This is a genomic window from Aquabacterium sp. (genome assembly GCF_029946005.1).
Classification (GTDB): Bacteria; Pseudomonadota; Gammaproteobacteria; order Burkholderiales; family Burkholderiaceae_C; genus Aquabacterium.
Genome location: NZ_JAQSDR010000012.1, coordinates 1 through 55,627 on the forward strand (window position 1 = coordinate 1; position 55,627 = coordinate 55,627).

The following is a 55,627-nucleotide window of genomic DNA, read 5'->3' on the forward strand; positions in this document are numbered from 1 at the left end:
CTGGGGAGCAGCCTCGCGCAAGGGAAGAACGCCGCAGGCTTACCGCTTACGTTGCTGTTCTTCCAACGATCACGGGATTGACCAATGAAAAATTTGATGTCTGTTGCTGCTTTTGCAGCCATGACGATGTTTGCCGGTGCCGCATCGGCCCAAGCCTATGTGGGCGGCACGGTGGGTTTCAGCAACTTCAGCGTTGACTGCCCTGGCGGCACCAGTTGTGATACGCAAGACACCGCGTTCAAGGTTTATGGTGGTTTCACCGTCGCGCCTCACATCGCCATCGAAGTGGCCTACATCGACTTCGGCAGCACCACCAGCCGCACCAACCTTGCCTCGCTCAACTACTACACCGTTGACAGCTCGGCGCTGATTGTCAATGGCGCCTACCGTTGGGATTTCTCCCCCAAGTGGGCCGGTGTTGCTCGTTTGGGCCTGGCCAGCGTCAGCACGGACATCAGCGGCCTGGTGGGCAGTGACTCCGACAGCTCCATCAACCTGTACGCCGGTTTTGGCATTGAATACGCCGTGGCCAAGAACCTCAAGATCGTGGGCGCAATCGACCTGACTTCGTTTGAAGTCGGTGGCAGCGATGGCGCGCTGAACGCTGTCTCTGGCGGCGTGCAATTCTCGTTCTGAGCTTGCGCTGACCCTGGTCCGACACCCTGCACAATGGCTGCATGAAGCAGCGTTGTGCAAAACAGATTCTCACCGGGTGTTGGATGCTGGCCTGGCTGGTGCCGCTGACGTGCGGTGCCCAGCCAGTCGGCTCCCCCGCTTTCCCCGCTGAAGAAATCCGCCCCCGCATTGGCCTGGTCTTGTCCGGTGGCGGTGCGCGTGGCCTGGCCCATGTGGGCGTCCTCAAGGTGCTGGAGCGCGAACGCATCCCCGTCGATGTGATCGCGGGCACGTCCATGGGCGCCATCGTGGGCGGCCTGTATGCCAGTGGCCTGTCGGCTGAACAAATCGAGGCTGAAGTGCTGCGCCTGGATTGGGGCAATGTGTTCGCCAGCCGGGTAGACCGGCGCGAGTTGTCGCAGCGGCGCAAGGAGCAGGACTTCGAGGTCTCGCCCCTGATCGAAGTGGGCATTGATGCCACCGGGCTGAAGGCCCCACTGGGCCCCGTCTCCAGTCGTGGCCTGGAGTCGCACCTGCGGCGCATGACCCTGCCTTCGCGGCAGTTCACCAATTTCGATCAATTGCCCACGCCCTTCCGCGCGGTGGCCACCGACATGGAAACCGGCAAGCCCGTCATCCTGGGCAGCGGTGATCTGGCCACGGTGTTGCGTTCCAGCATGTCAGTGCCGGGCGTGTTCGCGCCGGTCGAGGTCGATGGCCGCATCCTGGGCGATGGTGGGCTGGTCAACAACACGCCGGTCGATGTGGCTCGGGACATGGGCGCCGAGCGCCTCATCGTGGTCAACATCGGCACGCCTCTGTCCAAGCGCGACACGCTCAATTCCTTCACGGGCGTGACGGCGCAGATGATCAACATCCTGACCGAGCAGAACGTGCAGCGCAGCCTGCAAAGCCTGAAGCCCGACGATGTGCTGATCGCGCCCACGCTGGACAACCTGAGCTCTGCCGACTTCGAGCGCGGTGCCGAGTTCGTGGCCCTGGGCCAGTTGCAGGCCGAAGCGCTGGTGTTGCGCATGCAGGACCTCAAGCTCAGCGAAGCCGACTACGCCCGCTGGAAGGCCCGCCGCCAGCAGAAGATCACACCACCGGCGCCCTTGAGCTTCGTCCGCTTTGAAGGCAGCAAGCAGACCAAGCCCGAGAGCCGTGATGACATCCTGGAAAGCCGGGCCGGCGAGACCTTCAACATCGCCAAGGCCGAGCGCGATGCGACGCGGCTGGCGGCCACCGGTGATTACCTGCGTGCCGACTACCGCCTGGTGCGCACACCGGAGGGGGCTGAAGGGCTGGTGTTCGATCTGGAGGACAAGCCCTGGGGCCCCAACTACCTGCAAATTGGCCTGGACTTCAGCGCCGACAGCCGGGGCCGCAGCCTGTTCAACCTCAAGCTGGTGCATAACCGCCATTGGCTGGACGAGCATGGCAGCGAGTGGCGCAACTTTTTGAAGGTGGGCACCTCGCCCGCGCTGGGCACCGAGTGGTACCGGCCCATGGATTGGAAGCTGCCTGATGGCCTGCGCGGCTTCGTGTCGGCCTCGGCGTCGTTGCAAGGGCGGCGCCTGTCCTTGCGCGATGACCCCGAAGGGCCCTTGTCGGCGCTGCTTGAGCGCAGGCGACGCAATGTGACCCTGGATGTGGGCACCACCTGGCGCGAGTTGGGCGAGGTACGCCTGGGCTGGGTGGACGATGCCTACCGCGATGATCCTGATCTGGCCTTGGCCAGCTACGCCGGTCCCACATCCACCTTGCGCTGGACCGAGCGCGGCTGGCACCTGGGCGCCGTGTTCGATCAACTGGACCACGCCTTTTTCCCCACGCATGGTTGGCGTGTGGAAGCCAACTGGATGCAAGGTCGCAGCTTCGGCCGTGGCCAGGCCGAGACCGGCAAGGTCAACCACTTCGAGGCGCAGGCGCAAGGTGCCTGGTCCTGGGGTGCGCACACCCTGAGTGCTTACAGCCGCGTCGGGCTGTCCGATGGGGCGCAGCAGCTGACGCCGCGCTATGGCTTGGGCGGCTTCCAGCAGTTGTCGGGTTACGAGCCTTTCCAGGTGAGCGGCTCGCAAATGGGCTTGTTGCGATTGGGATACCAACAGCGCGTGGCCAATTTATACCTGACGCGGGGCCTGGTGGTGGGCACCAGCGTGGAAGTGGGCAATGCCTGGGACCGCCCCTCTGACCGAGGCGATGGCCAGTTGCGCAAAGGCATGAGCCTGTACCTGGGCGCAGACACCGCCTTCGGGCCGGTGTACAGCGCCGTGGTCTACAGCCCGCGCGTGGGGTCCACCTTGATGGTCTTCGTGGGCCGTCCTTAGGCCCCAGGTTCAGACGCGGCTGAGGGCCGGTCCAGCGGTGGCGCGCAGGTGGTCCATCAAGTGGCCGGTGATCTTGGTCAGGGGCAGCACTTCTTGCACGGCACCCGCCGCGATGGCTTCGCGCGGCATGCCGAAGACCACGCAAGTGGCCTCGTCCTGGGCCACGCAGTAAGCGCCGGCATCGCGCATCTCGCGCATGGCGGTCGCGCCATCGGCGCCCATGCCGGTCAGCATGATGCCCACGGCGTTGGGGCCGACCACGCGGGCGGCTGATTTGAACAGCACTTCCACGCTGGGCTTGTGGCGATTGACGGGGTCGCCGTCCTGCACCCGGGCCAGGTAGTTGGCACCCGAGCGTTCCACGCTGAGGTGCATTCCGCCGGGCGCGATGTAGGCATGGCCGGGCAGGATGCGTTCGCCATCCACGGCCTCTTTCACGCTGATCTTGCACAGCCCGTCCAGGCGCGCCGCGTAATTGCGCGTGAAGCCGGGCGGCATGTGCTGCGTGATGACCACGGCGGGCGAATCCGCCGGCAGTGTGATCAGCACTTCCTTGGTGGCTTCGGTGCCGCCCGTGGAGGCGCCGATGAAGATGATTTTTTCCGTGGACAAGCGGCCCAGACTGGCCGACACCGGGCGAGCGACCGCCTTGGGATCTTGGCCTGGCGCGGACCCGGTGGCAGCGCCACTGGCTGGCACATGCAGGCGGTTGATGCGCGCCTTGGAGGCGATTCGGATCTTGTCGGTGATGTCGTCCTGCAGTTGCCGCAGTCCATCGGCCACGCCGATCTTGGGCTTGGCCACGAAGTCGATGGCCCCCAGCTCCAGGGCCTTCAAGGTGACTTCGGCACCGCGCTCGGTCAGCGTGGACACCATCACCACGGGCATGGGCCGCAAGCGCATCAGCTTGGCCAGAAAGTCGATGCCATCCATGCGCGGCATTTCCACGTCCAGCGTGATGACATCGGGGTTGAGGTTGCGGATCATCTCGCGCGCCACCAACGGGTCGGCGGCCGCGCCGATGCATTCCATGTCGGGCTGGCGGTTGATGATCTCGGTCAGCAGGCTGCGAACCAGCGCCGAATCATCGACCACCACCACTCGTGTCTTTGCCATTGTTGTGCTCCCTGCTCAGAAAAGATCGATCGAACCACCGGCCGCGGCAGGGGCGGCGGCCTTTTGCGCGGCCAGGCGTTCCTGGGCCACGATGGCGTCCGGGTTGCTGGCGGCCAGGCGCTTGACCATGGCCTTGCCGCTTTGCGGAAAAAAGCACACCTTGCGCGGGTAGATGTCCATCACGTCTTTCGAGACGATGGGGATGCGCTCGGTCTTGAGGTAGTCCATCACGAAGGTGGTGTTGCGCTCGCCCACGTTCAGGCTGCTCATGCCGCTGATGACCGCCCCGCCTCCAAACACCTTGGCTTCCAGCGTCATCCGCGAAGCCCCCATCTTCAGCATCTCGTTGATCAGCAGTTCCATGGCGAAGGAGCCATAGCGGCCCGAGTCGCTGGCGCCGCCGCCGTTGTCGGGCAGCATGAAGTGGTTCATGCCGCCGATGCGGGCGTTGCGGTCCCACAGGCAGGTGGCAATGCACGAACCCAGCGTGGTCATGATGATGATGTCCTCGTCGTACACGAAGTACTCGCCGGGCAGGATCTTGACGGCCTCGTTCTGAAAGTGCGCATCGTAAAAAAAGAAGGATGCTTCACCCGGTTTGGTGACGCGCGCCTTCAAGGCGCCCAGGCGGTCCTTGCGGGCGGCGGCGGCACCTAGGCTGGCCGCGAAGCCGGGGGGCGGTGTGCCGGGGCGCAAGGCGCTGGAGGGAGTCGTGCTCATCATGGCGAATCCATCAAACCTTGTCGTAGACCGTCTTGCCGCGCAAGAGGAAGAGGTCACGCGATTCGGTGAAATTTTCTGAGTGGCCCACGAACAATTTGCCCTTGGGTTTCATGACCCGGTGGATGCGCTCCAGCACCTTGCGCTGGGTCGGCGCGTCGAAATAGATCATCACGTTGCGACAGAACACGATGTCGAAAGGTTCGCCCAACTGCCACTGCTCCTGCATCAGGTTGAAGGGCTTGAACTCGACCAGCGAGGCCAGCTCCGGTTTGACGCGCACCTGGCCCACGTTGGCGCCCTTGCCCTTGAGGAAGAACTGTCTCAGGCGTTGAGGGCTCAGGCCGCGCGCGTTGACGTCATAGGCACCCCGCGAGGCAGTGGCCAGCACATTGGTGTCGATGTCGCTGCAGATGATCTTGACGGGGGCGTGCAGGCCCACGGTCTCGGCCACGGTCATGGCCAGGGAATAGGGCTCTTCGCCGGTGGATGCGGCGCAGCACCAAATGCGGGTGGGCTGGGGGCCACGCGCGCTGAACCATTCGGACAGCACCTGGAAATGGTGCTCCTCGCGGAAAAACGAGGTCAGGTTGGTGGTCAGGCAGTTCACGAACTCCTGCCATTCCTGCTGGGCGGGCGCGCCGGAGGCACTTTCCAGCCACTGCAGGTATTGCTCGAAGGAGTTGTAGCCCGTGTCGCGCAGGCGGCGCGACAGGCGGCTGTACACCATGGCCTGTTTGCCATCGTGCAAGCTGATGCCAGCGCGTTGGTAAATCAGCGAACGCACCCGGGAGAAATCCTTCGCGTTGAAGGAAAACTCGCGGTCAGTGACCAAACCCATGGAATCCGACATAGAAGGCACTCTGGCAGGTTGCGTGAAATCAGCGGACGATCCGCTAGGGCGCCCCAGCTTGATATCGGCAAACAGGCCGCGTGCTTGAGGATGCGGGTGGTAACGGGGTTCAAGCCGTGGAGTTGGTCCCGGAAACCGTGTCTCATTGGCCCGTCACCCCGAGGCTCCCTGATAGACTGCCTCATGGATCTCTTAGCAGGCATGGAGTCGCCCATTACTTCCGATTTCGCCCCTTTAGCCGCCCTGGAAGGCTCGTTTTGCTCGGGCATGCGGCTGGAATCGGCGCTCAACCTGCTGGCCCAGGCTGGCTGGGGCCTGCCCGAAGGCCTGGCCGTGGGATCGCAGCCATGGCTGCAGTCGGTCGTCGATGGCCTGTGCGAAATCTCCAGCCGCGATGCGCTCACGGGCCTGTCCAACCGCCGCCTGTTCGAAGCCGCCATTGGCCGTGAAGTTGACCGTGTCGCCCGCATCGGCGAGCCCGCCTTGCTGCTCATGGTCGACATCGACCACTTCAAGAAAGTCAACGACACCCACGGCCATGCCGCTGGCGACGTCGTCATCCAGTCGGTGGCCGCATCCCTTCAAGATTGCGTGCGCCCCATGGACACCGTGGCCCGCATCGGCGGCGAGGAGTTCGCCATCATCCTGCCCAATTGCCCGCCCGCCTTTGGCCAGACCGTGGCCGAGCGCGTGCGCCACAAGGTGGCCACCTCGCCCGTGGTGGTGATTGGCGGGCAACAACTGTCGATCACGATCAGTATTGGTGGGGCGTTTGCGCCGCAGTGGGTCAGGTCGTCGGCCACCCTGTGGTGCGAGCGGGCCGACCAGCAGTTGTACCGCGCCAAAACCGAAGGCCGCAACCGTACCTGCCTGGAGATGCCGCCGCTCACGGTGGTCAGCGCCGAAGAGAAAAGTTTGTTATTTGCCGGATTTGCGCAATCTGGCTTCATTGACGACTTAGGTCCCATCGACTTTGTGCCGAAAACCACGGAATGACGGTCACCATGTCCAGCCCCACTTCCACCCCTGAAACGTCCAAGCCGGTTGCCACGCCCCGCCTGGCCCGCACCCTGGCGGTCACCAGCGGCAAAGGCGGCGTCGGCAAAACCTTCGTCAGCGCTAACCTGGCTGCCGCATTGGCCCGCCAAGGGCTGCGCGTGCTGGTGCTGGACGCCGACCTGGGCCTGGCCAACCTGGACGTGGTGCTCAACCTTTATCCCAAGATCACGCTGCACGATGTGTTCACCGGCAAGGCCCAACTGGAAGAAGCCATCCTGCCCGCGCCTGGTGGCTTCTCAGTGCTGCTGGCCGGCTCCGGCTTGGTGGAATATTCCCGCCTGACGCCCGAAGTGCGCGACCAACTGCAGCACATCATCGAGACCGTGTCGCCGCGCTTCGATGTGCTGATCATCGACACCGGCGCGGGCATCTCTGACGTGGTGCTGTACGCCGTCTCTCTGGCCCACGAGATCATCGTGGTCGCCACGCCCGAACCCACCTCCATGACCGACGCCTACGCCACCATCAAGGTGCTGTCGTCACAGCAATCGCGCGAGAGCCTGCACCTGGTGGTCAATCAGGTCAGCCGTGCTGGTGAAGGTCGCGCCATCTGCACCCAATTGCAAACCGTGGTGGATCGCTTTGTGCAAGGCCCCAACGGGGTCGTGCCCAAGCTCCATTTCCTGGGCGAGGTCCCGACCGACCCGGCTGTGCGCCAGGCCATCCAGAAGCGCCAGTTGCTGATGGAGCTGATGCCCGGCAGCCCTGCCGCCCAAGGCATCGTCCAGATCGCCACCAAGCTCACACCCCGGTGACCGCTGACGCCCGGACCCCCTATGACGTGATGGGTGGCGACGCGAAAGTGCGCGCCCTGGTCGACCGTTTCTACGACCTGATGGACCTGGAGCCTGCGTACAAGGACCTGCGCCAGGCCCATGGCACCACCCTGACCGATGCCCGGGACAAGCTGTACTGGTTCCTCAGCGGTTGGCTGGGCGGCCCCGATCTGTACGTTGAACAGTTCGGCCACCCGCGCCTGCGTGCCCGGCACCTGCCTTTTTCCATCGGCATCCTGGAGCGCGACCAATGGCTGGCCTGCATGTTCCAGGCGATGCAAGAGGTCGAGGTCAACCCCGTGTTGGCTGAACGGCTGGAGAAGTCCTTTTTCCAGACCGCTGATTGGATGCGCAACCAGGGCGTCTGACCCTCGCCTATCTGGTGGCTTTCAGGGCGGCTTTGGGTGTTTTTGGCGGGGCCGGGCTTTTGCCGCCCGAGTTGAGCAGCACCACCAGCGCGCCCGCGCCACCATCATCACCACGTGCCTGCACAAAGGCCAGCACCCGATCGCTTTGCACCAGCCAGCGGCGCACCTTGTCTTTCAGCACCGGCAGCTTGCCGGGCGATCCCAGGCCCTTGCCATGCACCACGCGCACGCAACGCCAGCCTTTGGTTTGGGCTTCGCGCAAGAACGCACCCACCCGCTCGCGGGCTTCGTCGGTGCGCAGGCCATGCAAATCCAGGTGGCCCTGCACCGCCCACACGCCACGCCGCAGCTTGCGGGTCACGTCCTGGCCCACTTCCGGGCGGCGGAAGGACAGTGAATCGTCGGTCTCCAGCAAGCTCTCGACGTCGAACTCGTCGGACAAGGATTCGCGCAGCACCGAAGCTTCATCTTGCTGGCGCAGCTTGGGGATGGGCGCCGGGCGCGTGGCGCTGGAACCCACCGCGCGCCCATTGGGGGCCATGGCGTAGACCGGCCCCACGGCGTGCTTGAACAGCGCTTGCTCCAGATCCTGGGCGCGCTGATCGGCCGCGCGCGCGGCGCGCTCGGCCTGTTCTTGCGCGAGCTTGATGGCCGCCTCTTTGGCGGCTTTTGTCAAAGCGCGCTTGAGGTCGGCAAAGTCGCTCAGAGGCGTGTTGGTGGAGGACTTGCGGGCTGGGCTCACGGTGCCTAGCCTACCTCAAGCCTGAGGCGGCTTTTAAATCACAGCAAACCGCGCTCCGCGAACGACAGCGCACCGCCTGCGCCCACCACGAAATGGTCCAGCACGCGCACATCCACCAAGGCCAGGCTGCTCTTGAGCGTTTGCGTGAGCAACTCGTCAGCGCGCGAGGGCTCCAGCACCCCCGATGGATGGTTGTGGGCCAGGATCACGCTGGCCGCGTTCAGCGCCAGCGCTCGTTTCACCACCTCACGTGGGTACACCGAAGTTTGGCTGAGGGTGCCCCGGAACATCTCTTCGCAAGCGATGAGCCGCTGTTGCGAATCCAGGAACATCACCGAGAACACCTCGTGGGGCAGGGCGCCGATGTGCATGCGCAAATAATCTTTCACCATTTGCGGCGAGGTGAACACCGGTTGCTCGCTCAACTCGCGGGTCATGGCGCGGCGCGCCAACTCCATCACCGCGATCAATTCCGAGCGTTTGGCCGGCCCCAGGCCCTTGATGCCAGACAGTTGCGCCGGTTGCGCCCGCAGCAGGCCTGACAATCCCCCCAGGTCATTCAACACTTTTTCTGCCAGTTGCAACACGCCCAGCCCTTGCAGGCCGGTGCGCAGCAGCAGGGCCAGCAGTTCGGTGTCTGCCAGGGCTTGTGGCCCCATGGACAGCATTTTTTCGCGCGGCCGAAGGGCGGCGGGAAGATCTTTCATGGAAACGTTCCCTGATTTGGTGAGTCAAACTTAAAATTGTCGTTTCTCCAAACTGAAAGCCCAATCCTCCTGAAGGGTGGGGCGCGCTTCCATGACCACAGTTGTGCCCACCGTCGTTCCCGGCTCCTTCCTGACCCTGCACTACCGCTTGGCGGGCCCCGATGGCGGCGACATCGTCAACACCTTCGCCGACAAGCCCGCCACGCTGTCCTTGGGATCGGGCGAGTTGTCGCCCGCGCTGGAGGCCCGCATGCTGGGCCTGCAAGAAGGCACCCGCACGGTGATCCAGCTCGACCCGGGCGAAGCCTTCGGCCCGCGCAACCCCGAGCTGGTGCAGCGCGTGGCCCTGTCGCTGCTGCGTAAGCTGGGCGACATGAACGAAGCCTGGGACGTGGGCGATGTGGTCCAGTTCCCTACGCCGGATGGCCAAGGGGCTTTTGCGGGCGTGCTGCGCGAAATGGGCCCGGCCGGCGAAGATTGGGCCGTGTTCGATTTCAACCACCCGCTGGCCGGCCAGACGGTCACCTTCGAAGTGCAACTGATCGGGGTTCTGTGATGAGCAAGCAGGTTGAAGATGTTTTGCTGGCCGAGCCCCGCGGCTTTTGCGCTGGTGTAGACCGCGCCATTGAAATCGTCGAGCGCGCGCTCGAGCAATACGGCGCACCCATCTACGTGCGCCACGAGATCGTGCACAACACCTACGTGGTCAACGACCTGAAGGCCAAGGGCGCCATCTTCATCGAAGACCTGGCCGACGTGCCACCCGGCGCCACCCTGATCTTCAGCGCCCACGGCGTCAGCCAGACCGTGCGCCACGAGGCCGACGAGCGCGGCTTCCAGGTGTTCGATGCCACCTGCCCTCTGGTCACCAAGGTCCACATCGAGGTGGCCAAGCTGCGCCGCGAAGGCTATGAGTTCGTGATGATCGGCCACAAGGGCCACCCTGAGGTCGAAGGCACCATGGGGCAACTCTCCGAAGGCATCTACCTGGTCGAAGACATCGACGACGTGGCCACCGTGCAGGTCACCACGCCCGACAAGCTGGCGGTGGTCACGCAGACCACGCTGTCGGTGGACGATGCCGCGGCCATCCTGGAGGCCATCAAGCAGCGCTTCCCCAACATCCGCGAGCCCAAGCGCCAGGACATCTGCTACGCCACCCAGAACCGGCAGGACGCCGTCAAGGTGCTCGCGCCCAAGGTGGACGTGGTCATCGTGGTGGGCAGCCCTACCAGCTCGAACAGCAACCGCCTGCGCGAACTGGCCGAGCGCCTGGGCACGCCCGCCTACATGGTCGATTGCCCTGGCGATTTGCAGGAAGCTTGGTTTGATGGCCGCCCGCGCGTGGGCCTGACCGCTGGGGCCTCCGCGCCCGATGTGCTGGTGCAGCAGGTCATCGCCCAGCTCAAGCAGTTGGGCGCCGTTTCCGTGCGCCGCATGCAGGGCGTGGAAGAATCAGTGCGTTTCCCACTGCCCAAGGGCTTGGGCGGCACGGGGCTTGACCGGCCCTTGCCCACGCAGCGCACCGCTCCTTAATTTCAGCTTCTTCTCATTGAACCAACATGCTTGACATCACCCTGCTGCGCAAAGACCTCGACGGCGTGTTGGCGCGCCTGGCCTTGCGCAAGAACCCCCAGCCCTTTCTGGACGAAGCCCGCTTCCGCACATTGGAGGCCGAGCGCAAGACCATCCAGTCGCGCACCGAAGAGCTGCAATCGCAGCGCAACAGCCTGTCCAAGCAGATCGGCGCGCTCAAGGGCAAGGGCGAAGACACCTCGGCCGTGATGGCCCAAGTGGGCGGTATCGGCGACGAACTCAAGGCCAGCGCCGAGCGCCTGGACGTGATCCAGTCCGAGTTGCAAGACCTGCTGCTGTCCCTGCCCAATCTGCCGCACGACAGCGTGCCCGTGGGCACCGACGAATCCGGCAACGTGGAAGTGCGCCGCTGGGGCACACCGCAGACCTACGCCTTCGAGGTCAAAGACCACGTGGACGTGGGCAGCCCGCTGGGCCTGGACTTTGAAACTGGCGCCAAGCTGTCGGGCGCCCGCTTCACCTTCTTGAAGGGCCCCATTGCCCGCCTGCACCGCGCACTCGCCCAGTTGATGCTGGACACCCAGACGCTGGAACACGGCTACACCGAGTGCTACACGCCCTACCTGGTGCAGGCCAAGGCGCTGCAGGGCACGGGCCAGTTGCCCAAGTTCGAGCAAGACCTGTTTCACGTCACCTCGGGCGATGGTGATGCCTCGGGCAGCAAGTGGTATTTGATCCCGACCTCGGAAGTGACCTTGACCAACTCGGTGGCCGACACCATCGTGCCGGTGGACCAGTTGCCCATCAAGCTCACCGGCCACACGCCGTGCTTCCGATCAGAAGCGGGCAGCGCCGGGCGCGACACGCGCGGCATGATCCGCCAGCACCAGTTCGACAAGGTCGAGATGGTGCAGATCGTGCACCCTGATCTCAGCTACGAAGCCTTGGACGCCATGGTGGGCCACGCCGAAGCCGTGTTGCAAAAGCTGGAGCTGCCTTACCGCGTGATGTCCCTGTGCACTGGCGACATGGGCTTTGGCGCCACCAAGACTTTCGACCTGGACGTGTGGCTGCCCGCGCAGAACGCGTACCGTGAGATCAGTTCGGTGTCGAACTGCGAGGCTTTCCAGGCGCGGCGCATGCAGGCGCGTTTCAAGAATGCGCAGGGCAAGAACGAGCTGGTGCACACGCTGAATGGATCGGGCCTGGCCGTGGGTCGCGCGCTGGTGGCCGTGCTGGAGAACCACCAGCAGGCCGATGGCAGCATCCGCATCCCGGCGGCACTGCGGCCCTACCTGGGCGGCCAGGAAGTGCTGAAACCTTGATGCTATAATCTGCGGCTTTCCAGCATTGGCTGGACGCTGACTAGACCCCAGCGAGCCCCGCATACAGGAGAGGTGGCAGAGTGGTCGAATGTACCTGACTCGAAATCAGGCGTACCGCAAGGTACCGTGGGTTCGAATCCCACCCTCTCCGCCAAGAAATGGTTTCACAGGGTCTCACCAAGACCCAGTTACCACCCAGAAAGCCCCGTGAATACGGGGCTTTCTGCGTTTTGGCGTCCCATGTCGTCCTTTGACAGCCCGGGCAAATTGGGGGACTTATCGCAGCCCCCAAGCTGCGCATCCACCACAGCCAGTGCCTCTGCTTGGATATCACGCCAGTCCTCAAGGCGCAGTTCAGACTCGATCGTATCAAGCCCTTCCATCAGCTTGGCCTCAAGCGCCTCTTTTGCGTCGTGCTTCTCGCGGGCGGTACACGATGAATGGGCGGTGTCGATGGGCATGGCAGACCTCTGTGTTTTGCGGAATGTACCGTGTCCCAAGCGCATCTTGCAATTCATATCCATTTGGATATAAATTCGCCATGAAACCAGTGCGATTCCTGGGCGACGCCCTCTGGGACGACTCCGGCACCTACCGGGTGATCTACACGGCTCGCCTGGCTGACGCGGTCTATGTCCTTCATGCGTTCCAGAAGAAGACACAGGCCACGTCCAAGCGCGACATCGACACCGCCAAGGAACGCTTTGCCCAACTCACGAAAGGCCGGAAATGAGCAAGACCGAAACCTACGCCAGCGTATGGGATGCCCTGGCGGACACGCCCGAACAAGCCGCCAACCTGCGTGCCCGTGCTGAACTCATGCAGAAGATCGCCGCCATCGTGAAAGCCAGCGACTGGACGCAGGCCGATGCGGCCAAGCAGTGTGGCGTCACGCAACCCCGCATGAACGACCTGTTGAGAGGCCGCGTATCGCGTTTTTCTTTGGATGCATTGGTCAACATCGCCACGGCCATGGGCCAGCGGGTGCGCATCGGCCTGGTGGCTGTCTAAAGGCTCAGCCTTTCTTTGCCAGCGTGGCGATGGGCAGCACCAATGTCAACGGATTGTTGCTCAACGCGGTAAACCCGTGATGTTGATAGAACGCTGCAGCGACATCATCTTTGGCATCGACTACGAGCGCAAAGACACCCATGCCTGCTTGCATGGCACGCTGCCCGGCATCCCACAACAAGGCTGCGCCGAGTTGCCGTTTTTGATAGTTCAAACCCACGGCCAAGCGCCCAAGACGGGCCACAGGCACGAGGGGGTAGCGCGGCAATTTCTTGGCCATCTGTTCGGTGACATCGGTCAATGGCACACTGCCAGCGGCCAGCGTGTAGTACCCGGCGATGGCACCAGTCGTGGAGTCGATGGCGACGTAGCAGACGCTGGTGCGGCGGCGCATGTCTTGCGAGGCTTGCTCTCGCAGGTAGCGGTCGAGCGGATCACTGCCGCAAACAAAGCCAGAACGGTCATGCTCGGGTGCAAGCACCTCAATCCGAAACGTCCCCGTCACGATTTAGATGCGATCAACTTTTGATGCGCTTGCGCCGCGCGCTTCATGGCTGGCGCCAGGGCAGGGGGATCCAGCAGCAGCGATGCAAAGCGCTGTTGCTCATCCATGGACAAGCGGATGATTTGCGCTTGCTCAATGGTGCGGCGGGCGGCTTCCTGGGCGGCGCCGACCAGGAAGTCACTCACGCTGCGGCCTTCGATTTCCGCCGCACGTCGGACAACGGCCAGCACGTCGGGCGCAATGCGGGCTTCAACACGGGTGGTGCGGCTGGAATCGGTGGACATGGCGGACCTCTCTTTCACGCATAATGTACGGTGTTTTGACGTACAAAGTCAAGTGAGCGGTCTAAACTGCTGAGCCAGCCAAGCTGGGGGACTTATTGGGGGACTTGCGCCAACCGCATCACCCCAGAACCCAGCATTCATGCGCCTTACAGCCCATGATCTGAACGACACCCTCCCGCCAAGACTAAGCCCTAATTAGTTGATCTGCTTAGGGTTTTTGGGTTTCTAGATTGCTGGCGAGGTTTCACCCAACATCTGGCCCATCATTCTGAAAATGATGGGATGGGTCACCATGATGCAAGGTGCCGCGTTCAATCCCGTGTTGATGCAGGCATCGCCGTCCGGCCAAACTGTTTTGGTTGCAGGTACAGGATCTGAATCTACGTGCTGGCTAGCTGCCCCGGTCAGATGAACTTCCGGGGCGACAGCTTTGCCTTGCGGTCTCTCTGGAAATTGGAAGATGTGGCCACAGGCGGGGCAAGGATTGGCGAGTGCCAAAGTGATTTGAACGGTCATGAAGTTCTCCGTAGTCGATGAGGTGCACGGAGGTGCATGGCTCATGCTACGGAGGTGCGAAAAGACTCAGGTGGGCCGCCTAGGAGGTCGGTCTACCTGTTGCGCTTCCGCTTCGGTTTGGCTGGCGAGGTCAGTGCGCCGGTCCACATATCAATCATCTGCTTGGTGCCTTCAGTCATCATGGCGTTGGCTTGGCGCTTCGATTCAGCGGCCACGCGGCCACGTGCGGAACCAATGGCTGCATTGGCGCCGCTGAGCCACATACTCATGAACGGGTTCTTCTTGGTCCAGGGATTCTTCATGACGCTGCTCCTCGGGTGAAAACGATGAAGCAACCTAGCAATCAGCGCTCCTTTCTTGATCCGATGGCGCCTGAATGACTCACCCGTTCAATGTTTGCTCAACCTCTTCGATGCTGCTCAGCACCGCATCAAGCGTTGGCACCTCACCGAACACCATGCCTGCCATGGCCGTGTAATCTGCCCTCAATGCTTCACGCATGCCGGGCGATGGCGTCAATGTGAAGGCGCCATGAGTTGCCGTGGCCAAGCCCAGATCGGGGCTGCCAAAAAACAATCGTGCATGCTGCGCGCAATCGGTGGCCAGGGCATGGTTGCTCAGCCACTGCCGAGCCTGTTCGTGGCGCAAGAGCTGATGGACATCGTAGTAATGGCGCGATACGCGTTGCCCGCCGTGCCGCAGGACGCCGCGCCGGTCATGCCATTGGCGCAGACCATGAAGGATGATGATCTTGTCCCAGAATGTCCGTCCTGCTTCAACGGTCACGACGTTCGAAACGGCAAGGTCAAGGCGCTGCAGGTCATCGGCCACATAGGGCCTCACTGTGGCCAGGGCATGCGGGTCAAGAGCGGACTTGGCCCCGGCCTCGATCTTGACGGCGGAGCGGATGTAGTCGTTGGGTCGTGCCGTTGCGGCGGGGTACCACAGCAACAGCGTTTGCCCGTCATCATCGTCCGGGTCTGCCTCTAGCCGACAGCGATCCTTGCCAATAGCGGAGCTTGCGCATTGGGTGAGTTGGCTCAGCAAGGGGCCATTGATGTAGGCGTGGCAGGCATCTCGAATGGCATCGAGTCTTTTGCGACGCTGCTTGCCGGTCATCGCATCAAGCTCTGCCGCGTCGATGGTCTGCCCGATGTCTTCCCGGAACACGGTGATGTCGATGTCTTCTGAAAAGCGGGGGATGAGGCCAAACGCTTTGGACAGAGAGGTGCCACCTTTGAACAGCAGGCGCGGGTTGGCTGGCTCAAGGCCATTGAACAGCGCGCCACGGTCGGCATCGCTGGCGGAGATCACCTCGTCATAGGCGGGGTTCATCGTGGCCCTTCTTTGGGGGAGTTGGCATGGCCGGATCAAAGTCGGGCATGGCGCGCAGGAAGTCTTGCATCCATCCCGGCATGGCGGCAAAGCCCTGCGCCAGATCGGCGCGAATGGTGCTGCCATGCTGGGTGTCGTTCAGGATGCGGGCCAGCTTCTTCTTGAGCGTGCCGCCATCTGTGGCCAGCATGTCTTTGAGCCAGTGCAAGGCCTGTACGACCCGCATGGCCGGACGGCCTGCCCAATACAGGCGGCTCGGCGCCGTCATTTTGAATTCGATGGTGAGTTGATCAAGCTGGATGGAGCGGCGCCGCATGTCGGTGTGGACGGTCACACGTGCTGGCACGGCGTCCGTCAGGCCCAGGTCGTTCGCGGCGGTCATGCCATCGATCAGCATCCGTGCCTGGTCCCGCCTGGCCAGTGCGTCGATCACGGCGCGGTAGTCAGGCGTGGTCGGCCGATGGGTCAGGCCGTTGATGATCGGCTGGTCATACAGGCCACGGTCAATGCGGCGCAAGTGGCCGCTGGCGACCATGCGCTGCAAGGTCTTGTCGATCACATCGCGGTTGCCAAGCTGCGCGAAGTCGCCAGGTACCCAGACGTGTCCGGGCCCGGCGGCACTGATGAGCGCTGAAATGTGGTCGCTTGTCGATGACATGGATACTGCTCCTGTCCGTATTTTGTATGCAAATTTCGGACATTCCAGGCGAATAGCTTGACTGCCCCTTACGAAGCGGCTGAGTCAGGGGGACTTATTGGGGGACTTGCGCCAACCGCATCACCCAGAACCCAAAACCCAGCATCCATGCACCTTTCAGCCCATGATCTGAACGACACCCTCGCTACATCCCGTGCCGATACTGGAGCACGGCATTGAGCAGGTACATCGCCAGCAATGACAGGCTGGCCCAACTCGCTGTGTGCCATACCCTCGAAACCGGCCGGTAAGCCAAGGCCACCACGACCGCGCCGCTCATCATGCACGCCGTGATCGCGGTCACAGCGTGGATGGGCGACACCTGTTGGTAGATGGCACCGGGCAGGTAGGCAAAATCATCCAGCGCCAGAATCACCACATCAAACAGATTGCTGCCCAGCAGGTTGCCCAGTGCCATGTCGATGGCGCCGATGCGCAGCGCCCCCCAGGTGGTGGCCAGCTCTGGCACCGAGGTGGCAAAAGCCACCAACAGCGTCCCCACAAAGGAGTTGGACCAGCCCATGATCCGGGCCAGTTCAACGCCGATGAAGGGCAGCCAGATGCCTGCGCCCACGATCACGACCGAGGCCACCCCGTAACCCCACAAGGCCGCTTTGAGTGTCATGTCGGGCTGCTCAACCACCTGGTGCCCAGCGTGGCGTTGCTCGGCCTTGTAGAGCGCACGCATGGCCATCAGATAAAGCGCAAGGATGGCGACACTTGCCAGGCTGACGTGGCCAATGGTCGGTATCGCGCCCTGTGCCGACAACAAGAGGACCAAAGCCACACCTGCCAGCAAGATGACCCCGAAGCCTGCTGACAGCACATGCGCGCTGCTCGCCACGCAGTACATCACCTTCTCGCGGTAAACCAGGTCAATCAACGCCAGGATCGCCAGGTTGAACACGCAACTGCCCAGCACATCGCCCACGGCGATGTCGGGCGCAGCGGCGACCGTGACGGCGCTCAGCCCGGTCACCAACTCCGGCAGCGAGGTGACCGTGGCGATGAGGATCAAGCCGATCCAGTTGCGGGAAAGCCCGGTGAGCTTGGCCAGGGCATCGCCATAGCGGCTCAGTCGCACACCGGCCACGCCGATCACGCAGACACAGGCAGCAAATTTCAGCCAGATCAAAAGGAGGGGGCTCACGCTGGGGCTTTCCGGCGGCGCCAGGCTTTCTCCAGCTCAACGACCACGCCCACGATCAAAGCGGCCCCCAGGCAGAGGGCCAACTCGGTCAGGCTCAGGGCTTGGGTCTTGAAGATCGGCTGCAAGATCGGGATGTAGATGGTGGCCATCTGCAGCAGGAAGGTCAGCAACACCGCGCCCAGCAAGGGCTGGTTGCTGCCCAGCCCCAGTTGCCACAGGGATTGCGTTTCCGAGCGGATCGTCAGCACATGAACCATCTGTGACAGCGTGAGCGCCGTGAACACCATGGTCTGCCAATGCGTGTTGCCGTTGTGCAAAGCCCAGGCCTGCAGGCCCAGGCACAGCCCGCCAATCAGCAGCCCAATGCCCAGGATGTGCTGCCACATGCCATGCGCAAACAGGCTTTCGTTCGGCGCACGAGGAGGGCGCTGCATGACGCCCCGCTCAGCGGGCTCGGCGGCCAGGGCCAGGCCCGGCAGGCCATCGGTGACCAGGTTGACCCACAAGATGTGAATGGGCTGCAGCGGGATCGGCAGCAGCAACATGGGCGCCAGGAAGAGGGTCCAGATCTCGCCTGAATTGCCCGTCATGGCGTAACGCACGAACTTGCGGATGTTGTCGTAGATGCGGCGCCCTTCCCGAACCGCTGCGACGATGGTGGCGAAGTTGTCGTCGAGCAGCACGATGCTGGAAGCTTCGCGCGCCACATCCGTGCCGACCTTGCCCATGGACACCCCGATGTCCGCGCGCTTCAAGGCCGGGGCATCGTTCACGCCATCGCCTGTCATGGCCACAAAGTGACCCAATGCCTGAAGTGCCTCGACGATGCGGATCTTTTGTGCCGGGTCCACGCGGGCATACACACGCACGTGGGCGGCACGTTGCTGCAGGGCCGCCTCGTCCAGCGTGCCCAGATCCTGGCCGGTCAGCACATCGGCCTGCGGGTCGGTCACGATCCCCAGGCGGTGCGCGATGGCGCGGGCGGTGGCGGGGTGATCGCCAGTGATCATGACCGGGGTGATGCCCGCGGCGATGCAATCGCGCACAGCGGCGGCGGCTTCGGGGCGCGGCGGGTCGATCAAGGCGATGAGACCTAGGAACTGCAATTCGCTTTCGACCGAGGCCAGCGCGTTCGTGTCCGGCAAGCGGGCGTGGTCGCGTCGGGCCAGGGCCAGCACGCGCAGGCCTTGTGCGGCCAGCTCGGTGGCGTTGGCGAGCAGGGCGGCACCATCAAGGGCGGCGGGCCCTTGCGGCGTCCACTGCGTGCCGCAGCAAGGCAACACCGACTCGGGTGCCCCCTTGGTGTAGGCGACATACCCCGCCTGGCCACGATGGAAGGTGGTCATGCGTTTGCGCTCAGAATCAAAGGGCTGCTCTTGCACGCGGGGCATGGCCACTTCCAGCGCGGTCTTGTCGATCTGTGCGCTCAAGGCGGCCAGCACCAGCGCGGTTTCTGTCGGGTCGCCCTCCCAGTCTGCGGGGGCGTGCCCCTGGCGAGCGTCATTGCACAAGGCGGCGGCCTGCAAGGCCTCACGGTGCACCGGGCCTGGCAGTGCATCGCCCGGCACCCAGGACTGCCCTTGCGCCAGCAGCAACTCGGCATGCATTTGGTTCTGGGTCAGCGTGCCTGTTTTGTCGGAGCAAATGACCGTGACCGAGCCCAAGGTCTCCACCGATGGCAGGCGCCGAACCAGGGCATGCTGCGACACCATTCGGCGCGCACCGAGCGCCAGCAACACCGTGACCACGGCGGGCAGGGCCTCGGGAATGGCGGCCACCGCCAGGCTGATCGCGGTCAAGGCCATCAGCAAAGGCGCCTCGCCACGCAGCACCCCGACGGCAAAGATCACCACGCAGATGCCGATCACGCCCAGGGCCAGGCGTTTGCCAAACGCGGCCAGGCGCCGTTGCAGCGGGGTGCTGCGGTCTTCACTGTTGAGCAACTGAGCCACCTTGCCCAGCTCGGTGTCCATCCCGATGGCCACCACCAGGCCGCGCGCCCGGCCATGGGTGGCCGTTGTGCCCTTGAACGCCATGTTGAGTCGATCACCCAAGGCGGCGCCTTGCGCATGGGGCAGCGCATCGGTTTGTTTGTCCACGGGCACGGATTCACCGGTCAGGGCCGATTCGTCCACCTGAAGCCGGGCCAGCTCGATCAGGCGAAGGTCGGCAGGAACCTGGTTGCCCGCCTCCAGCAAAACCACATCGCCTGGCACCAACATGCTGGCGGCCACCACCTGAACTTCGCCGCCGCGCAGCACCGTGGCTTGCGCGGCAGCGAGTTGGCGCAAGGCTGCCATGGCCTTGTCGGCCCGCCACGACTGCACGAAGCCGATGACCGCATTGAGCAAGACGATGACGACGATGGCCAGCGTGTCAGCCAGCTCACCAATGACGCCTGCGATGAGGGCGGCGACCAACAGCACCAGCACCATGAAGTCCTTGAACTGGTCGGCCAGCAAGGCGATCCACCCTCGGCGCTCGTGAGTTTGCAAGGCGTTGGCGCCGTGGCGTTTGGCGCGCTCTTGCGCTTGCGCCAACGGCAGCCCCACGGCCAGGTCGACCCCGTGCTCACGCGCCACCGCGTGCGCCTCACACTGGTGCCATGCGGTCCTTTCAGGCAAGTCCTTCACGTGGTCAGATCCTTCAATACGATCAGCGGCGAGACAATGAACCATTCCCGTCCCAGTCTACTGCGCACCCTCATGGCAGGGATCGCGCAGGCAAAGGCAGCTTGATCCCGGTCGAGGAGCAAAAAGCGGATCGGTGGAGGTCAGCAGCGGATCAGCCACGATCTGCGACGGGGTTTAAAAAGGCGCCACCCCTCATCCGTTTGGTACTACTTGCTTGCGCGCGGCGTCGTGACTTGGCGGGCAGGGTCAGCGCGCTGGTCCAAAGATCCAGCATCTGCTTGGTGCCCTCCGTCACCAGCACGTTCGCTTGATGCTTTGATTCGGCGGTGGCTAGGCCGCGGGTCCGTAATCAGTGGCATACCCGGGCTAACCCCTGCGGACAAGCATGCCACTCGCTCACTAAAATTCAAGAGCCCTCAAAGGGGGCAGAGCGGGAGGCTCTTTCCTAGAATGAGGGCGGCCTCCCTTTTCATTCTCATGAATCCAGGAGAGTAAGCATGAAATTTGCATTCAAGACTTTGGTCGCTGCCGCCGCATTCGTCGCAGCAGGCGCTGCAAGCGCCCAACAATGGCAATTCGTTTCCGGTTCGGGCGGCCTGACCTTCTCGGGTGACGCGCTGTCGGCCCTCAGTGCTTCGGGTTCCAACGTCATCACCGCCCGCACTGTACCCACCATTACTGGTCTGGACATCAGCGGCGCTACCAATACCGCGGCCTACACCAAGGCCACCGGCAACGTCAACCTGACATTCAGCGCTGCCACCGTCACGGGTGACAGCCTGACCTCGCTCCACGCGGCCAACTCTCTTGTGGAGATTCAGCGCAATGTCTTCAACGACGATGAAACCATCACCAAGCGTTCGATTTTCATGGCGAATTTCGATGTGAACCTGGCCACCTCCACCATCTCGGCCGACCTGTACTCGCGCACGAATGTCGGTGCCCTGGTGAGCTACGGCACGCGGTCCATTTTCACGGCCGACATCCCGGGCGTGGTCGGTGGCACCGAAGGCAACATCGTGGTCACGGGCGGCGGTTTTTGGCCCACTGGCGCGGCGAGCGGCAGCCTTGCCGGCAGCTTGCGCATGAATTTGGGGACGGCCGACCTCATCCTGGCCAGCCTGGGCCTCTCGACGGCCGAGTCCGATCCCGTGGCCATTCTGGTTCGCTCGTCGAATTGGGGCACGACGCAGGCCGCTGGTACCTTCGCGGTGCCTGAGCCTTCAACCTACGCCATGTTCGGCATGGGTTTGTTGGCCGTGGGCGCCGTCGCTCGCCGCCGCAAAGCCGCCTGAGCCTGATCAGCCTTGACGTGATTCAAGGCTGCGCAAACCGCCCCAGAGCTTGGGGCGGTTTTTTTTCGCGAGTGCTTTCGCGCGGCAGGTGAAATAATGGCGGTCTTTGCACACGCCGTCCACAGACGCAGCACCCGCCCGGAGAGCGCATGAAAGACCACTACGCTAGCCTTGGCCTGGGCAGCGCCGCCACGCTGGCCGACATCAAAAAGGCCTTCCGCCAGAAGGCCTCGCTCTACCACCCCGACCGCAACACCGCCGACGACGCGGCGGAGCGCTTCAGGGCCGTGCAAGAGGCCTACGGCGTCCTGTCGGACACCGAAAAACGCCAGGCCTACGACGACAACCGCCGCCGCAACCTGCTCGACAGCCCGATCGAGACCGCCCGCGACATCTGGCAAAACTACTTCAGCGCCTTGCTTTGACGAACTTCATCCCCACATGAGCATCTCCCCCTTCTTCCATGAACTGCGCTCGGCTTACCAGGCTGAACTGGACGACCTGAGCTCCGACTCCGAAGGCAAGGACGTGCTTCGCCAACGCCTGGCCGCCAAGCGCAAGGAGGTCGATTTCTTGCTGCAGATGGTTGATCTGTGCCCCGAGATGGTCGCCGTCGTGTTCCACCAGGGCTTCCGCTTTCCGCAGCCGGTGCTGATGGACCAATTGCTGAGCCTGGAGGCCGACGAGTTTCCGGAGTGGGACAGCCTGGTCAACGCCATTCAGTTGACCCCGTGGGCGCAAGAGTTGGCCCAAGTGTTCCTGAAAGAGCCCTCCGGTGGTCGCTTCCTGACCGTGGCGGCCGGCCTGGAATACATGCACGGCAAGCTTGACCCCGCCCAGGCCGCCCGGGCGGCCGAAGAGGACAAGGAAGACGAAGGCGAAGACCGCGACGAAGACCGCACATTTGAGCAGGACCACAATGACGAAGACCGCGCCCGCGAAGAAGCCGGTGCCGACTGGATGGTCGAACAAGGTTTCGACCGCAAAGACTGATTGAACGAAGAAAGCCCCTTGATGAGCAGCCACCACCTTGCCCTGATCGCCAAAACCCAAAGCCTGATCGCCGCTGGCGACATCGTGGGGGCCGAATCCGCCCTGGTCGAGCTGGCCGACACCGAGGGCGATGGTGCGTTGATGGTGGTGCTGGAGCAGCTGCCGCCCAAAGACATTCTGGCCGTCATCCGCGAGTACGACAACTCCAAGGAGTCGATCATCAACCTGATGGTCACGCCCGCCCAGTTCGCCCGTGCTGTGGTGATCGAGAAGCGCTACAAGGACCTGACCCGCACCCACCTGCGCGGCATGGTCAACTCCATCATCTTCCGCGAAGACGCCAGCCCGGTTGAATTCCTCAACGCCGTGGGCGACCTCGAAGGGGGCAGCGAAGCTCTGGCCGACTACTTTGCCGACAAGTGGAGCCGCGTCGAAACCTTTGCCCGCACCGGCAGTTTCGATGGCCTGGAAGACGATGGCCAGATGCTGTCCGAGACCGCGCTCTACGCCTCCGCTTACGTCAAGCCCATCGTCGATCAAGACGAAGTGGCCGACCAGGACTGGATGGAACTGGCCTGGATCCTGCGCTACCAATGCCCCGACCTGTTCATCGAGACCTTGCTGGTGCTGCGCGCCAAGTCGCGCGCTTTCGATGCCGGACTGGAAGAAGAGGCCGAAGAGGAAGAGGGCGATGGCAAGGTCAATCTGTCCGACACCGACCGCGGCAAGATCACGCCCGCTTCCCTGGAATCGGAAGAAGAGTCGGCGATCTAAATGACGGGCAGTCCAGCTTTCGATTCACCATCGTCCATCGCGGTCTACGACGCGCGGCCTTTCTTCGAGAAGGCGCTGCAGTATGGCGTGCGCCACGGCATCCTTGACCAGGCCAAGCTGGACACCATCTGCCACGATGCGCCCAAAGGCATGGTGCAGATTGCCAGCTACTTTGGCAGCGAGTTCCTGCGCCCCGAGCTTGAAAAAGCCAAGGACCGGCTGGTGAACCTGGTCAGCCTCTACCTGGAAGAAACCTGTGGCGGTGAGTTGCGCCCAGCGGCCGAGTCGCTGCGCGACCACTCCTTCCTGTCGCGCTCCAAGGGCGGCTCGGACATGCTCAAGCGCCTGATCGCCATGCCGCAGACCAGCCATTTCGGCATGAACGAGCGCCACGGCTTCACCGACGACCACATCCCGCAACTGGCCAAGTGGTCGCTGCGCAGCCTGGCCGACTACCGGGCCGAGTTGGCCCAGCGCAGCCACGCCGCGCAAGCCATGGACGCGGCCATCTGGCTGGCCGAAGCCTTGGGCACGGATGCCGCCGAGCTGGAAGAGGCCGGCGCCGACGCCGATGCGGTCATCCGCACCGCGCTGCTCACCTTGGCCACCAAGCACACCGACCTGCCCGACTGGCCCGCCTTCGACAAGATGGTGGCCGCCTTGCGCAAGAAGCCGCCCGCCAAACTGGCAGCCAGCCTGCCGCCCAAGGTGCCCGAACACCTCAAGCCGGTGATGGATGAAGCCTGGCAATCGGTCTTGGCCGACCTGTCCAAGATCCTGGACGCCAACGCGACGCCTCACAAGCTGTTCCACAAAACGCCGGCCTTTCGGGGCCGCTATTTCTGGATTGAAGACGCCTTGAGCGAGGTGGACCACCACGACCGCTCAGCCTCTGCCAGCTGGAAAAAAATCACCGCGGGCCACAGCGATGAGGGCTCCTTGATCACCTTGTTTCTGTGCGTGGCCACCAGTACCGCCCCCAAGACGATGCTGACCGAGCGCAGCGCCGCCACCCTGATCCGCAAGATCCGAAAGACCGGCCTGGATGCCGAGTTGGCCAGCCAGTACATCCGCGACCACGCGCCCATGCAGCACCAGGACGACTATGTCCAACTGTGGCAGTCCTTCATCACCGAGGCGCTGGCCACCTTGAAGAGCGATGCCGACTACGCCTTGAAAGACGCCATGGCCGTGCTGCGCCGCGAGGGCAATGTGGCGCCGGCCTGAGGCCGTTCAGGCCCGCGCACGGCTCACTTGGGCGTGATCTTCCACAGTTCACCCTTGGCCTGATCGGTCACCATGTACAGCGCGCCATCCGGCCCCTGGCGGACATCGCGCAGGCGTTGCTGGCGATCGCCCAGCAGGTGCTCTTCGCCCACCACGCGATCGCCCTTGATCTCCAGGCGCACCAGCCAGCCTTCCTTGAGCGAACCCAGGAAGAGGCTGCCCTGCCAGGCCGGGAAGGCCTTGCCGGTGTAAAACTGCGCGCCCGAAGGCGCGATCACCGGGTCCCAGTAGTACGCCGGGGGAGCAAAGCCCGGTCGGTCGGTCAAGGCCCCTTCGATAGGCTGTCCTGAATATTCTTCGCCAAACGACACCAGCGGCCAGCCAAAGTTTTTGCCTCGGCCGATCAGGTTCAGTTCGTCGCCACCGCGCGGGCCCATCTCGGCGGTCCACAAACGTCCCTGTGCGTCGAAGGCCGCCGACTCGACATTGCGGTGCCCCAGGCTCCAGATTTCGGGTTTGGCGCCTGGCGTGCCCACCAAGGGGTTGTCGGCGGGAGCGGTGCCATCGGGCTTCAGGCGCAGCAACTTGCCCAGGTGGCTGTCTGGCCGCTGCGCATGGGGTCGCATCTCGGCATCCGAGCGTTCGCCGAGTGTCATGTACAACATGCCGTCTGGGCCAAAGGCCAGGCGTGAGCCAAAGTGCAGCCCACCGTCAAAGCCTGGCTGGGATTGGAAAATTACCTTGGCCTGCTCGATGCGCAGCCGGTCCGTTGACAGCACCCCCCGCGCCAGGCTGGTGCCATTCAGGCCCTTGCCACGTGCTTCGGTGAAGGTCCAGTAGATCAGCCGGTCGGTGGCAAACGTGGGGCTCAGCGCCACGTCCAGCAGGCCACCCTGGCCGCGCACTTCAACCGGGGGCAGCCCCGCCAAAGGCGGCCCGACCGTGCCGCTGGCCGACACGATCCGCATCGCGCCCACCTTCTCGGTGACCAGCAGCGTGCCATCGGGCAGGGGCTCCACGGCCCAGGGGCGGTTCAGGCCCTTGGTCAGCACGGTCAGCTGGTAGGCGACTTTGGTGTTCACGCCCGGTGCTCGGGTCTGGCCGACAAAGGCGGGGCGCTGGTGGGCGGCGTTGGGAGCGCGTGTCTCGATCGGCGTGCCAACCGGTCCGGGCACCGACGTGGCATCCGTGCAAGCGGCCGTCAACCCCAGCAGGGACAGCAGGACAGCCACGCTGGCGTGTTGCACCTCAGCCATCGGCGGATCCCGCCCGCGTCCTCGCTTGTCGGCAGATGTTGCTGCCCGTCAGGGTCAGGGTCAGGTTGCCACCGTCCCAGACCATCCAGTCCAGGTCGATGAACTCGTCGATGTCGCTGGGGGGGATCAGGTCGGCGCGGCGCTGCTTCAGCAAATCGACACAGGCCACCAGCGCGTCGCGCAGGGTGTCCAGGCGGGTGGGCAGGGCAGGCGGGGGCGTGACGGCGCCTTTGGTGCTGGCACGCGGGCGGCGTGCGCGGGGCCGGGCGGGCCCATTGAGCTCAGACATGGGAAACTCCAAAAGCTGAGACACGTTAGCACGGCGATGCGGCTTGTTCCTGCCCGATACTCCCGGGATGTCCCTGCATCGCAACCGATTCATCCGCCAGGTCCAGGTTCGTCCGCGCTTGTTCATCGCTGCTGCGCTGGCAGTGGCCATCATGGCACTGCTGCCTTCGGGTGTGGTGCAAAGCCTCACCACCCGAATGCTGATTGGCTGGAATGCCGGGGTCGTGCTGTACCTGGTGCTGGCGGGGGTCATGATGGTCGGCTCATCGCATGAAAGAATCCGCTGGCGCGCCAATCTGGAAGACGAGGGGCAACTGCTCATCCTGGTCCTGGTCATCGTGGCCGCCGTGGCCAGCCTGGCGGCCATCGTGGCCGAGCTGTCGCTGGTCAAGGACATGGCTCGGGCGACCAAGTTCCTGCACATCGGGCTGGCCATCACCACCATCGTGTCCTCCTGGGCATTCACGCATGTGATGTTTGCCCTGCATTACGCCCACGACTATTACCTGGACGATGACGGCAAGGGCACTGCAGGTGGCCTGGATTTCCCAGGCACCGAGACGCCTGATTACGGCGATTTCGTCTACTTTTCCTTCGTCATTGGCACCTCGGCCCAAACAGCCGATGTCAGCTTCACCAACAGCGCCATGCGGCGCATCGGCCTGATCCACTGCGTGTTGGCCTTCCTCTTCAACACGACCTTGCTGGCCCTGACGATCAACATGGCCGCCAGCATGATCTGAATGGGCGTCAGCCAGCCACCTTGAACATGCTGACGCGCTCGGCCAACTGCTGAGCGAGCTGTTTCATTGACAAGGCCGCTGCGGCGGTTTCTTCCACCAAGGTGCTGTTTTGCTGGGTGGAGCGGTCCAGGTCCTGCACCGCCGAGCCAATGTCGGTGATGCCCGAGTTCTGCAGGCGGGCCGACCCGGAGATCTCCTCCAGCAAGGTTTTCATGCGCTGCGCGTTGGCCACCAGGTCGCCCATGGTCTGGCCCGCAGATTGAGCCACTTGCGTGCTGTCATCGACCCGGCCCATGCTGTCGGTGATCAAGGCCTTGATCTCGCGGGCGGCGGTGGCCGATCGCAGGGCCAGCGCGCGCACCTCGCCGGCCACCACGGCAAAACCCTTGCCTTGCTCACCAGCCCGTGCGGCTTCCACCGCCGCATTCAGCGCCAGGATGTTGGTTTGAAAGGCAATGCCGTCGATCACCGCGATGATGTCGCCGATCTGGCGCGAGCTGTCCTTGACGGCGTTCATGCTGTTCATGACTTGCTGGATGATTGCTTGCCCCTGGGTGGCCGCGTCAGCGTTGTCGTGGGCCAGCTCGGAGGCAGCCCGGCTGTGGTCGGCACTGGCGTGGGCGGTCTGGGTCATCGCGCTCATGGAGGCCGCCGTTTGTTCCAGGCTGGCCGCGTTGGCCTCGGTTCGCTCCGACAGCTTCGTCGAGCCCAGGCTGATCTCGCTGGCCCCGCTGAGCAGCGAATCGGACGACTGCCGAACCTGCAGGACGATGCCGCCCAGGGAATCCTGCATGGCGCTCACGCCTTGCATCAGTTGGGCAATCTCGTCGCGCCCCCAGGCCCTCGGTTGGGTGGTGAGGTTGCCCTGGCGCATGGCGTCCAGGTGGAGGGCGACTTCTTGCAGACCGCCGTCCAGCACTTTCTTGAACGACAGGAACAGGTACAAAGCCCCCACCACGCACAACACCATCACGGCGGTCGTGATGTCGCGGGCTCGGATCATGGCGTTCACGCGGGCCTTGATCAACTGGTCCATGTGGGTCGTGGCGCGGTGGGTTAAGCCGGTCAGCTGGTCCAGGGCCTGAAGCGCCGAAGCATGGTGCGCGTGCGCGTCGCCTTGGGCCCCTTGTGTGCGCAACAGATTGGCTTCGGCGTGCTGCAAGAACAGCTGATCTGCCGCACCGCTTCTTCGGCATTGACTTGCGAGGCTGACTCGCCGTTGTAGGCGTACACCTTGTCCAGGCCATCGCGCACCGCTTGCAGTTGGCCCGTGGCCAGCACCAGCAACTCCGTGACTCGGCGGACCTGGGCGGGTGTGCCGGCCGAGTGGCTCAGCATGACCGAACCCAACTCGCCCAGTTGCGCCAACTGGTCGCTCAACAAGGGCAGGCGGAACATCGATGCGTCCATCAAGTAGTAGCTGTCGATGTCTGGGTCCAGCGTCAGGTTGGAGCCGTCGGTTGATGCTGCCAGCAAAGTGATCAACTGGTCCAACTGGCGGGTGTGTGTGGCCCACACCGTGTCAAAGCCGGCCGAGGCCGAAGCCACTTGGCGGTGGGCTTCGAGGAAGTCCTGGTAAGGCTTGTCCGTGCCCAAGGTTGCACCTGTGGCATGTTGCTCGGCGCCCAGGCGTTTCAAACCGTCGGCCACCTCTTGCTGAACCGTGGCCAGGGCTGGCGGTGTCGTGTGGGTGGCGGCCTCGTCCAGGGCGAGTGAACGCTGGCGTTGCAAGGCGCTCATCAACGGCATCACCTGGCGGGCATAGGTCACGCCGATGCGTTCCTTGGCCGAGAAGCCGATCATGGCGGCCTTGTCGCCAAAGTATTGCCACGACAACCAGAACAATGGAATGGCAAAGACCAGGGAGATGGTCAACGCCTTGGTTTTGAAGTCGATCCGCCGAAACAGCCTGATGCCGGGGGCCCACGCACCGTGGTACCTGAAGAATTCCAACAAGCTGGCTGATGATTGCGCGGCTTGGTGGGTGGTTGCAAGGCGTCGTGTTGATTCACTGAGCATGGGCCACCCCTGGCTGTTGAGCTGTCCTATTTTCTGGTGATGGCGCTTGTGGGGTACAGGAAATAGGCCAGTCTTCACCCCATTGTTTTCACAGATCTTTACGGGCGGGCCACACCGCGTTTACCGCCGCCTCGCACCATGAAGGCATGGACAGGTGGCAAGGGCCATCTCCCGCCAAAGGAAACAAACCATGGGCAAGATCGCAAAATTCACTCACGCCGACACCTGGAGGCCACTGGTCATGGCCAGCGCCTTGTTGGTGATGTCGGCCGTGTCGGTCTTCAGCATGAGCTCACTGGCGCAAGCCCAGGAGCCGAGCGCGGCCGCCAGTGCCTCGGCATCAGCGGCCCATCCTCATCCCCATGGTCATGGCGGCCCAGGCATGCTGCCCATGGGCGGGCGCCACCTGGATCGCATGCTGGACCAAGTCAAGGCAACGGATGCCCAGCGCACGCAAATCAAGGCACTGGCCCAATCGGCGCAAGCGGATCTGAAGCCCCTGCACGAAGCAGGACGCAAGGTGCATGAGCAAACCCTGGCCCTGTTCGCCCAGCCCCAGGTTGATTCTGCTGCCGCTGAAAAGCTGCGCCAGCAAGGCCTGGTCAGCCACGATGCCCTGAGCAAGCGAATGCTGCAGTTCGCGTTGGATGCGAGCCAAGTGCTGACCCCAGCGCAACGCGCCGACTTGGTCGCCAAAGTGCAAAAGCGCCACGACCGGATGAAGTCGCGCGGCCAAGCCCATGCTCAGCTTGAGCATTGACTCCACTGGGGGCGACAATGCTGGACATGAGTGAGCACATCCTACTGATCGACGACGACCTGCGACTGAGCGCGATGGTGGGTGACTACCTGCGCAGTCACGGCTACCAGGTCTCCAGCGCCCCCACCCTCAACGCGGGCCGCGAACTGCTGGCGCGCCAGACCGTCGATGCCCTGGTTCTGGATCTGATGCTGCCTGATGGTGACGGTCTGGACCTGTGCCGCGAGTTGCGCTCGGCCTCCCGCACGCGGTCCTTGCCCTTGCTGATGCTCAGCGCCCGGGGCGAGCCCACCGACCGCATCGTCGGCCTGGAGGTCGGGGCCGACGACTACCTGCCCAAACCCTTCGAGCCGCGCGAACTGCTGGCGCGTTTGCGCGCCCTGTTGCGACGCACCAACCCCGCCGCCCAAGACGACGACGTTTGGCGCTTTGGCCGCCTGGAGATCGATGCCGGCCTGCGCCAGGCACGCTTGGCCGGCACGCCCTGCGAGTTGACCTCCTACCAGTTCGACCTGCTGTCCGTGCTGGCCCAGCACCCGGGCCGCGTGCTCAGCCGCGACCACATCATGGATGCGCTCAAAGGCCATCCCCTGGAAGCCTACGACCGGTCCATCGACGTGCACATCTCGCGCATCCGCGCTGCCATCGAAGACGATCCCAAAGAGCCCAAGCGCATCCTCACCGTGCGTGGCGCGGGCTACGTGTTCGCCAAAAAGCAGGACGCTGACACCGAAGCCGCATGAAGACCCTGGCGCTGCGGATCTACCTGACCGTGGTCACGGTCTTGCTGCTGTTCACGCTGGGCACTGGCTGGTTGGCGCAACGCCACATGGAGCACGAGCGCAACGAGTTCCAATCTCAGGCCGCCTCCAACGAACGGGCCGCCGCCTGGGGTGAACTCATCGAGAACAGCCTGCCCCCAGTCAGCCAGCCAGAGGCCGACCAGGCCCAAGCCCTGCTGGAGTGGGCCGCGCGCCTGCGTTTGCCACTGGCGCTCGACAACCCGCAAGGCCGCCGCATTGCCACCTCAGACCTGATGCAGGAGCGTTTGCTCCGTCAGCGTGGTTCCCTCATCCGTCTTCAAGAGATCCACCTGTCCGATGGCCGCGTCCTGTGGATTTTGAGGCCCTCATTGGTGGCGCGAGGGCGTGGTGGTCCGCCCAGCGGTGAGGCGCCCGCACCGCCGCCAGCGGGCATGGTCGCTCCACCGCATTGGTTTGGCGGACCCTTGGGTTGGCTGGCCCCGCCGCCGTGGCTGCTCAGTGGTGCCCCTGCGTTGATTCTGTCGCTGCTGCTGTTGTTCGTGGCCGTGGCCATCGGTGCTTGGCCGGTGGCCAACCGACTCACGCGGCGCTTGAAGGCCCTGCGGCAAGGCGTTGAAACCTTTGGGTCGGGCCAGTTGGGGCACCGGGTGGAGGTGGAGGGGCGCGACGAAGTGGCCGACCTGGCACAAAGCTTCAATCAGGCCGCTCAACGCATCGAAGACCTCATTGGTGCCCACCGCAATCTGCTGGCCAATGCCAGCCATGAACTGCGATCGCCTTTGGCCCGGCTCAAGATGGCGGTGGCCATGATGGCCGAGCTGCCGCCTGAGCGCTGCGAGGCCTTGCGCCAGGAAATCAATCAGGACATCAAGGAGCTGGACGCCCTGGTGGAAGAGGTGCTGCTGGCCAGCCGCCTGGATGCCAAGTCCGAGCTGGACCGCCAGCCCGTTGACCTGGTGGGCCTGGCCGCCGAAGAGGCGCGCCGCGTGGGCGCCGTGCTGGAAGCCGACGAGGCCTCACGCCAGCTTGTGAAGTTTGATGAACGGCTGGTGCGACGCGCCGTGCGCAATTTGCTGGAAAACGCCAAACGCTATGGCGGTGACCGTGAGCCCATCTTGCTCAACGTGTCCGCTGGCCCTTTGCTGGCGGAAATCAGCGTCAGCGACCGGGGCCCGGGCGTGCCGCCCGAAGAATGCGAGCGCATCTTCGAGCCCTTCTACCGCTTGCCCGGTCACGCGGAACACGCCGGTGGTGTGGGCCTGGGACTCAGCCTGGTTCGCCAAATTGCCCAAAGGCATGGCGGCCAGGTGCGCTGCGAAGCGCGCCCGGGCGGGGGCAGCCGCTTTGTGATCACGCTGCCGAAGCAGCCCGCCCAATGGCCAGATAGTCCAGGCCAGAAGCCTTGACGATGCTGGGTTCGTAAAGGTTGCGCCCGTCAAAGATGACGGGGGTCTTCAGGCTGGCTTTGATCTGCGCAAAATCAGGGCTGCGGAACTCCTTCCACTCGGTCACGATGACCAGGGCGTCGGCTTCCTGCAGGGCCGTCATTGGCGAGTCGGCGTAGCTCAGGCTGGGGTGGTCGCCAAAGATGCGACGCGCCTCGTCCATGGCCACCGGGTCGTAAGCGGTGACGGTGGCCCCGCGCTTGAACAGTTCCTCCAGCACCACACGGCTGGTAGCCTCGCGCATGTCGTCGGTGTTGGGTTTGAAGGCCAGTCCCCACACGGCAAAGCGCTTGCCGCTCAGGTCTTGCCCGAAGCGGCGCGTGACCTTGTCCACCAGCACCATCTTTTGCGCATCGTTGGCGTCTTCCACGGCCTGCAGCACCTTCAGGTTCTGGCCTTCGCCGCTGGCCGTCTTGATCAGCGCCTTGACATCTTTGGGGAAGCAGCTGCCGCCATAGCCGCAGCCAGCGTACAAAAAGTGGAAACCAATGCGCTGGTCAGAGCCGATGCCCTGGCGCACGGATTCGATGTCGGCGCCCATCTTCTCGGCCAGCAGCGCCAGCTCGTTCATGAAACTGATGCGGGTGGCCAGCATGGCGTTGGCAGCGTACTTGGTGAGTTCGGCGCTGCGCACATCCATCACCAGGACCTTGTCGCGGTTGCGCGAGAAGGGCGCGTACAGCGCGCGCATCAGCAGGATGGCCTGCTCATCATCGGCGCCCACCACGATGCGGTCGGGGCGCATGAAGTCTTCCACTGCCGCGCCTTCTTTCAGGAACTCGGGGTTGGAGACCACCGCGAAAGGCGTGTCGCTGCCGCGCTTGGCCAGTTCGTCGGCGATGGCGGCGCGGACCTTGTCGGCCGTGCCCACGGGCACCGTGCTCTTGTCGACCACCACCTTGTAGTCGGTCATCAGGCGGCCGATGTTGCGGGCGGCGGCCAGCACGTACTGCAGGTCGGCCGAGCCGTCTTCATCCGGGGGCGTGCCCACCGCGATGAACTGCAAGGTTCCGTGCGCCACAGCGCGGGGGATGTCGGTGGTGAAGGCCAGGCGCCCGGCCTTGACATTGCGCGCCACGACCAAGTCCAGGCCTGGTTCGTGGATGGGGATGCCGCCCTCTTCGAGGATGCGAATCTTGTTCGGGTCAACGTCCAAACACAAGACATCGTTGCCCATCTCTGCCAGGCAGGCTCCGGTCACCAGGCCCACATAGCCGGTGCCAACAACTGATACTTTCATGGACGCTCGAAGGTTGATTGAGACACTGTCGGCATTCTGTCAGAACGCCAGCCAGTGCCATCGACTCTTCCTTACGCCATGAACCCCAAGTTACGGGTTGACACGTCGAAATTCCCGATGTTGGGGGCGATGCCCACAGTGCCGCCACTGCCGGTCAGGGCCGATTCCGGCACGTCCATCCACTTGCCCAGGGTGTAGACCACCTGGTCCACGGACTGGGACGGCAGCAAGACGCCGTTGGTCAGCAAGTGGGCGCTGAAATAAGTGCCTTGGTCAAACGGGCTGAAATCGGGGAAGCGGCCATACATGTCACCCCCCTTGACGCTGCCGCCAAAGACGAAGTGGTGCCCACCCCAGCCGTGGTCGGTGCCGTCGCCATTGTTGTTCAGGGCCCGCCCAAAGTCTGAAGCGGTGAACGAAGTCACGTTCGAGCGCATGTCCTGGCCGCCAGGCATCTTGGACAAGGTGTCATAAAAATAGGCCACGCCGTGGTCCAGTCGGGCCATCAGGTCGCCATGGCTGACCAGCAGGCTGTCATGGGTGTCAAAGCCACTCAAGTTCACCATGAACACCTGGCGTTTGGCCCCGATGCCGGTGGCCCCTCTGGCGGCGATCATGCGCGCCACCATTTGCAGTTGCTGGGCCAAGGGGTTGAGCGTGCTCAGGCCGGTATTCGGGTCGGTGTACTTCAGCAAGGGGTCGGCTGCAGGGGTTGCCGCGCCAGGTGTTCCCCAAGGCGCCTGGGCGGCGACAGGCAGGGAGCTCAGCAAGGTGCTTTCCACGCTCAAGGCCCGCTGCACGGTCTTGGTGTAGTCCTGGGCCAGGATGTCCGAGCTGGTCGGGGTGGATGCAATCTTGCGTACCGCCTGGTAAACAGCCGCGCTGCCATAGGTGCTGCCTTCACCCGCCATTCGGGTGAGGCCCGAGGTGCTGAGCTGGTAGGGCATGACCTGCTTGCCCGACAGCCACACTGGCCCGCTGTTGATCCCGATGGAGGAAAACGTGCTCACGGTGTTGCGCGACATCAGGCTGTCCATCATCAGGCCGCCCCAGCCCGCGACCGCCCCTTCTGCCGCGAACGATTGCCACATCGACTGTTGATCGTTGTGCGACATCAGGTTGGTGGGCACTGGGAAGCTCAGACTGAACAGGTCGATCTTTTGGGTGGGCATGATCAGGGGCCCCACGTTGGCGATCACGGCCGCCTTGCCGTCCACGTACATGTCGCGGATGCGCTTGAGTTGGGGGTGCAGGGCAAAGGACTTGAATCTGCGTTCGGTGTTGAAGCCACCGGCGTCCGCCACGGTGATGGGCAACAACTCCGAGCGCTTCAAAGCGATTGACAAGGCGCCGGGAACAGGCGTGCCCCCATTGGCCACGATGGCCGCGTTGGAGTCACGTGCCACGCTGTAGTAGTACCAAGAGGCCGCGTCGGTGGGAAGCACGGTGTTGTGGGCATCGTTGCCGCCCGCCAGGAAAATGCACACCAGGGCCTTGTAGTCCGTGGCGCCGCTCGACTGGGCCGAAGCCACACCCATGGAGGCCAGGTTCAAGGCCCACGGCGTGGTCAGCCCGGCCGCGCCCAGCACGGTGGCTTGTTTCAGAAATGATCGACGTTGGTTGGTGCTCATGTCGGCAAGCTCATTTTTGGATCAGAAACTCTGGTGACACGGCGGTCATCAGGATGGCGGCATTGACACGCCTGTCCAGCGCGCTGTTGATGTCGGCGGTGTTGGTGCCAGACTCGTTCAGCGCCGGCACTGGGATGGTCAAGATCGCTGCGGTGATGTCCTTGCGCAGGGGCTGGCTCATGATCCCGCCCAACAGGCGGTTGGACATGTCGGACACCAGGTCATCAGGGGTGTTGGCCAGCAGGCGTTGATCGGCCAGCACCAGGCGCACGCCGGCTTGGTTGCTCACCTTGCCAATCCCGTTGTTGAGCACTGACAGCACAGAATTGACATACCCCGTCACGCTGATTTCGCTGGCGATCTGCATCTCCGGCAACACCATGCCCAAGGAGGCGCTCTTGCTTTGTGGCGGCACGTAGCCCGGGCGGAAGAAGTTGAACACGGACGGCGAGTTCCAGGGCGACTGCCCGAAGGACAAGGACGCATCGCCCGTGGATGTGATGCCCACGTTCTTGACCCGCTGTGTACCGGTTTTCAAACCGGGGCCATCAAAAGTGAAGGCGCGCAGCAGGGCGGTCAGGCGCAAAATAGGCTCGCGCAATTTGCCGTCGGAGTCCAGTGCGTGGTAAGGCGAGCCCAAGGCCTCTTCGTCCATGAGAATGGCCTTGACGACATCCTTGATGCTGCCGTTCGTGGCCACGAATTTCTCGGCCACGCGCGACACATAGGCGGGGCTGGGGTTGCTGGTGACCAGGCGTTGAATCAACTGCCGACTGAAGAAGGGAGCCACATTCTTGTGGCTGGCCAGGGTGTCCAGCGCGATCTTCAGGTCGGCTTGCAGGGTCGGGCTGGACCGTGCGGGCAGGCTGACCTTCAGGAACGTGGTGGCCGATGTTGAATGGTAGTTCGGGTAAGGCACCATGGGTTGGTAGGCGGCTTCCGGATCCAAGCAGCTGATGTTGCCGGTGAAGCAAGCTTCCTCGGTCTGGCTGGCCACCGAAGGGCCGCGGTAAAAGCTCCAGCCTGTGAAGATCTTGGCCAGGCCTTGCACGTCCTCGCTGGTGTAGCTGACCTTGGGTTGGCCGTTGGGCCCCATCACGGGCGTGCCGTCCATGTTCAGCTCATGCAGGCCGATCGAGAACAGCTGCATGACTTCACGCGCGTAGTTTTCGTCCGGGATTCGGCCGATGGCAGGGTCTTCTTTCTGGTTCCCACGGTAGGTCAGATAAACCCCCATGGCGGGGCTTTTGGTCACCGCTTCCAGCAAGGTGCGGTAGTCGGTCCAGATGTTGGTGTTGAGCGTGTCGATGTAGCCTGCAACCAGCGTGGGGCGCATGTTCAATTCAACGTTGTAAAGCGACACCACAAAGACCTCTGACAGGGCAAACACCACGCGTTGCCTCAATTGAGCTGGATCGGTCAGTGCCCTTGTGTAAAAGCCTTCCACCACCTGCTCAAACCGGCCTTTGTTGCTGGGTTCGTCCACTTTGAGTTCGGCGTCGCGCCGCTCCATGAACGACCGGTAAGTCGTCTCGGGCGTCATCGCGAACTGCTCGTCCAGCCACGCGGTGTAGCCGACGGTGTTCAGGTGGGCCACATCGGCCTCGGTCGGGCCAAAGGTGGCGTGGTTCAGGAAGCGCCAGGCTTCAGAGCGATTATTCGGGAAGTCCGCCTCGGCCTCACCGACCACGCAGCCACTGCCGCTCAGCAACAGTGCGCACATGCCGATGCAACTCAACCACCGCCCAATCATTCCAATCTTCACTGCACGCTCCCGATGTTGCGTTTAACGTCGGTAAAGCGTACCGGGATGGATTTTCAGGACACAGGGGGGATGTCATTAGTTGTGACAACTTGCCACTCATCAGCCGCCGATTGGCGCCTTTTCCCCCATGAATGAGGGGGTTGAGCGTTCATGGCAAACCCGATTGACGGAAATTTCCGCACTCATTTGGGGAAATAAGCCCGGTACCAATTCACGAATTTGGCCACCCCGTCAGGCAGGGGTGTGGTGGGATGCACCCCGGTCCAGGCCGACAGGGCTTGCGTGTCAGCATAGGTGGCCACCACATCGCCGGGCGCCATGGGCTGCAGGTTCTTGATGGCCGACTGGCCCAGGGCCTGCTCCAACGTTTCGATGAACTGCATCAATGGCACCGGTTCGCTGTGCCCGATGTTGAAGATCCGGTATGGCGCCCAGGAGGCTGCTGGCGAGGGATGTTGGCGATCAAAACCCGCCTCGGCCGAAGGTGGGCGGTCCAGGGTGGCCAACACGCCTGCCACGATGTCATCAATGAAGGTGAAATCGCGTTGCATTTGCCCGTGGTTGAACACCGTGATGGGTTCGCCCGCCAGGATCGCGCTGGCAAACAGCATGGGTGCCATGTCCGGGCGCCCCCACGGGCCGTAAACCGTGAAAAACCGCAAGCCGGTGGTAGGTAAGCCGAACAGATGGCTGTAGCTGTGGGCCATCAACTCATTGGATTTCTTGGTGGCGGCGTACAGACTGACCGGGTGATCGACGGAGTCGGTTTCCACAAAAGGCATCTTGACGTTGCCGCCATAGACGCTGGAACTGCTGGCGTACACCAGATGTTTGATCTGATGGTGTCTGCAAGCCTCCAGCATGTTCACAAAACCCACCAGGTTGGATTGAACGTAGGTCTGGGGGTGCGTCAGCGAATAGCGCACACCAGCTTGGGCCGCCAGGTGCACCACGGCATCGAATTGCTCCGAGGCCATCAAGCTGAACAAGGCCTGGTGGTCGGCGATGTCCAGCGGCAGGAACTGAAAGGGCGCCCCTGGTGCCTGCCGATTGATCTCGGCCAGGCGATCTCGTTTGAGTTGCGGATCGTAGTAGTCGTTCAAGTTGTCGATGCCCACCACCGCATCGCCCCTGGCCAGCAAAGCCAGGGTGGTGTGCATCCCGATGAACCCGGCCGCCCCGGTCACCAAAATTTTCATGAACGCCAATCAAGCACGTGCATCACCCCAGCGCAAGGTGGTGGACTCGTCACCCTGGTAGGTGGTGTTGCCATGGCGGTCAACGCTGTATTGGGGCGATGCCACCACTTCGTGGAACGTGGCACCTTCGCTCAGGCGCGTGTACTCAAACAGCACGCTGCGCACCACCGTGCTGTTTTTGCGCAAGCGGCAACCATGGCCAATCCAGGTGGGCCCTTGAATGGTGACGCCCGACTCGATGCACGAGCCCGAGCCGATGTACACCGGGCCATTGATCTTCACGGTGTCCCAATCCACCTTGGTGTTCAGCCCCACCCAAACGCCTGGGCGCACCTCGGTGCCGGGCATGTCCATCTGGGCGATTTCACCGCGCAGCACGCGTTGGCAGACCGACCAGTAATCGCTCACGCGGCCAATGTCGATCCAATTGAAATGCCGACTTTGCGCGAAGAAGGGCAGTCCACGTTCTGCCAGCAGCGGAAACAATTGGCTGCCGATGTCGAACTCCACGCCCTGCGGCACCATCTCCAGAATCTGCGGCTCGAAGATGTAGATGCCCGTGCTGGCCAGGTTGGACTTGGCCTCTTCGGGGCTGGGTTTTTCCTGGAACGATGTGACACGGCCCTGCTTGTCCGTCACCACGATGCCGTAGTTTTTGACCTGGTCCTTGGGCACCTCCAGGGCCACCACGCTGGCCATGGCTTTTTTCACCTTGTGCTCAAACAGGGCTGCGCTGATGTCCAGGTCGATGATGGCGTCACCGCACATCACGATGGTGGTTTCGTCAAAGAAACCGCTGAAATCCTGGATGTTGCGCATACCGCCAGCGGAGCCCAGAGGCCTGGGAACGATCTCGCCATGTTCGCGGGCCCCCTCGTGCGAGTAACCAATCTCGACCCCCCAGCGGTGCCCGTCGCCAAAGTAATTTTCAATTTTCCAGTGGTTGAAGGCCACGTTCACCATGATTTCCTTAACGCCATAACGCGCCAAGTGTTCGATGATGTATTCCAGAACAGGTTTGCCCAGAATGGGCACCATGGGCTTGGGGGTTTGCTTGGTCAGCGGGCGCACTCGGGTGCCTTGCCCTGCCGCCAGAATCATTGCTTTTGCCATGCTGCTGCTTGTGCCAATGGATCCTTGTTGATATGGGGTAGCATCATGCAACAAGTGGACCACTGTGGTGCATGTCCACGCCGACACCCCCCAGATGTAGGGCCTGCAAGTGAAGGGGGCGTGGGGCGTAATTCCAACAAATTTGGCCAAAAACCTTTGGGTTGTTCACATGATTTTCATCACAGGCGGGGCCGGATTCATCGGTGGCAATTTTGTCCACCATTGGTTCGAGCGTCTGGCCAAGCTGGGCCTGCCACCAGAGCCCGTTCTGGTTTTTGACAAGCTCACCTACGCTGGCAATCCGCTCACCATCAAGGCGCACCTGGATGCCGGGCGCGCCACCCTGATCCAGGCCGACATAGCCGATCGCGATGCCGTGCGCCTGGCTTTGGCTCAGCACCAGCCCCGTGCCATCTTGCATTTCGCGGCTGAAAGCCACGTCGACCGCTCCATTCACGGGCCGGGCGAGTTCATCCACACCAACATGGTGGGCACCTTCAGCCTGATTGAAGAAGCCCGGGCTTACTGGGGCGCCTTGCAGGCTGCCGACAAGGCCGCCTTCCGTTTCCTGCACGTGTCCACCGACGAAGTCTATGGCTCGCTCGGCGACACCGACCCCGCCTTCAACGAAACCACGGCCTACGCCCCCAACAGCCCTTATTCGGCCAGCAAGGCGGGCAGTGATCACCTCGTGCGGGCCTACCACCACACGTATGGTTTTCCGACTCTGACCACGAATTGCAGTAATAACTACGGGCCTTATCACTTCCCCGAAAAGCTCATCCCCTTGATGATCCTCAACGCGCTCGACGGCAAGACTTTGCCCGTTTATGGCGATGGGCTGAACGTCCGTGATTGGCTGTTCGTGCGCGACCATTGCGAGGCCATCTGCCAGGTGCTTGAAAAGGGCCGCCTCGGTGAAACCTACAACGTCGGGGGCAAAAACGAAGTCCAGAACATCGACGTGGTCACCACCATCTGCCGCAAGCTCGATGCCCTGCGCCCAAAGGCCGCCGGCAAATACGAAGACCAGATCACCTATGTGACCGACCGGCCTGGCCACGACCGCCGCTACGCCATTGATCCGAGCAAGATTGAGCGCGAGATCGGCTGGCAGCCCGCCGAGACATTCACCTCCGGCATCGACAAGACCGTTCAATGGTTTTTGGACAACACCGAGTGGATTGACTCGGTTCGCTCGGGGGCTTACCGTGATTGGCTCAATACCAACTACCAAAGCCGCGTGGCCTGAGCACCATGAAAATCCTTTTGCTGGGCAAAGGCGGCCAGGTTGGCTGGGAGTTGCAGCGGTCGCTGTCGCCCTTGGGGCAAGTCATCGCTCACGATTCCGACACGGCCGATTTCAGCCATCCCGAACAAGTGGCCGCCCTCGTCCAGGCCGTCAAGCCCGATGTCATTGTCAATGCCGCGGCCCACACCGCCGTCGACAAGGCTGAAAGCGAGCCCGAGCTGGCCCGGGCCATCAATGCCACGGCGCCCGGCTTGATTGCCCATGAGGCGGCCAAACTGGGCGCGCTGCTGGTTCACTACAGCACCGACTACGTGTTCGATGGCAGTGGTTCAGCCGCCCGCAACGAGTCCAGCCCGACTGCGCCCTTGAGCGTCTACGGCCGGACCAAACTCGAAGGCGAGCAACTCATCCAGCAAAGCGGCTGCGCCCATTTCATCTTCCGCACCAGTTGGGTGTATGCAGCGCGCGGAGGCAACTTCGCCAAAACCATGCTCCGCCTGGCGGCCGAGCGCGATCAGCTCAAGGTCATCAACGACCAGATTGGCGCACCCACGGGGGCTGATTTGTTGGCCGACGTCACCGCCCACGCCATTCGCGCATTTCGTCAGGCCAGCCGTCCGGAATTGAGCGGCCTCTACCACCTGGTGGCCCAAGGCGAGACCAGCTGGTTCGACTACGCACGCTTTGTCATCGAGTGGGCCCGCGCCAACGGCCAGCCGATCAAGGTGGCACCGCAGGCCATCGAATCCACGGGCACGGCGTCGTATCCAACGCCAGCCAAGCGTCCGCTCAATTCGCGCCTGGACACCACCAAGCTGCAGCAAACGCTGGGTTTGAGCCTGCCCCATTGGGAGCAAGGTGTTCAGCGCATGCTCACCGAAATCACAGGGAAGTAATTCGTCATCATGACTCTCGCGACACGCAAAGGCATCATCCTGGCCGGCGGCTCGGGCACGCGCCTGCACCCCGCCACGCTGGCCATCAGCAAGCAACTGCTGCCGGTCTACGACAAGCCCATGATCTACTACCCGCTCAGCACCTTGCTGCTGGCCGGCATCCGCGACATCCTCATCATCAGCACGCCGCAAGACACGCCGCGCTTTCAATCGCTGCTGGGCGATGGCAGCCAGTGGGGCGTCAACCTCAGCTATTGCGTGCAACCCAGCCCCGATGGCCTGGCGCAGGCCTTCATCCTGGGCCGCGATTTTGTGGGCAACAACCCAAGCGCCCTGGTCCTGGGCGACAACATCTATTACGGGCACGACCTGCAAGGCCTGTTGATGGATGCAGCCAGGCAGCCCGATGGGGCCAGCGTTTTCGCCTACCACGTGCACGATCCCGAGCGCTATGGCGTGGTCGATTTCGACGCCAGCAAGCGCGCCCTCAGCATCGAAGAAAAGCCCAAGGCGCCCAAAAGCAATTACGCCGTCACCGGCCTGTACTTCTACGACCAGCAGGTGTGTGACATCGCCGCCGAGATCAAGCCCAGCCCGCGCGGCGAGCTGGAGATCACCGACGTCAACGCCATGTACCTGAAGCAAGGCCAGCTCAATGTGCAGATCATGGGCCGGGGCTATGCCTGGCTGGACACCGGCACGCACGACAGCCTTCTGGAGGCCAGCCAGTTCATCGCCACCCTTGAAAAGCGCCAGGGCCTGAAAGTGGCCTGCCCTGAGGAGATCGCCTTCCGCTCCGGCTGGATCACCGCCGAGCAGGTTCACAAGCTGGCCCAACCCATGCTCAAGAACGGCTATGGCCAGTACTTGCTCAAAGTCATCAACGAGCAGGTGTTCTGAGCATGAAGCTGATCCCCACGCGCATCCCCGATGTCGTCATCATTGAGCCCTCGGTGTTTGGCGACGACCGCGGCTGGTTCATGGAAAGCTTCAACCAGCACCGCTTCAACGCCGAGCTGGCCAAGCTGGGCCTGCCCGCGCCCCGGCCTTTTGTGCAAGACAACCACTCCTGCAGCAAGAAAGGCGTGTTGCGCGGCCTACATTACCAATTGCCGCCCAGCGCGCAAGGCAAGCTGGTGCGCGTGGTGCAGGGCGCCGCGTTCGACGTGGCGGTCGATATTCGCCGTGGCTCGCCTACCTTTGGGCAATGGGCGGGCGTTGAACTGTCGCCGCAAAACAACCGTCAATTGTGGGTGCCTGAAGGTTTTGCCCATGGCTTTGTGGCGCTGACCGACGACACACACTTTTTGTACAAGACCACCGATGTCTACGCCAAGAACTGCGAGCGGGCCATTGTCTGGAACGACCCAGACATCGGCATTGAATGGCCCCAGCTGGGGTTGTTGCCCAGTCTGGCCGCCAAAGACGCGCAGGCCCCGCGTTTGAAGGATGCGGATTATTTCTAACGCTGTATTGCGCTCGGCATAATCCCGGCATGTTGTCTTCTGTTCCACGTCCCCCCGCAAGCTCATCCACCCGCTTGTGGCGCAACCTCCTGACCTACGGGCTCATTGCGGGTTTTGCTGTGTGGTGCGTGGTTGGATTTCACCGCGATTTGTCTCAGATCAGCCTGACCCCCTTGATCGCGGGCTGGCCCGCTGTTTTGGCGGCCACCGCTTTGTCCTTGTTCAACTACGCCCTGCGCGTGGTGCGCTGGAAACTGTATTTAAGCCGACTGGGTCATGTGCTGCCGTGGCGGTTTGTGTCACTGACCTTCATGTCCGGCTTTGCTTTCACCCTGTCACCCGGCAAGTTGGGCGAGATGGTGCGGGCCCGCTATTACCAGCCTTTGGGCATCCCCGTCTCCGGCCTCATGGCCGGTTTTTTTGTGGAGCGCTTGCTCGATCTGTTGGCGATGATCCTGCTGGCCGTGGCCGTCCTGGCCGAGTTGCAAGCCTACCGACAGGCGCTGTGGGTGGCCGTGGGCCTGGTCGTCGGCCTGATGGCCATGTTGGCGTTCACGCCCTGGCCCTGGGTGGCACAGCGCATGGCCAGCCATCAACGCGCCGAGAGCAAGTTGTTCATGGCCGCGCAATCGCTGGTCACCATGCTGGGCAGCGCCAGCCAATTCCTCAAGCCGGGCATTTTGTTCATGGGCCTGTCCCTGGGCCTGGTGGCCTGGGCCGCTGAAGCCGTCGGGCTCAAGCTGGTGGGCGATGTCATCTCCACTGCGCCCTTGTCGCTGCCGTCGGCCATGGGCATTTACGCCATCGCCATCATCGTCGGGGCACTCTCCTTCCTGCCGGGCGGCTTGGGCAGCACCGAGCTGGTCATGACAGGCCTTTTGCATGCCCATGGCTACCAACTGCCTGAAGCCATACTTCTGACGCTGGTGTGTCGTCTGTTGACGCTGTGGCTGGCCGTGCTCATCGGCTGGATCTGTGTCTGGGCTTTGCGTGGTAAAAATTAAAATCAAGGGTGTTCATGTCTGAAGCTCAATCAACCCCGCTGTGCGTGGACCTCGATGGCACGCTCATTCACAGCGATTTGCTGCTCGAGTCCTTTCTCCTGCTCATCAAGCAAAATCCTTTGTTCCTGTTCCTCGTGCCTTTGTGGCTGCTGGGCGGCAAAGCCAGGCTGAAGGCCGAGATCGCCAGCCGTGTGCAGCTCAATGGCGCCGCCTTGCCGTATTCAGAGCAGTTCCTGAACTGGCTCAAGGCTCAGAAAGCGCAGGGTCGCGAAATCTGGCTGTGCACGGCCTCCGACCAACGCATGGCGCAGGCCGTGGCCCAGCATGTCGGCCTGTTCGATGGCGTATTGGCCAGCGATGGGCAAACCAATCTGTCGGGCAGCAACAAAGCCCAGCAACTGGTTCAGCGTTTTGGCGAGCGTGGGTTTGATTACTGTGGCAATGAGCGTGTTGACCTGAAGGTCTGGCAACATGCGCGTTCGGCCATCGTCGTCAACGCCAAACCGGGGCTGGAAGCCAGCGCCCGTGCCTGCACCCAGGTCGAGGCTGTTTTCCAGCCACCCAAATCAGGCCTCAGGGTCGCCTTGAAGGCATTGCGCGTTCACCAATGGGCCAAGAATGCCCTCATCTTCGTGCCCCTGGCGGCCGCGCACCGTTTGCAAGACACGCCCACCCTGGTGGCCGGCTTGGTGGCGTTCGCCGCCTTCAGCCTGTGCGCCTCGTCGGTCTACCTGCTCAACGACATGCTCGACCTGGAGGCCGACCGCCAGCACCCCCGCAAGTGCAAGCGCCCCTTCGCGGCCGGCACCCTCAGCCTGCTGTTCGGCCTGGTCGCGGCACCTGCGCTGTTGTTGATCTCATTGGCGCTGGCCTGGACCCTACCCCTCAAGTTCCTGGCCGTGCTGGGCGCTTACTACCTGGTAACGCTGGCCTATTCCTTTGGCCTCAAGCGCCTGGTCATGATCGATGTCCTGACGTTGGCTGGCCTGTACACCGTGCGCATCGTGGCCGGCGCGGCGGCCACGGACATCCCGCTGTCATTCTGGTTGCTGTTGTTCGCCATCTTCATCTTCCTCAGCCTGGCCATCGTCAAGCGCTACGCCGAGTTGCACGCCATGCGCAAGCAAGGGCAGCTCAAGGCCAGCGGGCGCGGCTACCAGGTGGAAGACCTGGCCCTGCTGCAAAGCCTGGGCGCCTCGTCAGGCTACATCAGCATCCTGGTGCTGGCCTTGTACGTCAACTCGCCTGACATCGCCGTGCTGTACAGCCATCCCAAGATCGTGTGGATGCTGTGCCCGATCATGCTGTACTGGGTCAGCCGGGTTTGGATGCAAACCCACCGTGGTCACATGCACGATGACCCCCTCGTCTTTGCCCTGAAAGACCGCATCAGCCTGCTCACCGGCGCGGCAGCGGCCGCCGTGCTGTTGCTGGCCGTGTGACGGCCCAAGGCATGGCAACCCAGGCGTTCACCTCGTGGGGCAGGGTCTTTCGTCCGGATCAGCAGGTGCTGGGCATGCCCAGCCGCCACGCCAGCCTGCCTTTGCCGGCCGATGATGCGGCCACGGTGCTGCCCCACGGCAATGGCCGCAGCTACGGTGACAGCAACCTGAACCCCGGCGGCGCCCTGGTGCTGGGCCGCCAACTGGACCGCTTCATCGCGTTTGACCAGGCCACCGGCCTCATCACCTGCGAAGCCGGTGTGTTGCTGTCAGAGATCCTGCGCTTGACCGTGCCCCAGGGCTGGTTCCTGCCGGTCACCCCTGGCACCCAGTTCGTCACCGTGGGTGGCGCCATTGCCAACGATGTGCATGGCAAAAACCACCACCTGGTCGGCTCGTTTGGCAACCATGTCACCCAGTTGGAGTTGCTGCGCTCGGATGGCAGCCGCCGCGTTTGCTCGCCAGCGCAAGATGCCGACTGGTTCGCCGCCACCGTGGGCGGCCTGGGCCTGACCGGCATGATCACCTGGGCGCAAATCCAGCTGCGCCGCATCGCCAATCCTTACCTGCAAACCGAAAGCATCCGATTTCGCAGCTTGGAGGAGTTTTTTGAACTCAGCCAAGCCTCAGAGTCCGATTACGAATACACCGTCTCGTGGATCGACTGCGCCTTCGCGGGCAAGCGCCTGGGGCGTGGTTTGTTCAACCGGGCCAACCACGCGCCCGCGGTCATGAACCCAGCCTTGGTTGCCAAACTGCCCAACCCTGTGCAGGAAAGCACCCGGCGCGTGCCCTTCACGCCGCCCCTGTCGCTGATCAACAACTTGTCGCTCAAGGCCTTCAACCTGGCCTACTTCAACCGCCAGCAGGGCGACCGTGTCGAGGCCCTGCAGCACTACCGCCCCTTCTTCTACCCGCTGGATGCCTTGTTGGAGTGGAACCGCATCTACGGCCCCAAAGGCTTTTACCAATACCAGTGCGTGGTCCCACCTGAGCAAGCCCTGCCCGCCACCCGGCAGCTCCTGCAAACCATCGTGGACAGCGGCATGGGCTCCTTCCTGGCGGTGCTCAAGCAATTTGGCACGCCGCCATCGCGGGGGCTGCTGTCGTTTCCCATGCCGGGCACCACCCTGGCGCTTGATTTCCCCAACCAGGGTGAGCGCCTGCACCGCCTGTTTGCCCAGCTGGATGGCATCGTGCAGGCCGCTGGCGGCCGCTTGTACCCCGCCAAAGATGGACGCATGGGCGCCCAGATTTTCAAGTCAGGCCACCCTCAGTGGTCGGCGTTTTCCCAATTTGTTGATCCGCGTTTCTCGTCAGGTTTCTGGCGCCGGGTCATGGAGTCCACATGAAGAAGATCCTGATCGTCGGGGCCACCTCGGCCATGGCCGAAGCTTGCGCCCGCCTCTGGGCCCAGCAGGGCGACCACCTATTCCTGGCGGCCCGCAACGCGCAGCAACTGCAATCCCTGGCCGCTGACCTGCAAACCCGGGGCGCCACCAAAGTCGGCACCCGTGTTTTCGACGCCAACCAGCACGACCAGCACGCCGCATTGCTGGCCGAGGCCACCCAAACGCTGGGCGGGCTCGACACCGTGCTGATCGCCCATGGCACCCTCACCGACCAGGACCGTGCCCAGCACGACGTGCCCTACGCCCTGGCCGAAATCGGCACCAATGGCCTGTCGGTCGTGGCCCTGTTGACCCTGGTGGCCAACCAGCTGGAGCAGCAAGGGCGCGGCGCCATCGCCGTCATCTCATCCGTGGCCGGTGATCGGGGCCGTCAAAGCAACTACGTCTATGGCAGTGCCAAGGCCATGGTGTCGGCCTTCACTTCGGGTTTGCGCCAGCGTCTGGCCAAAAAAGGCGTCCATGTGGTCACCGTCAAGCCGGGCTTTGTGGACACGCCCATGACCGCACACCTGCCCAAAGGCCCACTTTGGGCCAAGCCTGAGCAGGTGGCCAAGGACATCAGTCAGGCCATCGACAAGGGCCGCAGCATTGTCTACACCCCGGGCTTTTGGCAACTCATCATGCTGATCATCAAAACGATCCCTGAGTTCGTTTTCGTCAAGCTCAAGCTTTGAAAGCGTTCTATTTGCGGATTTATTCCCCCCTTGAATGAGGGTTTTACGGTCATCGTGTGACTTATCGCAAAGACGCAGTGCCATAACCTGAGTCACCATGTGATTTGAGTGTGAATTTGGTGTAATTCTTTTGGATTTTTGTAACATGGCGCGTTTGTGGCAGGCTGCATTGAAAGGGGTTTTGATCCTCACGGCGGTAGCGGTGGTCGGTGCTGTCAGCTGGTGGCAACTGCGGCAACGTGAGGTCAGCCCTGATCAGTACCACGTGCGCGGCAAGTTCGGCCCCGTGGTCGATTGGCCCCTGATCCCCTTGCAAGTCATCACCTTGCCGGACGGTCGGGTCATGAGCTATGGCACCGATGCCAGAGGCCAGCAGACCGGCCAGACCATCTACGACATCTGGGACCCCAGCAAAGGGTTTGGCCCAGAATCCCACCTGACCTTGCCCAACCAAACCGGCACCGACATCTTCTGCAGTGGCCAAATTCTGGTGCCTGCCGATGGCGCGGTGCTGCTTGTGGGCGGAGACCTCACCGTCAATGGTCAGCGCAACTGGTCGTCGGCCGACATCAACTACTTTGATTTCAGCAAAAATGTGTTGAAGTCCGCCGGGCGCACCATGGAGCGTCCGCGTTGGTATCCCACCGTGGCCACCATGGCCAATGGCGAAGTGCTGGTCGTGGGTGGCAAGCTCGACCCCACCCACTACGCCCCAATCCCTGAAATCTACAACCCGCGCACCGGCTGGCGCACCCTGCCAGGGGCCGAGAAGAACGAGGCCTATGGCGAGCCCAACTGGAACTACCCACGCCTGTGGCTGAGCCCCAATGGCAAGATCTTCAACGTGTCCCGCATGGGCAACACCTTTTACCTCGACATCGAGGGTGCAGGCAAGATCGTGCCGCTCAAGGCCAAGTTGTTCCGCGGCCATTCCTATTTGCCCAGCCTGATGTACGCGCCTGGCAAGGTGCTGTCCATGCGCATGCTGGGTGTGGCCAACGACATCGACCTCAACGGCGCAGAGCCAGTGGTGAAAACCACGGGCTGGTACACGCCGATCCGGTTCAACGCCTCGGCCACCGTTCTGGCCGATGGGCAAGTGTTTGTCAGCGGTGGCGGCTTGAAGAACAACGATTCCAGCTCGCACATCCTGGCCAATCGCCTGGCCGAGATCTGGAATCCGCAAACCGGGCGCTGGAACAGTGCGGGTGTAGCCCACAAAGACCGGCTGTACCACTCGGTCGCCTTGCTGATGCAGGATGCCACTGTGCTCACTGGCGCGGGCGGGGCGGGCTATTCCAAAGCCAGCAACAACCTGAATGCCGAGGTGTACTACCCACCTTATCTGTTCAAGCGCGATGGCTCGGGGCAGTTCGCCGAGCGCCCCAAAATTGATCAGGCGCCAACGGTGGTGAAGTGGGGCGCGGCCTTCAATGTTCACGTCCAGGGCGCGGGCATTTCCAAAGTCAACCTGGTGCAGATGGGCTCATCCACCCACGCGCAGGTGTATGACCAACGCTTCATGGGCCTGAACTACACCAGCAGGCCCGACGGCACGTTGTCGATCACCGGGCCGGCCAGCAGAAACACCGCCCCACCGGGCTACTACTACCTCTTTGTGTTCGATTCGGCGGGTGTTCCCTCCGTTGGCAAGGTGATAAGACTAGACGCCTGATCCATGAACCCCTCCCATTGCTTACACTAGTCGGCTAAGCACACAAAAGGGGTTCAAGTTGGCGTTTGGCTCGCCCATCATTTTCAATGGCCGTTTTCTCCAGCGCCCGGTCACGGGGGTTGAGCGCTTTGCCATCGAAACATTGCGGGCACTGGATGGCCTGATCTCGTCCGGAGAAATCCAGCTGGGCCCCCTGTTCCTGGCGGTTCCCAGGGGCACGCAAACCCAGGTCTCGTTCAAGCACATCCAGCTCATCCAGGTGGGGCGCTTTCAGGGCTATGCCTGGGAGCAGATCGAGTTGCCCTGGTTTGCGGGACGGCGCCTGCTCGTCAACCTGTGCAACACCGGGCCCGTTTGCAAACGCCACCAAGCCGTGGTCATCCACGACGCCGCCGTGTTTTCCGTGCCGCAGGCCTACGGCTCGGCCTTTCGCCTGGTCTACAAATGCATGCACCGCATGCTGGCGTGGCGTGGCGCGCGCATCCTCACCGTGTCCGAGTTTTCCAGGCAAGAACTGGCCCGGCACCTCCACATCGCGGCCGAATCGATCGCGGTGCTGCCCGAGGGCGGCGAGCACGTGCTTCGCGTGACGCCCGACGACGGCATCTTGACCAAGGCTGACCTGCGCAAGCGCCCCTTCGTGCTCGCCGTCAGCAGCGCCCAGGCCAACAAAAACTTCGCCTTCGTGGCCCGGGCCCTGGCCCAACTGGGCGATCCTGGTTTCGACGTGGTGGTGGCCGGCGGCACCAACCCTGCAGTGTTTGCTGCCAAAGGGTCGGCTTTGCCCCCCTTCGTCAAGCACGTGGGTTATGTCTCTGATGCAGAGCTGGCCAGCCTTTACATGCACGCCGCTTGCTTTGTGTTTCCATCGCTCTACGAAGGGTTTGGCATCCCCCCCCTGGAGGCCATGGCCCGGGGCTGCCCTGTCGTGGCCTCCAATGCCGCCTCCATCCCTGAGGTTTGCGGGCCTGCGGCGGTATATTTCGATCCCCGAAACCCATCGTCATTTTTGGATGCACTTAACAGGGTCATGGGCAGCGAGTCGGCCCGAGTTGAGCTTAAAGTGTTAGCCCAACAGCGCAGCCAGCTGTGGACTTGGCCGCGGGCTGCACGTTCATTGCTCCAGGCGTTGCCACAACAGGTACCTACGCACCCATGAGTATTCAAGTTGCTGTGCGCGAAGCTGCTTCCTTCCCCCCCGTCATCAACCCTTTGGCCAACCGCAAACTCAAGGTGGCGGTGGTGCACGATTGGCTGGTGGTGTACGCGGGCGCAGAAAAGGTGCTGGAGCAGCTCATCAACATCTGGCCCGACGCGGATGTGTTCACGCTGGTTGATTTCCTGCCAGACGACCAACGGGCCTTTTTGAAGGGGCGCCCCGTGATCACCAGCTTCGTGCAGAAGCTGCCCTTTGCGCGCACCAAATACCGCAGCTACCTGCCCTTGATGCCCCTGGCCATCGAGCAGCTTGACCTGTCGGGCTACGACCTCATCGTTTCATCCAGCTACGCCGTGGCCAAGGGTGTGCTCACCTCGGGCAACCAGTTGCATGTGAGCTACGTGCATTCGCCCGTGCGCTACGCCTGGGATCTGCAGCACCAGTATTTGCGCGAAAGCAAGCTGGAGAAGGGCTTCAAATCCTTCATGGCCCGCTCACTGCTGCACTACATCCGCATGTGGGATCACCGCACCGCCTGCGGCGTGGATGTGATGGTGGCCAACTCCCGCTTCATCAAGCGGCGCATCAAAAAAGCGTATGGCTGTGAAGCCCAGGTCATCTACCCGCCTGTGGACACCGCAGGATTCACGCTGTGCCGTGACAAGGAAGACTTCTACGTCACCGCCTCCCGGCTGGTGCCTTACAAGATGATTCCCGCCATTGTCGAAGCGTTTGCACTCATGCCCGGCAAGCGGCTCGTGGTGGTGGGTGATGGGCCGGAGCTGGATCGCATCAAGGCCCTTGCCGGCCCCAATGTTGAGGTGATGGGGCACCAGCCCTTTGCCACCCTCAAGCAACTCATGCAAACGGCCAAAGCCTTTGTTTTCGCGGCTGAAGAAGATTTTGGCATCACGCCCGTGGAGGCCCAGGCCTGCGGCACCCCCGTCATCGCGTACGGCCGTGGTGGGGCGCTGGAGACCGTGCGCGGCCTTGGGGTGAGCAGTGCGCCCACGGGGATATTCTTTCACGAGCAAACCCCTCAGGCCATCGCAGAGGCTGTTCAGCTGTTTGAACGCCATGCTGGCGAGTTCTCGGCGGATGCGTGCCGCGCCAATGCTGAATCGTTCTCAACCGAGAACTTCAGAAACCAGATGGCCGCCTTGGTCAGGCAATCGGTGGCTGACTTCGGATACTGACGACATCACCTGGGGCAGATCTAAATGAAGTTGATCAAGGAAACATGCGTTGCTGTGGTGCTGGCGATGGGCTCTGCACAAACAGGGCTGGCACAGGCCGCGCCAGCTTGCCCCGCCAATCGAATCCAATGGGGGGTTAATTTTCACCTTCCTCCCGAGCAGTGGGACAAGGTGCCTGACGTTATTGCTCCAAGAGGCTTCACTCGCGTTCGAGTCGGTTTGTGGGGGCATGATGCAGGCTATATCAAACGCCTTCGCACCATGGTCAGCAACATGGCTAGTCGAAATATCAAGGCAGAGGCGATCATTTTCAATGCCTATGCCCGAGACTATCCCAAGGCCAAACTTTGCAATGCCGATTTGGGTGAGGTGGAAAAGGAAAGCTACAACGATGCCAAAAAAGCCATTGCTCAGGTTCAGGATCTGATTCAAGATTTTGAAATGTTGAATGAGGCGCCTTTGTACCCGAATATCCAGGTGCCCGGCTCAAACGGCAGAGATGCCAACGATTTCGATACGCCTTGTGGTCGAATGCAGGCTGCCAATTTGCGCGGAATGTCGCGGGCCATTGCTGACGAGCGTAAACGCACAGGCCGGCCTCTGCGCATCATTCTGGGTACTGTCGGGAGAGACTTCGGTTTCTACAAGTTCATGCTTGCTCAAGGTGTGAAGTTTGATGTGGCCGGTTATCACATCTACCCCCATGAAAAGCACAAGACTTTGGACATGGACCCATGGTTTGGACCTGGTGGGCCACTCAAGCAATTAGCTGAATTCAACCGCCCCGTCATCATCAATGAATTCAATTGTGGGGAAACTTACGAGTCTGATTTTGAAAATCAGCCTGACAAGCCCAGAACAGAATCCTGCTATAGGGGTTTTGTGAAACACATGAAGATGCTGGTCAGCCAGAAGCTGGTCAACATCGAATCTATCTACCTTTATGAATTGGTCGATGAACCACATCGCAAACCCCCTGAGAACAGGTTTGGTTTGATGAGTGACCTAAAGACACCCAAGGTTACCATGCTGTTGGCGACAGCCTTTGCCGGGGGAACCCTTTCAAAGGCTGAGGTGTCCGAGCTTACTCGTCGTAAATTATTGACCCCGGAGCAAATCGAGAACTGGGGCGGTTGTCAAAAACCCTGAATATCAATGCTTGTTGCCGATCAGGCTGGTTGGAAAAATGATTGGTAAGGTGGGGTTCGAGTTGCTCTGATAGGCCTTTTCCATATGTTCGAACCGTTCTTCAAACTGGTATGGGCGGTGCCAATAGAGGATGCGGGTGTAGTTCTTCTGAACCTCTTTGAAGGCGTCCAGACTGTGGTGCTGATAGCCCTGTTGATGCGTTGCCATCATCAAGCTGACCATGCTGGCAATCAGCAGGGCATAGATGTGTCCTGCGAAATATTTGCTTAACCGGCTTTCGCGCAGTGGGGAGGTGCACGGCAGCGCTACTGCAAAAACACACAGCAATTCAGGGTATAGGATTCGTTCGCCAGGATTGACTATTTGCACGGCCAGTGATGGCGCAAAAATATAAGCCAGTGCAAATATAGTGGCTGCGATCGAAAGGTGCAATGTTTTTGGATTCGAAAATCGGCGAAGCACTTTGATATGAAGTGCGACTAGTAAGCCGCCAATCAATACATTCGTTGCCACGCCAAAATAATAAAGAGCAGGTGATCGATCAATATCACTCACCGCCCCCAGCATGAAGTTTTGATAAGGGCCTGCTTTGGTGAGTGTGTAGATTTTATAGGCCCAGAACTTCATTGATAAATAAGCTGCTGGTGCATCCATGGCTTGCATGGTGTCATTGTTGTGTACCTTCATGTACCATAATGTTAGGGTAAATGCAGGTAAGCATGCCAGCGAAAATAATACAATGGCGCGCCAGCCCTGGGTGCAGGCGCGAATACCAGCGATCACGCCAAAAGCCAATAAGCAAAAGCCGTGGGAAGTAAAAGCCAGTATGGAAAAAAGTAGATTGATCCAGGTTTTATCCTGCCATTCTTCACTCAAGCTCAGATAAGCCATCAGAACCAATAGTCCAAATTGGTAATTGATGTAGCCACTCCAGAAGCTGGAATTCAGAATGATGCACGACAATAAAAGTGGGTAAGCCAAAACCCCATTCAACTCGTATCGTTCTACGAACGTTTTGGATAGCCAGCCGCCCAGCACCAAATAGACCACCAGCGTGGCTTTGCCTGCCCAAACAGGTCCCATCATGGGGTTGAAGGATCCCATGATGAACTGAACCAAGACATAGGGGACTGGGTAGTCGCGCAGATAAAAAAGGGAATCTGAGTTCCCATGCATCAAATCGCTGAAGATGAAGGATTGATACACCCACTCGATATAGTCCGCCAGGGGCGGGTACTTGAATGTAAAAAACAGCAGTAATGTGGCAATAGATAAATAGGCCAACTGTATCAAGCGTGATACAGGTTGATTGACTTGTCGCATGCTGGTTCAGTGTAGAAATCGTTGGGTGGGGCTGGCTGGTTCAATCAGCTTGTGCGATCCTACTACCTCACGAGGGAAGTCTGTAAATGGACCCCTTCATTTGGGGTGCAACAAATCCTTAAATGTGTACGTAAGCAGTCCGTCGATTGCCAGATTGGAAGCGAAAAATGCCCGATGACTGAAGAGTCATCGGGCATTTTGAAAGGGCTTTACTTGGTTATCGTCACAAACAAAGGACCATCCGCTTCGCTCATGACGACCGAGCGTCCTGTGCTGGTTACGGTGGGCTGCACAACTGTGCCGTCCCAACGAGTCAGGGTCTTGATGGTCGAAGGCAATTCAACGGTGACCTTGCGATCATTGGTGTCCGTCCAGAGGGCAAAGGCCCGGTCCGTGGTGCCATCCCAGCGCAGCACGTGTAATCCGGGCGGCACGTCAGGCAGGAAACCCTTGAAAACGCGGCCCTTCTGAGCACTGTAGAGAGTACGCATGGCGATCATGCCTGGCTTGTCACTGCCATCATTGGTCAAGAGCCCGAAGTTGTGCTCGCGTTCCTTCGGATTAGTGCCCGAGTCAAACAGGTCAAAAATGATGGTGATGGGGGCATTCAGTGCCAATTGTGTCAAGACTTTTCGCAGCACCAAGTTGCCTTGACGACGGCGTGCACGGGGGTCATGGCCATTGCCATAAACGCTGGCATCGATGTCCTCGAACGATGAATAGCCCCATTCCGTGTCCCACAGCTCGACCGACAAGCCCTTGCTGGCAATCAGTTGTTGAATAGGGCCGATTTCCGAAGCATAGGTTTCAGGTGCTGTCTTACGGTAGGGGTGAATCCCGATCGCATTGAGGCCCGTCAGCTTACCGGTGTTAAGCATGCTCATCAGGAAGGCTGTGTCCATGTTCGCCAACCCGCCGCTCACCACCTTGGCTTTTGGATCGGCCAAGTGAATTGCGCGGACTGTCTTGTTCACCAGATTGGCAAATAGCACAGGATCAGGTGAGGGCCAACGCAGATCCATGTTGGGCTCATTCCAAACTTCGTAGCCGGCGACGTTGTGCGACTTGTAGCGAAGCGCTGCTTGGCGGCCTAACTCGGCATAGGCGCTTTGGTCAGCATCCGAGCGAGGGGCTGATCCGCCATGGTCAGGGTGCCCATAGTCGAGGATCCAGAGTACGGACATGCTGCGCTTGTCCAGTTCGGTCACGAGCTCATCGTAGCGGGCGAAGTTGAAAACCCCCTTGGATTCGACACCGTCCCAACGCAAATCCTTGCGAACAACTGTAATGCCGGCTGCTTTTAGCTTGTCTAGCTGCGCTGTGGTTCGAACCCCCGCGCCAAGGCGGCCCACGTAGGTGGATGGGAATGCGATGCTGGACAGCGGAGCATTTGACTTCAATTCGAATGTGTTATCTGGCGTCTTTAGCAAGGCCACGTTGTCGACTTCAATCGTACCTGGGGGCGTGGCGATCAGAGTGCTGCTCGCCATGATCGAAACCGACTTCAAGGGGCCGCGGAAGACGCCATTGTTGTCTCCACCCCAGTAGGTTGTGCTTTTGCCCACGGGGATTTGCACCGATCGCCACCCAGCCGCCGCACCGGAGTGTTCCAGTGTTCGAATTTGCATGGGGAATTGCAAAGTCTGGCCCGAGCCATCGACGACGCGTAAGCTCGGGGCAGCCACTCCTTGCAGGTTGCGGATGTCTACCGCGATGGTGGGTTGGTCCGTACTGGCGACGGCTAAATTGGCAGGCAACCGGAAATTGGCAGCCACGTAGCGACCGCAGGAGTCATTGCTAGGCCTGAAGGTAGGGGTGCCGCAACCTAAATCGTATTGCAGCGCTGCCCCTTTGCCACTCACGCCAGCGACTTCGTACAAGCTGCCGTTGGCACCTGGAAACTCCGAACCTGGGTAGAACAGCCAGTTCGACGTCTTGTCAGCATCGGTGTCAAACGTCGAGATCATGGCGGAAACAGCGGGCGCCCACGAAGGCGAGGTGTCCACGGCATCGGTCACGACCGCTGGGGGAGGGGCCACTACCACTGGCGTGGTAGGTGTGGTGGGGGTACTTGTTGAACCGCCAGAAACTGGCGTGGTAGGTGTGGTGGGCACGGCTTCGGGAACGGCGTTGCCGCCCGAGGTTGCGGGTGGCGTTGAGCCGCCGCCGCCGCCACAGCCTGCCAAAAC

The 55,627-nt window shown here is 62.1% G+C and carries 55 protein-coding genes, 1 tRNA gene and 1 pseudogene (1 of these 57 cut by a window edge); 32 read left to right on the forward strand and 25 right to left on the reverse strand.

What is annotated here, in order from left to right:
- The first annotated feature begins 96 nt into the window (after window positions 1–96).
- Together PSV38_RS08195 and PSV38_RS08200 are read left to right on the forward strand one after the other, a co-directional pair.
- A complete protein-coding gene (locus PSV38_RS08195; protein WP_300546458.1) occupies window positions 97–636 on the forward strand; it encodes an outer membrane beta-barrel protein in 540 nt (179 codons plus the stop codon).
- Window positions 637–719: 83 nt separating this feature from the next.
- On the forward strand, window positions 720–2,945 hold the full coding sequence (locus PSV38_RS08200; protein WP_300546460.1) for a patatin-like phospholipase family protein: 2,226 nt from the start codon (window positions 720–722) through the stop codon (window positions 2,943–2,945).
- A 9-nt stretch (window positions 2,946–2,954) separates the two neighbouring features.
- Here the strand turns inward: PSV38_RS08200 and PSV38_RS08205 are convergent, their stop codons facing one another.
- Genes PSV38_RS08205 through PSV38_RS08215 form a run of 3 tightly spaced genes read right to left on the reverse strand, consistent with a single transcriptional unit; the run spans window position 2,955 to window position 5,634 of the window.
- Entirely contained in the window at window positions 2,955–4,061 is a 1,107-nt protein-coding gene (locus PSV38_RS08205; protein WP_300546462.1) for a chemotaxis response regulator protein-glutamate methylesterase, read from the reverse strand.
- 15 nt (window positions 4,062–4,076) lie between these two features.
- On the reverse strand, window positions 4,077–4,781 hold the full coding sequence (gene cheD, locus PSV38_RS08210; RefSeq protein ID WP_300546463.1) for a chemoreceptor glutamine deamidase CheD: 705 nt from the start codon (window positions 4,779–4,781) through the stop codon (window positions 4,077–4,079).
- A gap of 13 nt (window positions 4,782–4,794) precedes the next feature.
- Entirely contained in the window at window positions 4,795–5,634 is an 840-nt protein-coding gene (locus tag PSV38_RS08215; RefSeq protein WP_300546465.1) for a CheR family methyltransferase, read from the reverse strand.
- Window positions 5,635–5,901: 267 nt separating this feature from the next.
- Between PSV38_RS08215 and PSV38_RS08220 the strand changes: the two genes are divergently transcribed.
- The 3 genes from PSV38_RS08220 to PSV38_RS08230 are packed head-to-tail and all read left to right on the forward strand — an operon-like array spanning window position 5,902 to window position 7,837.
- Entirely contained in the window at window positions 5,902–6,630 is a 729-nt protein-coding gene (locus tag PSV38_RS08220; protein WP_300546926.1) for a GGDEF domain-containing protein, read from the forward strand.
- Between the two features lie 8 nt (window positions 6,631–6,638).
- Entirely contained in the window at window positions 6,639–7,448 is an 810-nt protein-coding gene (locus PSV38_RS08225; RefSeq protein WP_300546467.1) for a MinD/ParA family protein, read from the forward strand.
- Window positions 7,449–7,477: 29 nt separating this feature from the next.
- Window positions 7,478–7,837: a group II truncated hemoglobin gene (locus PSV38_RS08230; RefSeq protein ID WP_300546928.1), complete on the forward strand. Its 360-nt coding sequence runs from the start codon at window positions 7,478–7,480 to the stop codon at window positions 7,835–7,837.
- Window positions 7,838–7,844: 7 nt separating this feature from the next.
- Here the strand turns inward: PSV38_RS08230 and PSV38_RS08235 are convergent, their stop codons facing one another.
- Window positions 7,845–8,579 carry a Smr/MutS family protein gene (locus PSV38_RS08235; protein WP_300546468.1) on the reverse strand — a complete coding sequence of 245 codons (735 nt, stop codon included), beginning with the start codon at window positions 8,577–8,579 and terminating at the stop codon, window positions 7,845–7,847.
- Between the two features lie 38 nt (window positions 8,580–8,617).
- Window positions 8,618–9,286, reverse strand: coding sequence for a DNA repair protein RadC (gene radC, locus PSV38_RS08240; RefSeq protein WP_300546469.1), 669 nt, complete (start codon window positions 9,284–9,286; stop codon window positions 8,618–8,620).
- A 91-nt stretch (window positions 9,287–9,377) separates the two neighbouring features.
- Between radC and PSV38_RS08245 the strand changes: the two genes are divergently transcribed.
- From PSV38_RS08245 to PSV38_RS08260, 4 genes are all read left to right on the forward strand, one after another.
- A complete protein-coding gene (locus PSV38_RS08245; RefSeq protein ID WP_300546470.1) occupies window positions 9,378–9,842 on the forward strand; it encodes an FKBP-type peptidyl-prolyl cis-trans isomerase in 465 nt (154 codons plus the stop codon).
- The gene (gene ispH / locus PSV38_RS08250) at window positions 9,842–10,822 is read left to right on the forward strand and encodes a 4-hydroxy-3-methylbut-2-enyl diphosphate reductase (RefSeq protein WP_300546472.1); all 981 of its coding nucleotides are present in this window, start codon (window positions 9,842–9,844) and stop codon (window positions 10,820–10,822) included. The genes PSV38_RS08245 and ispH overlap by 1 nt, the downstream gene beginning before the upstream one ends.
- A gap of 26 nt (window positions 10,823–10,848) precedes the next feature.
- On the forward strand, window positions 10,849–12,147 hold the full coding sequence (gene serS, locus PSV38_RS08255; RefSeq protein ID WP_300546473.1) for a serine--tRNA ligase: 1,299 nt from the start codon (window positions 10,849–10,851) through the stop codon (window positions 12,145–12,147).
- Between the two features lie 66 nt (window positions 12,148–12,213).
- Window positions 12,214–12,301 (forward strand) — tRNA-Ser (locus PSV38_RS08260).
- A 34-nt stretch (window positions 12,302–12,335) separates the two neighbouring features.
- Here the strand turns inward: PSV38_RS08260 and PSV38_RS08265 are convergent.
- Complete coding sequence (locus PSV38_RS08265; RefSeq protein WP_300546475.1) at window positions 12,336–12,608, reverse strand: hypothetical protein; 273 nt, start codon at window positions 12,606–12,608, stop codon at window positions 12,336–12,338.
- 80 nt (window positions 12,609–12,688) lie between these two features.
- Between PSV38_RS08265 and PSV38_RS08270 the strand changes: the two genes are divergently transcribed.
- Window positions 12,689–12,880, forward strand: a complete 192-nt coding sequence (locus tag PSV38_RS08270) for a type II toxin-antitoxin system RelE/ParE family toxin (protein ID WP_300546477.1) — start codon at window positions 12,689–12,691, stop codon at window positions 12,878–12,880.
- The gene (locus PSV38_RS08275) at window positions 12,877–13,158 is read left to right on the forward strand and encodes a helix-turn-helix transcriptional regulator (protein ID WP_300546478.1); all 282 of its coding nucleotides are present in this window, start codon (window positions 12,877–12,879) and stop codon (window positions 13,156–13,158) included. Before PSV38_RS08270 ends, PSV38_RS08275 begins: the two co-directional genes overlap by 4 nt.
- 4 nt (window positions 13,159–13,162) lie before the next feature.
- On the opposite strand, the gene PSV38_RS08280 is transcribed toward PSV38_RS08275, so the two are convergent.
- From PSV38_RS08280 to PSV38_RS08315, 8 genes are all read right to left on the reverse strand, one after another.
- Window positions 13,163–13,663, reverse strand: a complete 501-nt coding sequence (locus tag PSV38_RS08280) for a GNAT family N-acetyltransferase (RefSeq protein WP_300546480.1) — start codon at window positions 13,661–13,663, stop codon at window positions 13,163–13,165.
- Window positions 13,660–13,947 carry a DUF1778 domain-containing protein gene (locus PSV38_RS08285; protein WP_300546482.1) on the reverse strand — a complete coding sequence of 96 codons (288 nt, stop codon included), beginning with the start codon at window positions 13,945–13,947 and terminating at the stop codon, window positions 13,660–13,662. Before PSV38_RS08285 ends, PSV38_RS08280 begins: the two co-directional genes overlap by 4 nt.
- A gap of 225 nt (window positions 13,948–14,172) precedes the next feature.
- Window positions 14,173–14,463 (reverse strand): hypothetical protein, encoded by a 291-nt coding sequence (locus PSV38_RS08290; protein ID WP_300546484.1) that lies wholly within the window; start codon window positions 14,461–14,463, stop codon window positions 14,173–14,175.
- 92 nt (window positions 14,464–14,555) lie between these two features.
- On the reverse strand, window positions 14,556–14,765 hold the full coding sequence (locus PSV38_RS08295; RefSeq protein ID WP_300546486.1) for a hypothetical protein: 210 nt from the start codon (window positions 14,763–14,765) through the stop codon (window positions 14,556–14,558).
- Between the two features lie 79 nt (window positions 14,766–14,844).
- Window positions 14,845–15,798, reverse strand: a complete 954-nt coding sequence (locus PSV38_RS08300; protein ID WP_300546488.1) for a nucleotidyl transferase AbiEii/AbiGii toxin family protein — start codon at window positions 15,796–15,798, stop codon at window positions 14,845–14,847.
- Window positions 15,782–16,456 carry a DUF6088 family protein gene (locus PSV38_RS08305; protein ID WP_300546490.1) on the reverse strand — a complete coding sequence of 225 codons (675 nt, stop codon included), beginning with the start codon at window positions 16,454–16,456 and terminating at the stop codon, window positions 15,782–15,784. The genes PSV38_RS08300 and PSV38_RS08305 overlap by 17 nt, the downstream gene beginning before the upstream one ends.
- A 184-nt stretch (window positions 16,457–16,640) precedes the next feature.
- Entirely contained in the window at window positions 16,641–17,645 is a 1,005-nt protein-coding gene (locus PSV38_RS08310; RefSeq protein ID WP_300546491.1) for a sodium:calcium antiporter, read from the reverse strand.
- On the reverse strand, window positions 17,642–20,278 hold the full coding sequence (locus PSV38_RS08315) for a cation-translocating P-type ATPase (protein WP_300546492.1): 2,637 nt from the start codon (window positions 20,276–20,278) through the stop codon (window positions 17,642–17,644). The genes PSV38_RS08310 and PSV38_RS08315 overlap by 4 nt, the downstream gene beginning before the upstream one ends.
- 497 nt (window positions 20,279–20,775) lie before the next feature.
- Here PSV38_RS08315 and PSV38_RS08320 point away from each other — a divergent pair, with 497 nt between their 5' ends.
- From PSV38_RS08320 to PSV38_RS08340, 5 genes are all read left to right on the forward strand, one after another.
- Complete coding sequence (locus PSV38_RS08320; RefSeq protein WP_300546494.1) at window positions 20,776–21,573, forward strand: PEP-CTERM sorting domain-containing protein; 798 nt, start codon at window positions 20,776–20,778, stop codon at window positions 21,571–21,573.
- 149 nt (window positions 21,574–21,722) lie between these two features.
- A complete protein-coding gene (locus PSV38_RS08325) occupies window positions 21,723–21,998 on the forward strand; it encodes a DnaJ domain-containing protein (protein WP_300546496.1) in 276 nt (91 codons plus the stop codon).
- 16 nt (window positions 21,999–22,014) lie between these two features.
- Window positions 22,015–22,566: a hypothetical protein gene (locus PSV38_RS08330; protein ID WP_300546498.1), complete on the forward strand. Its 552-nt coding sequence runs from the start codon at window positions 22,015–22,017 to the stop codon at window positions 22,564–22,566.
- A gap of 21 nt (window positions 22,567–22,587) precedes the next feature.
- Window positions 22,588–23,340, forward strand: a complete 753-nt coding sequence (locus PSV38_RS08335; protein ID WP_300546500.1) for a hypothetical protein — start codon at window positions 22,588–22,590, stop codon at window positions 23,338–23,340.
- Window positions 23,341–24,567: a hypothetical protein gene (locus PSV38_RS08340; protein WP_300546502.1), complete on the forward strand. Its 1,227-nt coding sequence runs from the start codon at window positions 23,341–23,343 to the stop codon at window positions 24,565–24,567.
- Window positions 24,568–24,590: 23 nt separating this feature from the next.
- Here the strand turns inward: PSV38_RS08340 and PSV38_RS08345 are convergent, their stop codons facing one another.
- Together PSV38_RS08345 and PSV38_RS08350 are read right to left on the reverse strand one after the other, a co-directional pair.
- Window positions 24,591–25,823, reverse strand: a complete 1,233-nt coding sequence (locus PSV38_RS08345) for a PQQ-dependent sugar dehydrogenase (protein WP_300546503.1) — start codon at window positions 25,821–25,823, stop codon at window positions 24,591–24,593.
- On the reverse strand, window positions 25,816–26,112 hold the full coding sequence (locus PSV38_RS08350) for a hypothetical protein (RefSeq protein ID WP_300546505.1): 297 nt from the start codon (window positions 26,110–26,112) through the stop codon (window positions 25,816–25,818). The genes PSV38_RS08345 and PSV38_RS08350 overlap by 8 nt, the downstream gene beginning before the upstream one ends.
- A gap of 67 nt (window positions 26,113–26,179) precedes the next feature.
- Between PSV38_RS08350 and PSV38_RS08355 the strand changes: the two genes are divergently transcribed.
- Entirely contained in the window at window positions 26,180–26,854 is a 675-nt protein-coding gene (locus PSV38_RS08355; protein WP_300546507.1) for a DUF1345 domain-containing protein, read from the forward strand.
- A 7-nt stretch (window positions 26,855–26,861) separates the two neighbouring features.
- On the opposite strand, the gene PSV38_RS08360 is transcribed toward PSV38_RS08355, so the two are convergent.
- Both PSV38_RS08360 and PSV38_RS08365 read right to left on the reverse strand, forming a co-directional pair.
- Window positions 26,862–28,016, reverse strand: coding sequence for a methyl-accepting chemotaxis protein (locus tag PSV38_RS08360; protein WP_300546508.1), 1,155 nt, complete (start codon window positions 28,014–28,016; stop codon window positions 26,862–26,864).
- Window positions 27,920–28,873 carry a hypothetical protein gene (locus PSV38_RS08365; RefSeq protein WP_300546509.1) on the reverse strand — a complete coding sequence of 318 codons (954 nt, stop codon included), beginning with the start codon at window positions 28,871–28,873 and terminating at the stop codon, window positions 27,920–27,922. Before PSV38_RS08365 ends, PSV38_RS08360 begins: the two co-directional genes overlap by 97 nt.
- Window positions 28,874–29,063: 190 nt before the next feature.
- Here PSV38_RS08365 and PSV38_RS08370 point away from each other — a divergent pair, with 190 nt between their 5' ends.
- The 3 genes from PSV38_RS08370 to PSV38_RS08380 are packed head-to-tail and all read left to right on the forward strand — an operon-like array spanning window position 29,064 to window position 31,803.
- On the forward strand, window positions 29,064–29,633 hold the full coding sequence (locus PSV38_RS08370) for a periplasmic heavy metal sensor (RefSeq protein WP_300546511.1): 570 nt from the start codon (window positions 29,064–29,066) through the stop codon (window positions 29,631–29,633).
- Window positions 29,634–29,659: 26 nt separating this feature from the next.
- Window positions 29,660–30,376 (forward strand): response regulator transcription factor, encoded by a 717-nt coding sequence (locus PSV38_RS08375; protein WP_300546513.1) that lies wholly within the window; start codon window positions 29,660–29,662, stop codon window positions 30,374–30,376.
- Complete coding sequence (locus tag PSV38_RS08380) at window positions 30,373–31,803, forward strand: HAMP domain-containing sensor histidine kinase (RefSeq protein ID WP_300546515.1); 1,431 nt, start codon at window positions 30,373–30,375, stop codon at window positions 31,801–31,803. Before PSV38_RS08375 ends, PSV38_RS08380 begins: the two co-directional genes overlap by 4 nt.
- Here PSV38_RS08380 and PSV38_RS08385 read toward each other — a convergent pair.
- The 5 genes from PSV38_RS08385 to PSV38_RS08405 form a co-directional block, all read right to left on the reverse strand.
- Complete coding sequence (locus tag PSV38_RS08385) at window positions 31,748–33,082, reverse strand: UDP-glucose/GDP-mannose dehydrogenase family protein (protein ID WP_300546517.1); 1,335 nt, start codon at window positions 33,080–33,082, stop codon at window positions 31,748–31,750. The two genes, PSV38_RS08380 and PSV38_RS08385, sit on opposite strands and share 56 nt — an antisense overlap.
- A gap of 71 nt (window positions 33,083–33,153) precedes the next feature.
- A complete protein-coding gene (locus PSV38_RS08390) occupies window positions 33,154–34,713 on the reverse strand; it encodes a DUF1501 domain-containing protein (protein ID WP_300546519.1) in 1,560 nt (519 codons plus the stop codon).
- A gap of 10 nt (window positions 34,714–34,723) precedes the next feature.
- On the reverse strand, window positions 34,724–36,436 hold the full coding sequence (locus PSV38_RS08395; RefSeq protein WP_300546521.1) for a DUF1800 domain-containing protein: 1,713 nt from the start codon (window positions 36,434–36,436) through the stop codon (window positions 34,724–34,726).
- Between the two features lie 224 nt (window positions 36,437–36,660).
- Window positions 36,661–37,677 (reverse strand): NAD-dependent epimerase, encoded by a 1,017-nt coding sequence (locus PSV38_RS08400; protein WP_300546523.1) that lies wholly within the window; start codon window positions 37,675–37,677, stop codon window positions 36,661–36,663.
- Between the two features lie 9 nt (window positions 37,678–37,686).
- Window positions 37,687–38,790 (reverse strand): NDP-sugar synthase, encoded by a 1,104-nt coding sequence (locus PSV38_RS08405; RefSeq protein ID WP_300546524.1) that lies wholly within the window; start codon window positions 38,788–38,790, stop codon window positions 37,687–37,689.
- A gap of 169 nt (window positions 38,791–38,959) precedes the next feature.
- On the opposite strand from PSV38_RS08405, the gene rfbB reads away from it, so the two are divergent.
- The 12 genes and pseudogenes from rfbB (at window position 38,960) to PSV38_RS08465 (ending at window position 52,115) form a co-directional block, all read left to right on the forward strand.
- Window positions 38,960–40,042: a dTDP-glucose 4,6-dehydratase gene (rfbB, locus tag PSV38_RS08410; protein WP_300546526.1), complete on the forward strand. Its 1,083-nt coding sequence runs from the start codon at window positions 38,960–38,962 to the stop codon at window positions 40,040–40,042.
- Between the two features lie 5 nt (window positions 40,043–40,047).
- Entirely contained in the window at window positions 40,048–40,938 is an 891-nt protein-coding gene (rfbD, locus tag PSV38_RS08415; protein WP_300546528.1) for a dTDP-4-dehydrorhamnose reductase, read from the forward strand.
- A 9-nt stretch (window positions 40,939–40,947) separates the two neighbouring features.
- Window positions 40,948–41,838 (forward strand): glucose-1-phosphate thymidylyltransferase RfbA, encoded by an 891-nt coding sequence (gene rfbA, locus PSV38_RS08420; protein ID WP_300546530.1) that lies wholly within the window; start codon window positions 40,948–40,950, stop codon window positions 41,836–41,838.
- Window positions 41,839–41,840: 2 nt separating this feature from the next.
- Window positions 41,841–42,404, forward strand: coding sequence for a dTDP-4-dehydrorhamnose 3,5-epimerase (rfbC, locus tag PSV38_RS08425; RefSeq protein ID WP_300546531.1), 564 nt, complete (start codon window positions 41,841–41,843; stop codon window positions 42,402–42,404).
- A 29-nt stretch (window positions 42,405–42,433) separates the two neighbouring features.
- Window positions 42,434–43,408, forward strand: a complete 975-nt coding sequence (locus PSV38_RS08430) for a lysylphosphatidylglycerol synthase transmembrane domain-containing protein (RefSeq protein ID WP_300546533.1) — start codon at window positions 42,434–42,436, stop codon at window positions 43,406–43,408.
- Between the two features lie 14 nt (window positions 43,409–43,422).
- A complete protein-coding gene (locus tag PSV38_RS08435; protein ID WP_300546534.1) occupies window positions 43,423–44,850 on the forward strand; it encodes a UbiA family prenyltransferase in 1,428 nt (475 codons plus the stop codon).
- 11 nt (window positions 44,851–44,861) lie between these two features.
- Complete coding sequence (locus tag PSV38_RS08440; protein ID WP_300546535.1) at window positions 44,862–46,202, forward strand: FAD-binding oxidoreductase; 1,341 nt, start codon at window positions 44,862–44,864, stop codon at window positions 46,200–46,202.
- Complete coding sequence (locus tag PSV38_RS08445; protein ID WP_300546537.1) at window positions 46,199–46,936, forward strand: SDR family oxidoreductase; 738 nt, start codon at window positions 46,199–46,201, stop codon at window positions 46,934–46,936. The genes PSV38_RS08440 and PSV38_RS08445 overlap by 4 nt, the downstream gene beginning before the upstream one ends.
- Before the next feature lie 145 nt (window positions 46,937–47,081).
- Window positions 47,082–48,611 (forward strand): glyoxal oxidase, encoded by a 1,530-nt coding sequence (locus tag PSV38_RS08450; RefSeq protein ID WP_300546538.1) that lies wholly within the window; start codon window positions 47,082–47,084, stop codon window positions 48,609–48,611.
- Window positions 48,612–48,669: 58 nt separating this feature from the next.
- Entirely contained in the window at window positions 48,670–49,770 is a 1,101-nt protein-coding gene (locus tag PSV38_RS08455; protein WP_300546540.1) for a glycosyltransferase family 1 protein, read from the forward strand.
- A pseudogene (locus tag PSV38_RS08460) lies at window positions 49,767–50,921 on the forward strand (glycosyltransferase family 4 protein); the annotation flags it as partial. The gene PSV38_RS08455 and the pseudogene PSV38_RS08460, both read left to right, overlap by 4 nt.
- 69 nt (window positions 50,922–50,990) lie before the next feature.
- A complete protein-coding gene (locus PSV38_RS08465) occupies window positions 50,991–52,115 on the forward strand; it encodes a hypothetical protein (protein WP_300546542.1) in 1,125 nt (374 codons plus the stop codon).
- A gap of 3 nt (window positions 52,116–52,118) precedes the next feature.
- Here the strand turns inward: PSV38_RS08465 and PSV38_RS08470 are convergent, their stop codons facing one another.
- Window positions 52,119–53,438: a hypothetical protein gene (locus PSV38_RS08470; RefSeq protein WP_300546544.1), complete on the reverse strand. Its 1,320-nt coding sequence runs from the start codon at window positions 53,436–53,438 to the stop codon at window positions 52,119–52,121.
- Window positions 53,439–53,647: 209 nt separating this feature from the next.
- On the reverse strand, window positions 53,648–55,627 hold the 3' portion of the coding sequence (locus PSV38_RS08475; protein ID WP_300546545.1) for a cellulase family glycosylhydrolase. 117 nt of this gene lie beyond the right edge of the window; 1,980 of the gene's 2,097 nt are visible here — the last part of the coding sequence; its start codon lies off the right edge, out of view; it ends in the stop codon at window positions 53,648–53,650.

Bases quoted from the DNA above. Each gene is read 5' to 3' on its own strand.
- PSV38_RS08340 (WP_300546502.1), top strand. From the start codon at position 23,341: ATGACGGGCAGTCCAGCTTTCGATTCACCATCGTCCATCGCGGTCTAC.
- PSV38_RS08375 (WP_300546513.1), top strand. From the start codon at position 29,660: ATGAGTGAGCACATCCTACTGATCGACGACGACCTGCGACTGAGCGCG.
- cheD (WP_300546463.1), bottom strand. From the start codon at position 4,781: ATGAGCACGACTCCCTCCAGCGCCTTGCGCCCCGGCACACCGCCCCCC.
- PSV38_RS08440 (WP_300546535.1), top strand. From the start codon at position 44,862: ATGGCAACCCAGGCGTTCACCTCGTGGGGCAGGGTCTTTCGTCCGGAT.
- PSV38_RS08350 (WP_300546505.1), bottom strand. From the start codon at position 26,112: ATGTCTGAGCTCAATGGGCCCGCCCGGCCCCGCGCACGCCGCCCGCGT.
- PSV38_RS08435 (WP_300546534.1), top strand. From the start codon at position 43,423: ATGTCTGAAGCTCAATCAACCCCGCTGTGCGTGGACCTCGATGGCACG.
- PSV38_RS08295 (WP_300546486.1), bottom strand. From the start codon at position 14,765: ATGAAGAATCCCTGGACCAAGAAGAACCCGTTCATGAGTATGTGGCTC.
- PSV38_RS08225 (WP_300546467.1), top strand. From the start codon at position 6,639: ATGTCCAGCCCCACTTCCACCCCTGAAACGTCCAAGCCGGTTGCCACG.
- PSV38_RS08245 (WP_300546470.1), top strand. From the start codon at position 9,378: ATGACCACAGTTGTGCCCACCGTCGTTCCCGGCTCCTTCCTGACCCTG.
- PSV38_RS08380 (WP_300546515.1), top strand. From the start codon at position 30,373: ATGAAGACCCTGGCGCTGCGGATCTACCTGACCGTGGTCACGGTCTTG.
- PSV38_RS08265 (WP_300546475.1), bottom strand. From the start codon at position 12,608: ATGCCCATCGACACCGCCCATTCATCGTGTACCGCCCGCGAGAAGCAC.
- radC (WP_300546469.1), bottom strand. From the start codon at position 9,286: ATGAAAGATCTTCCCGCCGCCCTTCGGCCGCGCGAAAAAATGCTGTCC.
- rfbD (WP_300546528.1), top strand. From the start codon at position 40,048: ATGAAAATCCTTTTGCTGGGCAAAGGCGGCCAGGTTGGCTGGGAGTTG.
- PSV38_RS08335 (WP_300546500.1), top strand. From the start codon at position 22,588: ATGAGCAGCCACCACCTTGCCCTGATCGCCAAAACCCAAAGCCTGATC.
- ispH (WP_300546472.1), top strand. From the start codon at position 9,842: ATGAGCAAGCAGGTTGAAGATGTTTTGCTGGCCGAGCCCCGCGGCTTT.
- PSV38_RS08285 (WP_300546482.1), bottom strand. From the start codon at position 13,947: ATGTCCACCGATTCCAGCCGCACCACCCGTGTTGAAGCCCGCATTGCG.
- PSV38_RS08370 (WP_300546511.1), top strand. From the start codon at position 29,064: ATGGGCAAGATCGCAAAATTCACTCACGCCGACACCTGGAGGCCACTG.
- PSV38_RS08385 (WP_300546517.1), bottom strand. From the start codon at position 33,082: ATGAAAGTATCAGTTGTTGGCACCGGCTATGTGGGCCTGGTGACCGGA.
- PSV38_RS08220 (WP_300546926.1), top strand. From the start codon at position 5,902: ATGCGGCTGGAATCGGCGCTCAACCTGCTGGCCCAGGCTGGCTGGGGC.
- PSV38_RS08290 (WP_300546484.1), bottom strand. From the start codon at position 14,463: ATGACCGTTCAAATCACTTTGGCACTCGCCAATCCTTGCCCCGCCTGT.
- PSV38_RS08390 (WP_300546519.1), bottom strand. From the start codon at position 34,713: ATGAGCACCAACCAACGTCGATCATTTCTGAAACAAGCCACCGTGCTG.
- PSV38_RS08305 (WP_300546490.1), bottom strand. From the start codon at position 16,456: ATGTCATCGACAAGCGACCACATTTCAGCGCTCATCAGTGCCGCCGGG.
- PSV38_RS08450 (WP_300546538.1), top strand. From the start codon at position 47,082: ATGGCGCGTTTGTGGCAGGCTGCATTGAAAGGGGTTTTGATCCTCACG.
- rfbB (WP_300546526.1), top strand. From the start codon at position 38,960: ATGATTTTCATCACAGGCGGGGCCGGATTCATCGGTGGCAATTTTGTC.
- PSV38_RS08365 (WP_300546509.1), bottom strand. From the start codon at position 28,873: ATGCTCAGTGAATCAACACGACGCCTTGCAACCACCCACCAAGCCGCG.
- PSV38_RS08395 (WP_300546521.1), bottom strand. From the start codon at position 36,436: ATGTGCGCACTGTTGCTGAGCGGCAGTGGCTGCGTGGTCGGTGAGGCC.
- PSV38_RS08430 (WP_300546533.1), top strand. From the start codon at position 42,434: ATGTTGTCTTCTGTTCCACGTCCCCCCGCAAGCTCATCCACCCGCTTG.
- rfbC (WP_300546531.1), top strand. From the start codon at position 41,841: ATGAAGCTGATCCCCACGCGCATCCCCGATGTCGTCATCATTGAGCCC.
- PSV38_RS08215 (WP_300546465.1), bottom strand. From the start codon at position 5,634: ATGTCGGATTCCATGGGTTTGGTCACTGACCGCGAGTTTTCCTTCAAC.
- PSV38_RS08465 (WP_300546542.1), top strand. From the start codon at position 50,991: ATGAAGTTGATCAAGGAAACATGCGTTGCTGTGGTGCTGGCGATGGGC.
- PSV38_RS08445 (WP_300546537.1), top strand. From the start codon at position 46,199: ATGAAGAAGATCCTGATCGTCGGGGCCACCTCGGCCATGGCCGAAGCT.
- PSV38_RS08195 (WP_300546458.1), top strand. From the start codon at position 97: ATGTCTGTTGCTGCTTTTGCAGCCATGACGATGTTTGCCGGTGCCGCA.
- PSV38_RS08300 (WP_300546488.1), bottom strand. From the start codon at position 15,798: ATGAACCCCGCCTATGACGAGGTGATCTCCGCCAGCGATGCCGACCGT.
- PSV38_RS08330 (WP_300546498.1), top strand. From the start codon at position 22,015: ATGAGCATCTCCCCCTTCTTCCATGAACTGCGCTCGGCTTACCAGGCT.
- PSV38_RS08345 (WP_300546503.1), bottom strand. From the start codon at position 25,823: ATGGCTGAGGTGCAACACGCCAGCGTGGCTGTCCTGCTGTCCCTGCTG.
- rfbA (WP_300546530.1), top strand. From the start codon at position 40,948: ATGACTCTCGCGACACGCAAAGGCATCATCCTGGCCGGCGGCTCGGGC.
- PSV38_RS08320 (WP_300546494.1), top strand. From the start codon at position 20,776: ATGAAATTTGCATTCAAGACTTTGGTCGCTGCCGCCGCATTCGTCGCA.
- PSV38_RS08230 (WP_300546928.1), top strand. From the start codon at position 7,478: ATGGGTGGCGACGCGAAAGTGCGCGCCCTGGTCGACCGTTTCTACGAC.
- PSV38_RS08405 (WP_300546524.1), bottom strand. From the start codon at position 38,790: ATGGCAAAAGCAATGATTCTGGCGGCAGGGCAAGGCACCCGAGTGCGC.
- PSV38_RS08325 (WP_300546496.1), top strand. From the start codon at position 21,723: ATGAAAGACCACTACGCTAGCCTTGGCCTGGGCAGCGCCGCCACGCTG.
- serS (WP_300546473.1), top strand. From the start codon at position 10,849: ATGCTTGACATCACCCTGCTGCGCAAAGACCTCGACGGCGTGTTGGCG.
- PSV38_RS08275 (WP_300546478.1), top strand. From the start codon at position 12,877: ATGAGCAAGACCGAAACCTACGCCAGCGTATGGGATGCCCTGGCGGAC.
- PSV38_RS08470 (WP_300546544.1), bottom strand. From the start codon at position 53,438: ATGCGACAAGTCAATCAACCTGTATCACGCTTGATACAGTTGGCCTAT.
- PSV38_RS08400 (WP_300546523.1), bottom strand. From the start codon at position 37,677: ATGAAAATTTTGGTGACCGGGGCGGCCGGGTTCATCGGGATGCACACC.
- PSV38_RS08205 (WP_300546462.1), bottom strand. From the start codon at position 4,061: ATGGCAAAGACACGAGTGGTGGTGGTCGATGATTCGGCGCTGGTTCGC.
- PSV38_RS08355 (WP_300546507.1), top strand. From the start codon at position 26,180: ATGTCCCTGCATCGCAACCGATTCATCCGCCAGGTCCAGGTTCGTCCG.
- PSV38_RS08270 (WP_300546477.1), top strand. From the start codon at position 12,689: ATGAAACCAGTGCGATTCCTGGGCGACGCCCTCTGGGACGACTCCGGC.
- PSV38_RS08200 (WP_300546460.1), top strand. From the start codon at position 720: ATGCTGGCCTGGCTGGTGCCGCTGACGTGCGGTGCCCAGCCAGTCGGC.